This window comes from Helicobacter sp., from assembly GCF_029067145.1.
In the GTDB taxonomy this organism is placed as follows: Bacteria; Campylobacterota; Campylobacteria; order Campylobacterales; family Helicobacteraceae; genus Helicobacter_D.
In genome coordinates this window covers 1-46,834 of the sequence record NZ_JAIEFA010000042.1, presented here as the reverse complement: position 1 = coordinate 46,834, position 46,834 = coordinate 1, and the positions used below count along the sequence as shown (strand labels likewise).

Sequence of the window (46,834 nt, the reverse complement as noted above, 5' to 3'; positions counted from 1 at the left end):
AGCAAGCAGAACGCTTGTAAGTTTCGGTGTGGTAGCGTTAGCTAGCACTGGTGTTTTGGCGGCTGATATTAGTAATAGCCCAAACCAAAATGGTAGCACAACAACCGCAAACCCTTCGTTTGATAAAAATGGTGTTTATTCCAAAAAAGACCAAACAGGCGCAGCAATTGCAGCAGGCACAAATGTAGATTTAACACTTAATGCACCTAGCAAAAACAATACAACAGGTATCGCAAACTCTACCACAACAGGTCGTAATCCTAATGTAGATTTAGGTGGCAATGTCGTTGAGGGTAGTGGCACAAACATTTCTTTCAATGGGCAAAGAGAAGAGGAAAGATACTTCAAAGGTAGCGGTATCGGTATGGAGAATGGCACAGGTTTCGCAGCTTGGGGCAATGGAAATGTCGGTTCAGTAGTGGATAATCCCAACAGCAAAGCAGAAATCAAACTAGAAGCAAATGCTGCTGGCACAAAAGGCAACCTTAAGATTAATGGCACAGCAGCAAATGCACAAACTCTCTATAACTTCACATTAGATGCAGATAATGTTACGATTGGTGATACACAAGCTATCAATCTTGAAGCCAATAATGGCGTTTCTAGCATCACAGCGCAAAAAGCCGATACAGCAAAAACTCTAGGAAATGTTGATTTGGACAACAGCAATCTCATCATTGGCAAAAACGCCTCTGTGGAAATCACTGCAGGCACTTTCTCAATGGGAACGGGTGAGCTTGGAATCGAAGACCCAAGAAGCTCTAAGGGCATCACAATCAATGGCAATACTGCGACATTCACAGGCACGCAGTTAGGCTTGGGCTCTACGGACATCAAGCAACTAAGACTTGATAGCGCAAATGGTGGAGCAAAAACACTCATTACCCTCAATCCACAAGGAAATGCTACAACAGCTACACTTGCGGGAGTGAATATTGAAAAAGTAGAAGGGAATTGGAGAACAACTGCAGCGGGAGCAGGCGTAGCAGGGAGAACTCAAGCGCTAGGAGCTGGGACTTTAACATTCAATAATACCCCAACCCTAGAAAAAACTGCGAGTCAGCTACTCAATAGGAGAATCTCTCAAGGATTAGATGGTGTTTATGGGATTAATGTAAATGGGAGTGATGATTTGACTACTCTAGGTGGAATTATAGCCATTAAAAACAATGCTGTAGAAGCCAACAAGAGAAATGTAACAAGCGTTGCTTACAAAGACGCTCAAGGACGAATCCAAAACAACACTTGGATGAGCAGTGGGTTCTTCGACTATACAACCTCAAATGAAGTGAAATATGGCTTTGAAGGCAATAACATCATCAAATGGCAAGACAGATACACAAGCGGTGCTGACGCACTCATCGTCAATAATGGACTTTATGTGCAAGGCAATCAAGTAAAACTTGGAAGCTATCTCGTCAGAAGCTTAGTCAATGGCAAATGGGTAGCAAATATCAACAATATGAATATGCTAATTGCTGCAAATCAAGCTCCTCTTACAAATTTCCAAAATGAACTTGCTCAAGGAACACCAGCCACTATTTTGGATTCCTATGGCAAACTCATAGATACTAATGCTGCAAAAGATGACATCAAAAACAATGCTGCTAACTCTCGCTTGAAAGAGCTTTATACACAAAGAGACGCAATTGTTACAACAGGCACAGGTATCACACTTTCTACACTAGATTCTGACCAAGCAAGAAATGAAGCAGATAGAAGAGAGTTAGTAGCTAGAATCAATACTCTAACAGGAGCAGCCAAAGCAGCAGCGCAAAACGACTTGGAGAAATTTGACAAATATGTTGCATTAATCCAAGAGGCAAGAGATTTATACAATACTGCGACAGATAAACTTGCATTGTATGATAGATTGCTAACAGACACAAGCACTACCGGTAATGGAGATTTCAGATACTTCAAAACATACAATGTGATTCAAAATGGAGCAGTTGCGGGGAAAGCTAGCACAGGTAAGCTAAATACTGCAGGGATTAACTATATTGCAGACAACGCGGGTGTAAATTCTCACAGAGATTTAGCAGTAGGAATCTTTGACTCTTTACAAGAATCAGGATTGAATGAACTTGCTATCTTTAACATTCAACTAGACGGATTAAACAACGGAAGACAATGGCAAACAATGACAAACGACATTCACGATAATGCGCGTTCTGTAACCAACTTCACAAACTCTGTAAGCACTGCGATTAATGTTTCTAACGATATGGCTTTAAGTGATAGAATCGCAAAAGCACACAATCCTTATGGTGAAAAACTAGCAGCAGCAGGAAGCGATGCTTACCACGATTTCTACCGCAGAACCAATGGAAGCGTTTGGGTTAATGCGTTTGGTGGAGCAAACATCGTAGATGGTGAAAGCGGTGGCGTGTATGGAATCTCTCTTGGTGTGGATAAACAAATCACAGATTCTGCACTTCTTGGTATCTATTTCACTTATGCAGACGCAGACTTGAAAGACAAGAGTGCAAAACAAGAATCCGATAACTTCAGACTAGGGATTTATTCTAATATCCAATTAAGCCCAAGCTGGGAATTGAATCTTCACGGATTTGGACAACTTTCACAAACTGACCAATATACTTCTGTGCTTGGTCAAGGATACACAAGTGATTTTGATAAAAAATTCTTTGGTTTGAGTGGAAGCGTGGGCAAAATCATTGATTTTGAAAACAGCTTGTTCTTAAAACCATTCTTGGGATTGAATTACTACTATTCAAACAATCCCGGATACACAGAAAAGGGTGGAGACTATATCCAAAATGTGGATAAAACACAAAACAATACTATTAGCGCAGATTTAGGCTTAGAGATTAGAAAATACTTCAACGAAACTTCTTATCTCTTTGCTACTCCAAAAGTAGAGCAATATTTGCTAAATGACGGGGATGATTACACTGCTTCTTTTGTAGGTTCTCCTATTAACTTTAGTGTAGGTGCAAGTGATAAACTTAAAACTTATGGACAATTAGTTGTCGGTGGAAGTTTTGGTGTTACAGACAATCTAAATATTGACTTAGGACTTGGTGCAAAACAAATCCTAACAAACAAAGTAGATGATAAAAACGAAACTTACCTAAGCGGAAATCTTGGAGTTAGATATAAATTCTAATGTGTCATTGCGAGGCGAAGCCGAAGCAATCCGTAACTTTGGATTGCTTTAAGCTTTCCTCTCGTCATTGCAAGATTCCGCAAGGAATCGTGGCGCACATTGCGTAGCAATTTGCCCACACTTGCAAACCTATAATCTTGCAAACAAAAAACACTTATTTTCTGCTAAATTTTAGAAATTTCATTTTCTCGCAAAATTTTGCGAGAATTTCTCCTTTTTACATTGCCTTTTATCATTGCAAGATTCCATAAAAAAGATTGGAATGTCCTTGCGAGGGCTTTGCCCGAAGCAATCCATAATTTTGCCAACAGAGCGTTTTATTTTTCTTCCTTGCAAGAAAAGCTTTAGCTTTTCGTGGTAATCCACAATAATGCACTTCTTTAAAAATTCTGTTGCAAAGTTTTCTTTATGTAAGATTATAGATTGCTTCGCTTCACTCGCAAGGACAGATTGGCGGTGAAATTATCCTATCTCATAGCCTAATAACTTTGCGATTCCTTGTTTTTGCGCTTTAATTTGCTCTCCTCGCGCAATCAGTTCATAAAAGCATTCATTGTAATCCTCTAAAGATTGCGAATCTAAAAACTCATTTGGCAAAAGCATTTCTTTAACTTCTTTTTCACCGATTCGTTCATTATTGTCTTGATAAATTTTACTCAATGCCAAATAGCCTGCAGAAGTTAAAAAATAAAAATACAATGCTTTTGCCACGACAGAATTTTTCACCCTAAGCACCAAGATTCCGGCATTTGGCAAGACAATCTTTTGTGCTGCATTTTTGCCTATAATCGCAACCTTTGGGGTAACTCCACGCATAGAGAGCAAAATATCATAAGGTTGCACTCTAAGCTCATACAAACGCTTAAGATTCGGCTTTAACGCATAATCTTTAAAGGAATTACTCACGCCGTAGGCTTCAAAATCTTTAATCCCTAAGTCATAACAGCCAATCATCTCCTTGTCTTGTTTCATTTCTATACGCGTTCCACGATAGCATTTTTCCAAAAAATTCCCCAAAACTACTTTGATTTGCGAAGATTGTATTTCTTTCTGCATATAATAAGAGGGTTTAAGATTCTCCAAATTGATGCTTTGATAATCCAAAAGGTGTGAAATCTTAGTATTTCTTTTGAAAGCATACAAATCTGCTATTTCCTCTAAATTAATGAGTTTATTGTATTTTCCCTCTTTTAAATAAAAATCTTGTGCATTGATAAAAAACATTCGTTGGTTTTGAGGGGAAAGCACAAGCAAGCAAAATTCTCCCATTTGATGTGGAAAAATATTTGTCGGCAGTTCAATAATTGCTTCTAAAATCCTAGACTGCACGAGATAATGACGCAATCGTTCCCCTATGGGCTTGTTTAACAATACGGAGCGAATGATAAAAATCGCTTTTTTGTTGAATTTTGAAAGCGCAAAATCCAAAAACGGAATCTCTGGAGCGGTTTTTGTATAAGGCGCAAGAGGCGAAGTTTTGGGAGCTTTAAGATTAAGATGAGAAAGCAAGGGAGGATGACAAAAGACTTTGTCAAACTTTTGATTCCTTTTGTCTTTTTGATTTTTTTCTATATTCAAAAAATCCTTAAAAATATCCGCAACTTCCAAATGACAATCTTTAAATTTCAAGAGCAATGCAAGTGTTTTAGCGATTTCAATAAGCTTAGGGTGAATATCCACGCCAAAAAATTGACATTCGTTATGGTATGCACTCAAGCTCAAAAACCAAGAGCCAACTCCGCAGCAAGGATTATAAATGCTTTCATTTTTTTGTAAATGCAATAACCTACACACAAGCGTATTTATCTCCGCTGGCGTTGCATAATCATAGAGTTTTAAAATTGTTTTTTGCAGCGCAATCGTTTGAATAAAATCCTCTAATTCTTGCGCATTGACTTTGAGATTCTGCGCAAGTTTTATGACTTTTTTATAATTCAAATCTGTATTAATTGCTATTTTATGCGTTAAATTGTGTTTTTGTAGATAACAATAAAAACTCTGTGGAATCTCTTTTGTTTTAGAGATTAACAATTCTGCACTTAAAGTTTTGTCTTGTCCTGCCAACAAAAACTCCAATGTCAAGCACAAGACATCAAAATTATCCTCGTGGTATTTTTGAATGTATTGAAAAATCTGCAACAATTCTTTCATTGCATTCTCCTTATTTATACATCGGCAACCAATTAAAGACAAATAAAATATGGCAAACACCAACCACACAGCCAAAAATCAACAAACTATAAATCGTCCAATTCCCACCCTTGACACGAAAATTATGCTCTAAAGCGGGATTGGGCGCACATTGCCTTGATTCCTTACGTGCGATTCTGCTTGCCCTAAGCAATAAGGCAGGAATAATCACAGACCAAATCGTCGCTGCAAGTCCTGCCCAACCGATTGCAAGCAAAAAGCCATCGGGATAAATCATTCCTGCAATAATTGGTGGTGCAAAGGCAACCAATAGAGTTTTTGTGCGCCCTAATCTGCTATCATCAAATCCACATAAATCTGCTATATAATCAAACAACCCAAGCCCAGCACCTAAAAATGAAGTGGAGACTGCCAAAAACGCAAATCCCTCTAGCATTCTTAGCAAAAATGCTCCATTAAGATTCAAACTCGCGGCTTCAATCAAATGGCGCACATTGCCTCCCGCAGCAATTACATTTTTAAAATCACTACGTTCAATATTGCCATCACACGCAATATTCCATACCACATAAGCCACAAATGCAATCAATGTGCCATAGACTAAACATTTGTTAATTTTATTGGGTTCTTTGCCAAAATACTTTACAAGACTTGGCACGCTTGCGTGGAAACAAAAGGAAGTCAGATAAGTAGAAAATGCTACAAATACAAAGATTCCATAAGGATTATTATCGTGATTTAAGTCCAACAAATAAGACATTTTCATTTCACTTAGCATACCGCTCATTGCGAAGACAAAGGTCAAAGCCATTCCACCAATCATCACCACAGAGAATCTATCCACAAGATAAGTACTCCACCAAACACAACCGCTAAGTAGAATCGCAAACAATAAACTTGCCAATAGTTTAGGAGGCTCATAATCAAAAGCAACAAGCGAAATATGCACCACCATAGAGCCACCTCCGCTCACATAGGCATAAATCAAGATATAAAGCACAAAAGCGACACTCAAACCATTAACGAGATTCCAAAATTTCCCCAAATTATCTAGCACAAGCGTATGGAAGCTTGAACCGGGTTGATAATACAAATTTACCTCTAATAAAGCTTGAGAAGAAAGCAACATCATAAACCAAGTCAGCACTAATAATCCCAAAGAATACCAAATCCACATTCCCGCGCTTATCGTGGGTAACGCCAACATTCCCGCCCCGATTGCTGTCCCGGCAATAATCATTGTCCCACCAAGCACACTTGGTTTGCGTTTCACATTAAACATAGAATCCCTTTAAAATAGATTCTACATTATATCCAAGATTTAGATTTGAGAGATTAAAATTTAGTTGATTAACAAATTTTTAGGCTAGCTTTGTGTAGAATTTGAATTTTTAAACTTAGGATAGCAAAGATTATGGAACAACAAGCCTTAGCTCTGAAATATCGTCCAATGGATTTTGATGAACTCATCGGACAAGAAGCAGTCAGTCGCACTCTCTCCTTAGCATTAAGTAGCAAACGACTCTCCCACGCTTATTTATTTTCAGGCTTGCGCGGGAGTGGCAAAACTTCTAGTGCTAGGATTTTCGCAAGAGCCTTACAATGCGAAAATGGTCCCTGCGCAAAACCTTGTGGTGTATGCGCAAACTGCGTTGCAGCCAATCCTCACAAAATGCGTCATATTGACATTATAGAGCTAGATGGTGCGTCTAGCCGCAAAATTGATGACATTCGTGATTTAATAGAGCAGACAAAATATCACCCCAATATGGGACGTTTTAAAATCTTTATTATTGATGAAGTGCATATGCTTACCAAAGAAGCCTTTAACGCACTACTAAAGACACTTGAAGAGCCACCAGAATATGTGAAATTTATCCTCGCCACCACAGACCCACTGAAGCTTCCTGCGACGATTTTAAGCCGCACACAACATTTTCGCTTCAAACGCATTTCGGATAAAAGCATTTTGGCACATCTAAAAAATATCCTACAAAAAGAACGAATCACCTACCAAGATGAGGCTTTAAATATGCTTATTCGGAGCGGTTCAGGTTCTTTGCGCGACACTTTAACACTACTAGACCAAGTGATTATTTATTCTAATTACAACATCACTTCTGATTCTTGCGCAAATATGTTAGGGCTTATTAATCCCCAAAGCCTCAATGCGCTTTTTGAGTGCATTTTCAAACAAGACAGAGAGCTTTTATTGCGTGAGCTTGAAGCTTTTTTTGAATATGAAGCCGAAATGCTTTTAGACGAAATGAGTATTTTCCTAAAAGACAAGCTTTTAAAGGGTGAGGATTCGCGTTACAATCCTTTATTGATAGACAGATTCTTTCGGATTCTAACCCAATCCAAAGAATTATTATTCTTAGGCTCTGAAGATGAATTTGTTTTGACGCTTACCTTTTTTAAAATGCTAGAATCCCTCCAAATAGAAGCGATTGATGTAGCGATTCAAAACCTAGAAAAAGGCTTATTTGAAAATTTACCCAAACAAATTCCAAACACACAATCTCCAAACCAACAAACAACAAAAGATTCGCAAAGCATTCCCGCAGATTCTATGGCGACAACATTTAAAGAATCTCCACCTACCCAACCGACAGAAATTGCCAAAAACTCATCAGAACCAAGCCAAGAAAATGCCTTAAATCTATTCTCCCTGCTCCAACAAAAAATCTATGAGCGCAATTATGAATTAGGAGAGATTTTCACGCAAGAGATTCGTTTTGTTTCATTGATAAACCATACGCTCACTTGGGAAAGTTCTGCAAGCGGTGAGAATCGCGAAAGGCTCAAAAATAGCTATTCTATTATTAAAAACCTCGTTTTAGAAGTTTTTGGAATCCAAACACAAATCAAATCCCTTAGCAATCCTCATCAAAATGCTACTACTTCACAGCCTCCTTTGGAGAATAAAGCACCACAAAATCCAAATGCACAAGCACAAGAAGCACAAACTCAAAATTCTGCTTCTGATTCTACATCTTCAGTCTCACCAGCCAATCCATACCAAGAATCCGCCCAAACCGCTCCAACTCCTACCGATTCTCATCAGGCTACACAAGATATACAAGCCGAAGTCAATGCGGCTTTAGAACTGCCTTTATTACAAAGCGCAAAAGAATTGTTAGAAATCAAGCAAATCAAAGTGCGCCCGAAATCTGTCGCAAATTAGGATTTTATAATGGAATGGATTTTAACCCAAAAAGAGTTGCCCAAACTTTGCAAAGATTTGGATTTGAAAAATCATCGTGGCATTTATTTGCTTAGTGGCGACTTAGCAAGCGGTAAAACAACATTGATTCAAGCAATGGTTGCCTCATTAGGAAGCAAGGCAAAGGTTACTTCGCCAACTTTCTTAACTACATTAGAATATGGCAATCAAATCTATCATTATGATATTTATAATAAGGATTTGGAGGAACTCTTTGCACTAGGATTTTTAGAAGAAATTGAAAAGGAAGGTTGGCATTTCATTGAATGGGGAGATGAAAATTTAGCTAAAATTCTAAAACAAATTGGCTTGCCCTTTTGGAGAATCATCATTAGCACAGAATCCAAAGGAAGAAAATATTGTATTGAGGAAAGTTTATGCACACATTAGAAGCAATGCACTTAAGCAAAACTATCAAAAAAACAAATATCATTAGTGAGATTTCTATACGCGTGCAAAGCGGTGAAGTCGTAGGGCTTTTAGGTCCAAATGGTGCGGGAAAAACCACGACTTTTTATATCATCTGCGGACTTTTAAGGGCAAGTAGTGGTAAAGTTTGTTTTGATAATCAAGAAATCACGAGCTTAAGCCTTCATAAACGCGCACAACTTGGAATCGGCTATCTACCGCAAGAATCTAGCGTTTTTAAAGATTTAAGCGTAGAGGAAAATCTCTTAATTGCCGCAGAAGTGTGTTTAAGCAATGAAAGCGAGAGAAACCAACGCATTGAAGAGCTTTTGGAAGATTTTAGTATTGAGCCGATTCGGAATCGCAAGGGCGTAAATTTAAGCGGGGGAGAAAGGAGACGCGTAGAAATTGCGCGCGCACTCGTCAAAAAACCAAAATTCATTTTATTAGATGAACCCTTTGCGGGGGTTGATCCTATTGCTGTGCTAGATATTCAAAATATTATTAAAAAACTCGTTACGCTGGACATTGGAGTTCTCATCACTGACCACAATGTGCGTGAGACACTCGGCGTTTGTAATCGTGCGTATGTCATCAACAAAGGCACTTTGCTTGCAAGCGGAGATTCTAACGAAATTTACAAAAATGAACTTGTCCGCAAACATTATCTAGGTGAGAATTTCCGAGTATGAAACTACGCACCCAAACCCAAACCACACTCAAAGCAAAACTCTCCTCTACACTCAAAAGTTGGCTTCCGATTCTACAAAGTGGAATGAACGATTTAGAGGATACTTTAGGAGAATTTAGCAAAGAGAATCCTTATTTTAATGTCAAATCCAATATTGCGCAAGATTTCAGCTCTCAAAGCTCTGCTCAAAAAAAGCGGCAACAAGAAATCTCAAGAGGTGCAAAAGGCTCTAGTATAGAGAATGATGCGATAGAACAATTCTGCATTCAAGAGGAATCTCTAGAAGTAGCATTAAATGGACAAATCGTGCCACCATTATTTCCCACTAGAAGCTCTCAAGAAATCGCTAAACAAATCATTGAAAACCTAAATGAAGAGGGTTATTTTGATGGAGATTGCGAGCAAATCGCACAGGCTTGCAGCAAGATACTTAATGCCCCCATTAGCGCAACAGAGGTCGAAAAAGTGCGCAAACGTTTCGCGTATCTTGACCCACCGGGCATTGCAGCACTTGATTTGATAGAATCCTTTTGCTTTCAGTTGGATAATTTAGATGTTCCAAGCGAAGTTTATACCCTAACACAAGAGATTTTGCAGGATTTAGAAAACCATACAAAGCATAAAAATGCTCCGTTGTATGAAAAAGCAATGAAAGTGATTCAAAGTTTCAAAAATCCGCCCGCACTTGATTTTTTCCAAAAAGAATCCGCAATCATTCCAGATATTTTAGTTTTTGAGGAAAAAAACAACATTCAAGTGCAAATCAATGAAAAATATTATCCAAGCATTGAAATCCAAACACAAAGCAAAGAGGATAAAATCAAGCTTAAAGAGGAGTTTATCAAAGCCAAAATCAAAGAGGCACGCGACCTTGTAGATGCGCTTGAAATGCGAAAGGCGACGCTTTATAAAATCGGGCTAATGATTGTGGAATATCAATATGAATTTTTTAAAGGTGGCGAAATCAAGCCGATGAAACTGAAAGATTTAGCCGAAGAATTTGGACACGCTCCTAGCACAATTTCACGCGCGATTTCTAATAAATTTTTGGAATGTTCTCGTGGAATCTTTCCACTTAAAAACTTCTTTGCCACCGCGATTGATGAGGAGACTGCCAATACGACAATTAAAGACTTTGTCGCGGATTTAGTCAAAAACGAAAGCAAACAAAAACCGCTAAGCGACCATAGAATCCTAGAACTTATTGAGGAAAAATTCCATATCAAAATGGTGCGTCGCACGATTACCAAATACCGAGCACAACTCAATATTGCGAGCTCAAGTGAGCGCAAAAAACTCTACAAAATCTCCGCCCCCTCTGTTTAATTTGCTAAACTTCACATTGATTTCACACTGGCAAACTATAATTCCGCTGTTCAAAAAATTTTAAGGAGCAAACAATGAAAACAAAAATTATCTTATCTCTTGCTTTGGCTGGCACTTTGGTTTCAGGCGCACTAGCAGCGGATTATTCCAAAGCAAGCAATGAAGAGCTTATCAAGTTATCCGGAAAGGTTGCACCAAAAGATTATCCCGATTATAGAATGGAGATTCATAAGCGAATGCAAGAAATGAAAGTCAAAGAAGCAAGAGAGTTTCGCGATAGATTGAGAGAATCCCACCAAAATGCGTATAGCAATATGACACATAAAGAATATTTAGAACACCACAATGCGCTTTGTGCAGAAGTGCAAAAGCGTTTGGACACAATGAGCGAATCCCAAGCAATAGAAAGCGGATTAATAGGCTATGGATATGGTCATCACAGAGGTTATAGAGGCGAATATGGTCAGGCAGGTAACAAAAACCATCGCAACTGCTATAACAGAGGAGGATACCATCATTTTTGGTAAGATTACGCGAGGCATTATGGATTGCCACGATTCCTTGTAGAATCCCGCAATCTACTCGTGCCAATTTTTCTTTTTGGCGATATATTTACCACGAATCGCAACAGCAAAAGGCACAAATTGGTGGCGAAATTTCCAAGCCTTTCTTTGCATTTTTTTGAGATTTCGCCTCTCTATGGCATAAAGCATTTGATATTCTTCAGGAGAATAAAGCCAATCTCCCTTTTGTTTTAGAATCTTAAACCCCAAACGATTGACTTGACTTAGACGCGACAATTCTAGTGAGATTCCATCAGAAATATCCATACCCGCTTTTGCAATATTGTTTAGCTCAAACAACATTTTAGGATATAAAAGTGGCTTGGCAAAGCGCGAATATTTGTGGATTTTTTTATCACGACAGAATCGCAAAGAGTTTTTTAAGATTTTAAAATTCTGCCCAAAGGCTTGCATTTTAGCGTGATTTAACGCGCCTTTTGGGGTAATATATCCCAAAATATTGCCTTGCTTGATTCCTTTTCTGAACAAAGTTTTGTGTCTTTTTTGCCCTAAAAGCGTTAAAGAAAAGTGCAATTTTTCGCCTACAAGCGTATCGCCGCCAATAATTTGAATACGATATTTTTTTGCGCAATCCCCTATGATTCGCGCTAATTTTGAAACTTCTTTAAAATCATTAGGCATACAAAGCGTTAAGAGCAAAAAACTTGGAATCGCATTCATCGCATAAATATCGGATAGATTTACTAAAAAACATTTTTCTACTAAATCCTCTAAATTTGCCCAAGCTCTTTTAAAGTGAATATCCTCAAAGAATGCGTCATTAGCGATGAGATATGTCCCAAGATACACCCCATCATCTCCGATTCCAAAAGTTGCCCCACTTTGTTTTAATGTCTGAATAAAAGCCTTTTCCCTATCACGCATTAGTCTATTTTCATACTCAAATCCACCCAAACTGCTTGATGTGTAATCGCGCCAACCGATACCGCATCTACGCCCGTTTTAGCATATTCTTTAATATTGCCCAAAGTAATATTTCCGCTTGCTTCAAGCAAAACACTTGGAGCAATTTCATTGCGCATTTTGACGACTTCTTGAATCATTTGTATATCCATATTATCGCACATTACAATATCCACTTCTGCTTCTAACGCCTCTTTAGCTTGCAACACATTCTCACATTCTACCTCAATCTTAGACACAATCGGGGTTTTGCAGCGAATGTCATCAATGAATTTCTTTAACGATAGAATGCGTGTTAAATGTGTATCTTTTAACATCAAGCAATCATCTAAACCCAAGCGATGATTCACCGCTCCCCCATTACGCGTAGAGTATTTCTCAAAATCTCTTAATAAAGGACGCGTTTTTCTTGTATCTAGTAGCACGCAATTTGTGCCTTCTAGTCTTTGCACATACTTGTGTGTCAATGTTGCGATTCCACTAGAATGCTCTAATAAATTCAAAATCGTGCGCTCCGCACTTAGCAACTCGCTCATATTGCCTTCAAAAGAAACAATCCTTTCACCTCTTTTAAAAACCATTCCATCATCAAAGATAAACTCGCATTTAAGATTCAACAACTCACAAAGTCGCTCAATATACATTCTCCCTGATAGCACACCATCTTCTTTGGCAAGCACATAGGCTTCCACTTGTGTATTGTTTTGCATTCGTGTGTATAAATCTCCGCGCCCAATGTCTTCTTTTAAAACTTCTTTTAAGAAATCGTCTAACAATATTTTATGCATTTTTGCTCCTTTTTTAAGATAATTGTAACATTTTATCTAATGCTTTTTTTGCGCGATTCGCAATTTCTAATTCTAATAGAATCTCATTATAAGATTCACCTTGCTTGATTGCTTCTAAACATTTAAGAACATCTTGCAAAGTTGTTTCATTCATTGTCGGACATTCTGGTTTTGTAGAACTTAGCACAAAGGTGTTTTGCTCTTGTCCTTTTTTGGGTTTTCTTAGGCGATGGACGAGATTAAATTCTGTGCCAACTGCAACCTTTTGAGATTCCTCTAAGCCTTGCACAAATTTTATAATTTGGCTAGTAGAACCGACAAAATCCGCCATTTTAACAACCTCTGGCTGACATTCTGGATGGACAGCAATCAAAATGTTTGGAAATTTCTCCCTAAAAAACTCAATATCTTGTGGTGTAAAAAGCTGATGCACAGAACAAAATCCATCATAGCAAATGACTTCTGCTTCTTTGATTTTTTCCACAGAATCCACACCCAAAACCGCGCTTTTAAGCCCATTTTGAATTGCGAGATTCTGCCCTAAACATCTATCGGGCAAAAAGAATATTTTTTTGTTTTGCTTTAAAGCAAAATCCAAAATCTTTGCCGCATTAGAACTTGTGCAAACCACACCTCCTAACTCTGCAACTTTGGCTTTTACCTCCGCATTAGAGTTAATATAAGTAACAGGAAAAATCTCTGCGATTCCATAACTTTTTAAAAGGGCGATAGACTTATCAAAATAACTGCTATCTATCATTCTTGCCATAGAACAACAAGCGATTTTTGGCATAAAAACTCGTTTTTGTGGGGCTAGAATCTTTACACTTTGCCCCATAAAGCCGACTCCACAAAAAATAATTTTTGATTTTTCACTTTGACTTGCTTTGCGCGCTAGCTCCAAACTATCGCCGCTTAAATCTGCAATCTCCACAATCTCATCGCGTTGGTAAAAATGCGCAACTAGCAGTGCGTCCAATTCGTCTAATAATTTTCTAATCGTTTGCTTCATTTCCATTCCTTTGATTCTTTTGAATGTTTTTTGTTTTGTGCTTGGCAATACACTGCCCAAAATAAACTCTTTCTTTAACCCTTAAATCATATTGCCAATTTTTACTCAAAAGCACAATCGTAGAACCCATTAAAAAGCTTCCGATTTCCTCTCCTTTTTTGAGCATTACAGGCGTCTTAAATTCCAAAGTTTGAGAAGTTTTAAATTGAGCGACTTCTGGAGCGAAATTGATTTGAATTTTTCCTACATTTAATGCACCAATTGCAACAAAATAAAATGGCTCTCCAAACTCATCTTCACATTCTAATACAACGCGTCTATTTTGGACAAACACATCTTTGTGCCTTAAAAGCGATTTTTCACAAACGCTATGCAATCTTCCATCAATAAATTCTAAATGTTTGACTTTTAGATTCAAAGGGGCGTGGAATCTATGGTAATCACTAGGAGAAAGATAAAAATTGACAAAACAATAATCCTCTCCTAGCTTTGTCTTGACAAAATCATCTATATGATAATTTCTACCTTTAACTTGCATTGCATAATTTTCTTGACATTGACCAAACTCCATAACAATAGAATCGCAAGGAGCAATCAGATGAAAAGGAGTTTTGTCAAACTGACGCATTTTAACAAGAGAACGCGTAAAAAGCGCATTGAGCGTAGTATAACTTGCCAAAGTGTCAAATTCTTCTAAATTCACTTGAAAAATTTTGATATATACATAATGAATCCACCGCTGAATTTTTGGAGGAAATTCAAAATGCGCAAATTTTTCAAAACACCAAGAAAGAATATTTGTATAATGCAAAATTACTCCTTAACCCAAAGGGGGTTTTCATTCAAATCCGGACGATTACAAAGAATCTCAAAGGGCTTAAAACGTTCTTTATAACCCATAGAATGATGATTTTGTATCCAATAACCCGGATAAAGATATTTGATATTATACCTTTTTGCAACTTCTATCTGTTTAAGAATAGAATAAGTGCCGATAGAAAAATGCTCAAAATCGTGGTCATAATAACAATAAACCGCTGAAATTGCGGTGGGCAAAATATCCACATACGCTACACCAACTAATTGATTGTTTATATAATAATCAAATTCATAACCAAATTCTAAAAATCCCCGCACAAAGGTATCATAATACGCGTCTAATGTAATACCTTGATAATCCCAACCCTTTTTCTCGTGCATTTTTTGATGATATTTGTCATAAAGATTCAAATGCTCATCACTGACTTTTGGGCGGGAAACTTGCAAAGTGAGTGGGGATTTTAATGTGCGCTTGTGTGATTTAGAAAATACGAAATTCGCACAATCTTGGCGAATAGAAATGCAAGCATCGCAAGTCCTGCAAGTCGGGACAAAAAAATAATTTCCAAACCTTCTCCAACCACGTTCTAATAATGCGCAATAAAGATAAGCGGTGCAATCCTTAATATAAAAATAACGAAAAGATGCTTCTAGGTTAGGCAAATAACTGCAAGGTCTTGGGGCTTGAACAAGCTCATACACTTCCATTTTGATTATTTTAAGCTCAAACTTGCTAGAGGATTATTTAAGGATTCCACATTTTGCGCACGACTTTGTTGTGCTTGAAATTCTTTTTTTGCATTCGTTACTTTGTGCAAATAATTGCGTGCTTCTTCGTATTTCAAGGAAGTGCGAAGCTTGCGATAAACTTCAGCAGAAGTCATAGAGTTAATCACTTCTACTGCTTTTGTGCGGTCTTTATGAAAAACACTTAACACATTTCCACTTCCTGTGTTATAAGCTGCAATCACGCAATATTCGTGAGATAAGGAATTTTTCACTCCCTTGATATAACGAGTGAATAGAATATTGAGATAGGTAGAGCCGTATTGAATATTTGTCTTAGGCGTAAAAAGCATTTCTTTGCTTGGGATTCCGTCTTGATCGTTTAAAGCCCTATAAACATCTCTCCCTGCACTTGCTGGCACAACTTGCATTAATCCATAAGCTGGAATATGACTTACCGCGTAAGGATTGAAACTAGATTCCGTTTTAATAATTGCAAAAATCAATGCTTGCTCTAACTTGTATTCTTTGGCAAAAAGCGCGACATATTCGCCATATTTATGCTCACTTTGAACCTCGTAATCCTCTACCATTTCAAATTGCACATAATAAACCTTTTTCTTTGTGCCATTTTCTGTAATTTCTGTGGTTTGCAATTTGTTTTCTATCAAATAATCCGCATACCGATTCGCACGCCAAGAATAAAGCACTGCTTTGCCCTCATTGTCTTTTACCAAATCTGCCAAATAAGGCTTGCCGTTAAAAGCAATTTCCTTATCAGAGTATAAATCCACTTCCTCTGGGTCTTCTGGCGTTAGCAATGTCGTCACAATGGCTCTTTTGAGGCTTACTTTGGGATTGCTTGTATCTAGGGTTGCCACAGAAATCACGCCTTTGCCAAAATCTACTTGTGCGCGAGAGAGATAGGAATCTGTATATTTTACATACACTTCTTGTGAAGCAGTAGGCGTGTTATTTTCTCCCCATTTTTTAGAAGCATTTTGCGTCAAAGCTGTAACAATTTTTTTAAAATTTGCTTGTAAATTTTTAACATCACTTTCAATCTGTTTTGGATTAAGCGCGTAATTGACAGCTTTTTTTATTACTTGCTCTTTAGAGATTCCCTCTGTTAAAATCTGTGGGTTATAGATTAAATCCCTATAACCTATTAAACAGCCACCAAACACGAAGCTAAGTAAGGCTGTAAAAAATAATCCAATAAATACACAAAGAATCCTATTCATTAAAGACTCGCAACTCCTTTTTGCATTGTTTCTAGTATAGCACTCGCTTGGAATTTCTTTTTGCTATTCGTTACTATATGCAAATAGTTACGCGCCTCCTCGTATTTCAAATTTGTGCGCAAATAAGCATTGAAAGCAGATTCTATCTTAATGATTGCAACAACCAATGCTTTCTCTAGCTTATAGACTTTAGAATAAAGACTTGCATACTCACCATAAGAAAAAACTTGACTAATCTTGCTAAGGTCATTTAACATTTTCAAGTAATTTACCAAACAACTCCCAAGAAATAATGCAAAAAATCCCCAAAAATCATATAATATTTTTTCATTCAATCCCATTTTTGCTAAATTCATAAGCCAACATTCCCCTTTGCACCTCTCTTGTCTTTGCTTCTCCTACCAACTCTTTTGCCAAAGCAAAACCAAAACATAATGCAGTAGCAGGGCCTCTTGAGGTAATCAGATTCCCATCTTTGACAACAGCTTGATGAGGGATATAATTTTGATTTGCAATGTTTTCTTCTATGCTAGGATAACAAGTAAAATTTTGATTGATTAGAATATTGTGTTTAAAAAGTGCCAAAGGAGCTGCACAAATCGCTCCTATGACTCTGCCTCTTTTATGTAAATCTGCTAGTAACGCACCAACTTCTTTGGATTTGATGAGATTTTGCGTCCCTTCCCAACCTCCCGGAAGCACAATGCTATCAATACTGCTTGCAAGAACTTCTGTAATTTTTACATTGACGCTAACTTTTAAGCCGCTTTGGGATTCCACTACCAAAGCCTTTTGCGATTCCTCATCAACTGCTGCTAAGACGACTTCGCAACCCACACGCCTTAAAACATCAATCACAGAAATCGCCTCAACCTCCTCAAACCCTTTTCCAAGTGGAATCAAAACCCTTACACTCATAATCTTTTCCCCTATTTAACTTTATCCAGATACTCACCTGTTTCAGTATTTACACGAATCACATCTCCCTCTAACACATGGTAAGGCACTTGCACTACCGCACCAGTTTCAAGCGTGGCGGGTTTTTTTCCTGCACTTGTTGTATCGCCTTTGAAATTTGGAGGAGTTTCTGTAATTTTTAATTCCACACTCTGTGGCACATTCACAGTAATTGCCTTGCCATTATGAAACAAAATACTAACCGCCATTCCATCAATCATCCATTTCGCAACTTCGCCTACTTGGTCTTCGCTCAAACCGATTTGCTCGTAATTTTCGTTATCCATAAACTGAAAATAATCGCCATCGTGATATAAAAACTGCATAGAACGTTCTTGTAAATTCGGTTCTTCGCATTTATCTCCCGCGTGGAATGTTTTTTCTAATACTCTTCCGTCCAAAAAGGATTTCATTTTCACACGCACAAATGCCGCTCCCTTACCGGGCTTTACATGCTGATATTCTGTGATTTTATAAGGAATCCCCTCTAACTCAACTTTTAAGCCTTTTTTCAAATCTCCCATTGAATAAGCCATTGTATTCCTTTATTTAAATTTTATTAGAACTTCCCAAAATGTCCATACGCTCCGCAATCACTTGCACCATAAATGCCTTTGCAGGAGCGAAAAACTTTCTTAGGTCAAATTGTGTTTTGTCCTCATTTGCTACGCGTCGCACTTCAGACATAAATGCGATTCTTAAGTCTGTATCGGTATTGATTTTGTTAATCCCACCCTTTACTGCTTCTTGCAAAAACGCAAAAGGCACACCCTTGCTTCCTTTTAAATCCCCTCCACTTGCCAAAAATGCTTCACTGACATTTTGTGGAATCGCACTTGCTCCGTGCAAAACTAATGGAATCTTGGTGCGTCTTTTTACTTCAATCAAGCGGTCAAAGTCTAATTTTGGCTCACCTTTAAACTTAAAAGCTCCGTGGCTTGTGCCAATAGCTGGAGCTAAAAAATCTACTTTGGATTCTTTTACAAACTCCTCTGCCTCATCGGGATTTACCAAACACGCATCTTTCGCATCTACAGAGATATTATCTTCAATCCCCATTAAGCGTCCAAGCTCCGCTTCTACACTCACGCCTGCGATGTGTGCGACTTCTACAACTCTTTTGGTCTCTTTTAGATTTTCCTCAAAACAATGATGACTTGCGTCAATCATTACGGAAGTGAATCCTGCGCGGATTGCTTTTACACAAGATTCAAAACTTGTTCCGTGGTCTAAATGCAATGCCACAGGAATGTGTGGATAAGCTTTAGAGAGAATCTTTACCATTCCTACTGCCATATCAATACCCAAATATTTGATTGCACCCTCACTTGCTTGCACAATAATAGGAGAATTTTTAAGATTCGCTGCTTCAAAAATCGCGCTCAACATTTCGTAATTTACAAAGTTAAAAGCACCTACACCATAATTTTCCTTATTTGCCTTTTCTAAAATTGTATTTCCACAAACTAACATTGAGATTCCTTATTTAAAAATCTCAACTTTTGCTTTTTTGCGTAAGGATTCGCCCTCTTTTTTGATATTTTCTTGTAATTTTTTAATCTTTAGATTCTGCTCAATCTGCCCTTTTATATCATTAAGCGACAATGTACCGGAAGATTTTTTATCCTCTACATAAATGACATGATAACCAAATTGTGTTTTAACCGGTGTTGTAGTATAAGTGCCTTTATTGAGCTTAAAGGCTGCGTTAGAAAATTCTGGCACCATTTGATTTTTGGCAAAATATCCTAGATTTCCTCCATCTTTTGCAGAACCATTTTGCATTTTTTCTCTAATGATTTCATTAAAGCGCGCACTTGTATTTTTGCCTGCTTTTTTAAGCTCTGCAATAACTGCTTTTGCGTCATTTTCGCTAGCCACTAAAATATGGCTTGCTTTTACCATTTCGGGTTGAACAAACTTAGATTTGTTTTGATTATAAAATTGTGTAATTTCAGAATCTGCAACTTTGATTTTTTCTATTTGTTTGCGTGTCCAAACCTCAAGAGTTAGTTCCTCTTCCATAGCTGCAAGGGCATCTTTGTATTCTTTAGAGCTTTGAATTTTGTCTTTTTTGGCTTGCTCTATCAAAAGCTTACGCTCCACTGCTTGATTGACAATCTGTGTTTTTGCATCTTCTGGTAATTGCTCAAACGCCACGCCGGGCAAAGAACGCATTAAAGGCGCAATATCTTTTTCAGTAATAGATTTTCCATTTACTTTTGCATAATCTTTCGCAAAACTCACACCTTGCAACAATGCAAATGCCACCATAGAACCCATAAGAATTTTTTTCATGTTTAACCTTAATTTGAAAATTTTTGAAATTTTACCTTTAAATTTTTAATATTAAATTAATGAAACCAAGAGCCAATCAATTAATAAAGTTTCGTTATGCTATATACCACTCCTTAAAGACATAAACCATAAAAAACAAAAATTTCTTACAAGCTTAAAACAACTGCTAAAGCTGTAACCAAAAAACCCAACATTGTTACAATGCTTGCACTAAAATAATTTCTTTTACAAAATGCTGTCAAAAAAAGCCCTGACAAATAAAGAACAAGTAGCGCAATAGAGAATCCCACAGCCAAAACATCAAAATACCATTTTCCAGCTGCTTTGTGGAGCATCAAAAGCACTCCATACCAACCTCTCTCTACACTGCGGACAATGGGATTCCCTGCCTTATCTTTTGAAAGTGTTACAGAATATTTTAAGTTTCCCATAGAATATGAGTTTCTAAAGAAGCGCACTTCGGTATTTTGTGGAATCTTTAGATGATTTTCTTTAAGCGTTTCTAAAATGATTCGTTGTTCCTCTCCTTTGATAATTGGAGATTCTACCTTAACCTCTACAATCTCCGCTCCAGCGTTTTGGCGAATGCCAAAAATATGAAAAGAACCTGTAATCGCATAAATTAAAGCCATAGGAATAAAAAACAAACTCACATACAAATGGATTTGCATCCAAGTTTTATTAGAAATCAATTTCTTTTTTATCATTTTTTATCCTTAAAATTCTGCGCGCAAAGTAAGCCAAAGATTCCTACCCGGAATCATTCTTTGATAATTATTTGTATAAGACAATCCTCTTGCACCTTGATAAGTTACATAATCCACAAAGTCTTCATCTAGCAAGTTGTTAATCACTGCTCCCAAAGTCCATTTTTTATTAAAATGATAATTTGCTCCCAAATCTACCGTGTGCATATCTTTATAATACGCTCCTGGACCAATATTTGCGGTGTGTGCATTCGTCGTTGGAGTTTTTAGCTTTCCGACATAGCGCACATAAGTATCCCATTTGCTTTGTTTGTAGGAGAGTTTTGCGGAGAGATTATGTCTTGGCACATCGTTTAAATCACTCCCTTTGTCCGCCCCACTCTTTTTCTCTGTTTCTGTTAAAGCATAGTTTAAATCCGCATAGATTCCATTAGGAATCACAGAGGTCAAAAGTGCTTTGCTTTTTAATGAAATCTCCACACCTGAAACCACTGCTTTGTCTATGTTTTCATAAATATTACACGAATCGTATCCACATATTCCATATCCGCTTGGCAACATTGTGCCATTTAGATAATTTTGCGTGCTAATCGCCTTTTTTAAGTCTGTGTAGAATCCTGTAATCGTAAAAGTCGCCAAAGGCAACTCTACGATTCCACTTAATTCATAATTCCAACTCTCCTCTGCTTCCAAATCCTTGTTTCCATATGAGGCAATATCTCCACTCCCTCTACTGCTACTCACATCATACAGCCCATCATAACGTGTGGCAAGCTCTGGAAGCCTTAAGCCACTTGAGATTCCAGCCTTTAAGGTAAGCCACTCTGTCGGATAGGTATTAACATAGAATCTTGGATTGAAAAACTCCTTATAAAAGTCATCATAATTCACCCGCAATCCCGCAGTGGTAGAAACATACTCATTAAAAAAATATTCCCCTTCACCAAAGAGCGCAAACTGATTGGAATCCTTATCAAACTTCGTATCACGATTAAAAAGCCTTTCGTATTTATAATAAGGTCCACCGGTTAAAACCAAAGCACCTTTATCACCAAAATCATAATCTTTTTTCAAAGAAGAGCTTAAAATAATATTAGAATCATCAACCAATCTTGTTCTATCCGGAGTGCCTGCGCTTGCTCCTAAATTCACATCTTTGTGCGGAACTTTTTGCGTATCAAGATATTGGATATAATTATTAATAGAACCCCAATCGTAGCTTCCATCGTGGTTTAAAATCGCGTTATAGCGATGATATTCTCTCACAGCTGTATATTGGGCAGAAGAAGTATTTAAGCTACCCATTCGTTGAAATCCATAATCAAAATCCGCATAAAAACTATTTTGCGCGTCCAAGAGATAATTTAAACGCCCCCCCCCTGAAATATTACGATAACCTGTCGGAGAATGGCTTGTATAAGGATTCGTGCTAGTGGGTATATAACCCGGAATATCTTTTTGATAAAAATAATTTCCTTCACCATAATATACTTTACCTCTAAGGTTTGCGGAAAATTGTTCATTGATAGGCACAAAAAGATTGCCATTAACTCCATAGGTATTTCCCCAAGTATCGTGATGCTCTTGTAAGCGAGTCTCTAAAGCAATTGTTCCGCTTAACTCACTTGGATTCTTTTTTGTGATAATATTAATCACCCCACCCATTGCATCACTTCCATAGATAAGAGATGAAGGACCACGAATCACCTCTACACGTTCAATCATACTTGCAGGTGGAATAAATCCACTTGTAGAATCAAAACCCGCACTATCAAAACCTGCGTCCATATTCACGCGTTTGCCATCTATCAAAATCAAAGTATATTTAGAAGCCATACCACGCATTTGGATTGTCGTTCCTCCTGTCTTACTCACCGTCGTAGAAACACCCGGAACTTCCTGCACAATATCTCCCAAATCTCTAATAGGACGATTTATAATCTCTTCTGCAGGAATCACAGAAATACTTGCGGGAGCTTCTTTAATATCTTGTTCAAATCCAGAGGCACTAACGACAGAATCCCCTAAAACAAACTGCTCCGTCCTTGCAGATGAACTTCCTTGGGCTATTAATATTGCAACTGGAATACTAAAAAAAATTTTACGCATTACCTTTTATCACTCCTTTTTGAAAATTGAAGTTAGAATTATAATAATCATTACTAAAATTAATATAAAATTTAAACAAAATTTTGCTTTTTACTTAATTTGATTAATTATTAATGATAATTATTTTTATTATTTTATAAGTTTTAAAATTTCATAATTTGAAAATTACTTTTACAAAAAGGAAATTTATGGAAATTCTTAAATCTTATGTGGATATTCTCATTTTTACAATTCTTGGATTAATGGCGTTTATAGCTCTTTGGTGCGTGATTGAGAGGCTATTGTTTTTCAGAAAACTTGAACCAAAAAACTTCAGCACTCAAGAAGACTTTGAAGCAGCCATTACAGAAAATCTCACAACATTGCATATTATTTATTCTAATGCTCCTTATGTTGGACTGCTTGGCACGGTGATTGGCATTATGATTACCTTTTACGATATGGGACTTAGTGGAAATATTGATGTCAAATCCATTGTAATGGGGCTTTCTTTAGCATTAAAAGCCACTGCACTTGGGCTACTTGTTGCAATTCCATCTCTTATTGGCTACAACGCACTTTTTAGAAAAGTCAGCCTCTTAAGCAATGATTATAAAGCAAATACAAGGAATCCATAATGTTAAAAATTCAACATTCAGAGGGACTAAATGTTGTTCCTTTTATTGATGTCATTTTAGTTTTACTTGCAATGGTGTTGAGCATTTCTACCTTTATTGCCCACGGAGAGATAAAAATAGAATTGCCAAAATCTGATTCAAGTATGCAATCCTCTAATGATTCCAACAAAATCCAAATCCTTATTAACGCGCAAGATATTTTTTACTTGGAGGGCAAGGAAGCCACACTTGAGGAGATTCAAAAAAGAATTAATACTTTGAATAAACAAATGATTGTGGAACTCAAAAGCGATAAAAATGCGACCTTTAATAGCTTTGTGCAAATTATTGATATTTTGAGAACAAATCATCACGAGAATTTTCAAATCATTACCGAGAAAAACCAATGAATGCACTTTCAACTCACAAAGCCCAAGCTTTTTATTTAACAACTCTTTGTTTCTTGCCTTTAATCATAGGATTTTTTTATACTACTTCCTATTTTAAGCCTATGAATCAAGAAAATTTTACGCTTAGTATGCAGCAGTTTATCGCACAATCCTATATTTCTCACTCTCAACAATCCGCACAACAACCATATATGGAAAACAACAAACCGATTCCAAGAAAACACAAAATACATAAAAAACACAAGCACATAAGAGACAAATCATTTTCTCAAAGCCAAACAACCACTCAACCTCAAAACAATACAAACTCCGTATCTCCTCAAAATACAAGCGAAACACAAACGCAATTTTTTTCCTATGGCAAAGACAATAATCCTTTTTTAAAAGCTGTAAAATTAGCGACTGATAATGCCACCATTTATCCGAGACAAGCACGAAAAATACGCATACAAGGAAAAGTTTTAGTGGAATTTCTATGGACTAAACAAAAACAATTAAAGGATTTAAAAATTATTAAAAGTTCAGGATATGAGATTTTGGATAAAAATACACTCCAAACCATACAAAGAGCTTCGGTTGATTTTCCAGTCTATACAAATAATGTGCGCTTGCAGATTCCTATTATTTATCAGTTGAAAGATTAAAGAGCACCAAAGGCAGAATCGCAAAGGATTCCGCTTTGGCTTAAGAGAGAATTAATACGCAGAAGTTTTAGAATCAATTGCCTTATAGTTATAAGGTTTGTTGTTTTTATCCAATTCCATTAATTCTTTTGGAGCTGGACCATTGATTTCTTCGTGTTTGTAATAACGTTCTCCTGCTTTATGTCCATTCAAATCCACTTTATAGCGAATCTCGCCAGGATTATACTTTTGAATCTCCTCAAAACCTAAATTAGAGGTTTTAAAGTCTTTGATTCCATTTGCATTTGCGATTTCAACGAGTTTTGTTTGCCCCATTCTAGCCATTTCAACTGCTTGAAGTAGCATTCTGCTTGCTTCTCTTGGATTATGGAATCCTGTGGAGTTTTCCGCACCGACGAAATCACCTCGCATTTGTCCTTTGCGGTGAAGTTCTAATGGCTCTTTTAAAGCCGCGGAAATCTTTTTATCATCTGCTTTGCCATCAGTTTGGAAGGCAGGCAATGCACCAAGTTTCTCGCGCATAACTTTAATATCCTCAATTAAACTAACCGTTGCATATTCTGCACTTCTTAAATCAAATGCAATGGATTTTTGAATATCAAAAATTTGCGCTTTTAAATACTCCTCGCTTTGTGTATGGCAAGTTTTACACGCAGCATTAATGTCTTGTAATGGAGAGGTGATATTGTGTTCTGTCATTTTTTTCGCCCCTTTGCGTTTATAAGGCATATGACAATCCGCACAACTTACGCCATTTGCTGCATGGACACCACCACTAAAAAGCTCTGTCTCTGGGTGTTGGATTTTTAACATCGGAGCTTTTGTGATTTTATGTTGCCAATCTTGAGCAAAAATATCACGCACTTTTTCATAATGCTCATCAAACATTTCAATTCTAAAAGGCTCATTTTTCTTCCAAGCACTCCAAGGGAATACCAATTCTAAGCCTGCAACTTCAATTTCAGTCGGTTCGTTGCCATTTCTCCAAGAATCAAACTCATCATAAGTTTTTTGTGTGCCATTCCACCATTTTTGTGTAGAATCGTTTGCAATAGATTCTCCCATTACTTTAACTTTTGTGCCTGTTGGCTTGAAATAATATTCCACGTGGCATTGTGAGCAAACCAATGTGCGCATTTCATCGCGACTTGCTTTGATTCCTGTTACTGGATCTTTTTCATAACCACGACTTACAAGGGCATTAATTGCGGCTTGACGAGTTAAACGCAACTGCATATCATTTGGATTATGGCAATCTGCACAAGTTACACCCATTCTTTTCCCCCCGTGTGGTCCGCTATGCTCTGGTGAGTTTTCAGCGATTCCATTTACAGCTGGAACATTTTTAATCATTGTCCAATATTTAGTAGAGTTAAAAGAAATCCATTTTTCCTCTGGAGTATTTCCGATTCCAACATTTTTAAGCAACCAAGGACTCCAACCACTATGGCAATTCATACAAGCTGTTGGCTGTCCGCCAAATCCTGCAAAGCCGTGTGCATTTAGAAAATCTTTATTATTTCTTGCTGTATCCATTTGATCCACTTGAATCCAAAAATGTCCTCTCTCCTCATTTGCATCTATACTAAAAGGATAACCCGCCCAAAGAATCGTAAGTTGTGGATAACGAATCAATTTAGAATAAGCTAAATTCCCACCAAATTCTGTTGAAACGGGAGCTTGTTTTTCTACCGTTAGATACATATCCAAATAATCTGGGAAATTTTTACCCCAATGGTCAAAGGTTGGATTCTCATCACTCATTTCTACAAAGCCCTTAGAGCTTAGCCCACCTGTGCTTTCTGCCTGTTTTTTGCTAATATCAGAATTTAGCCAAAACATTCCAGCAATCACAATCAAAACAATCACCACCAAAATCGGCATTAAAGGCGATTTTTTTTGCATTTTAACCTCCTAAATAATTTAAAAACCTCGTTTATGCCCTACGCCTGCGTGGCAAGAAACACAACTAAGAGACTCATTTCTATGTGGATTAGTCGTTGGATTGACGACATTACTCACCATTTCGCTATGACAACGCACACAATTATCTTGAATCATACCTTTAGACTTTTGTGTCGCACTCAAATTCGTTGGCAACACATCTAACTTAAAGGTAAAAGCATACGCATGCCCTACTCCGCTTTCCGCTTTTGCAATCCACTTCTCTACAAATTCGTGCGGCAAATGACAATCATTACAAGTTGCGCGTGGCTTCCCTGCGACTTTTTTTGAATGTGAGCCTTTGAGCCAATCATTATAAACATCATTCATAATATGGCAATTATTACAGGCTTCACTTTCATTGCTAAAATAGGACATACCTTTTGCATTATAAAAAGTATAAAATCCTATCAAACAAGCAAAAACGCATAGAATCCCGAACAACAAAGCGACAAATGGGAGCGGTGTTTTGGGTTCTTTACCTTTCAAGCGACGCTCCTTTTAGTATTTTTTGAATCCAAAATCATTAAATAAGAGATTTTAAATTCAAGAATATTATTTTAATTTTATTTTTTAAAAAACTCCTTGACTTAAATCAAAAAGTAAATGAAAGGTAAATAAAAGAGCCATTGTGGGATTCTGTGGAATCGTAATGCGTAAGCGTGAAACATTTATGAAATTTGGGTGAATTGCCGATACATTTGCTTCAGCGCAAACCCATAACCTTGAATTAAATTTAATTTTTCATAAAATCTTAAAAGTGAGATTCTTTTGTTTAGATTGTTTTACCTCGCAAGAACGAGCATAATAAAAAAGTAGTGTAATTCTCCAAGCACAAGGCTTAGAGAATAAGTTTATACAAAAGCAACTGCAACGAATCCTAAGATAACGCTAAAGGCAATAGCTAAAACTCCGGGAATCAAGAATGCGTGGTTAAAGATATAATGCCCGATTCTTGTTGAACCTGTATCGTCCATTTGCACCGCACCAAGTAATGTAGGATAAGTTGGCAATACGAATAAAGCAGAAACCGCAGCAAAAGAAGCAACAATCATATAAGAATCGCCGGGATTTGCAACACTAATGCCTAACGCCGCAATGACGACAGGTGTAATGGCTTTTGCAGTCGCTGCTTGAGAATACAACAAAGTTGCTGCAAAGAAATAAGCAACTGCTAACAAAGCTGGAATTTGTTTAACCAAATCACTAGAAAGCTCACCAATTTGTACTTTATAACCATCTACAAATGTATTTCCAAGCCAAGCAACACCAAGGACACACACACACGCAATCATACCAGATTTAAATACGCTAGATTCTGCAATTTTACCTACTTCAATTTTGCAAAGAATGGTGATAAAAGTTGCTACCCCAAGCATAAAACTCATAATCGCTGCATCTCTAGGCACGACAACATTTTCAATAAAGACTGGTTTGCCACCGATTTTTGAAATCGCAGTCGCATACAAAACAACAGCCAAAACGCCGATAAGGAAAATCCCAACAGAAAGTTTTGCACCTTCTTTAAGTTGCATATTTTGCGCACCTACTGCTGGCTTTACCAAACCTTTTGCCAATCTGTCTTGATAAACAGGGTCTTGACTTAAATCAAGATTTGAGAACATTGTAACCACCAATGCTGTGAGCATACAACCGACAAATGTAGTAGGAATCCAAATAGCCAAAAGAAGTGGATAACTCCAACCAAGTGGCTCTAGCGCACCAGTCATATATACAACCGCCGCACTTACAGGACTTGCAGTAATCGCGATTTGGCTTGCGACCACAGCAATAGAAAGTGGTGCAGAAGGTTTAATGTTTTGCTCTTTTGCTACCTCAACAATAACAGGAATCATAGAAAACGCAGTATGTCCAGTCCCTGCTAAAATGGTCAAGAAATAAGTAACGGTAGGAGCAAGGTAGTTGATATATTTTGGATTAGAGCGCAAGATTCTTTCAGCAATTTGAACTAAATAATCCAAGCCTCCAGCAAGCTGCATTGCAGAAATTGCCGCAATAACAGACATAATAATCAAGATAACATCCCACGGAATCGCACCAGGCTTCATACCTAGACAAAGTCCTAAAATCACAACACCTAAGCCCCCAGCATAACCAATCCCAATTCCTCCAAGTCTAATTCCTACAAAAATCGCACCAAGTAGCACAATCACTTGCAGGATAAGCATTAACATTTCCATTTATTTTCCTTATTTTTTTGATTTCATTTGTGGATTTAGCATATTTTTCGGGTCTAAGATTTTATCAATCTCTTCTTTTGGTAAATAGCCTCTTTCCAAACAAATATCCGCCACTGATTTGCCTGTTTGCAATGCTTCTTTTGCCATACTTGCAGATTTTTCATAACCCAACACTGGATTAAATGCAGTTACGATTCCAATAGAGTTAAGCACTGCATTTTTGCAAGCTTCTGGATTTGCTGTCAAATCTTTGATAGCTTTTTGCGCTAAAGTTCTCATTGCATTTTCCAAAACTATTACAGAATTAAAAAGTGCGTAAGCAATACCGGGCTCAAACGCATTGAGTTCAAACTCGCCTCTTTCGCTGCAAAGCATAATAGTTACATCATTGCCAATCACCTCATAGCAAGCTTCTCCAACAACTTCGCAAATTACAGGATTCACTTTGCCAGGCATAATAGAGCTTCCGGGCTGCATTTTTGGTAAATTTACCTCTCCAAGTCCGCATCTAGGACCGCTATTCATCAATCTTATATCATTTGCGATTTTAGAAAGTCTTACTGCTGCGGTTTTAAGCGCACCACTGACATGCACAAAATCCGCTGTATCTTGTGTAGCAGCGATGAAATCCTCTGCGGGTTTAAATTCTACACCAGTAATTTCTTTCAATTTTTTCTCTACCACGAACTTATAATCTGGGTGGCAGTTGATTCCTGTTCCAATCGCAGTTGCACCCATATTAAGCACCGCCATAGATTCTCTTGCTACTTTAATTTTTGCAATATCACTTTTGATATAACTTGCAAACGCATTAAATGAATTTCCAAGTGTTGTTGGCACAGCATCTTCTAGCTCTGTGCGTCCCATTTTGATAATGTCTTTCCATTCTTTTGCTTTTTTCTCAAGCTCTGCTTTAAGCTCCTCCATTGCCTCAAGCAAATGTCCTAATTTCTCGTGAGTTGCAACTTTGATAGAGCTTGGATAGGTATCATTCGTGGATTGTCCCAAATTGGTATGGTCATTAGGGTGAAGATATTGATATTCCCCCTTTTTATGTCCCATACTTTCCAATGCAATGTTAGTGATGACTTCATTAACATTCATATTAGTAGATGTTCCAGCACCTCCTTGCATCATATCTACGACAAATTGGTCAATAAATTCACCATTAATCAATCTATCCGCAGCTTTTGCAATCGCATCTGCTTTTTGTGCATCAAGCACCCCTACTTCTTTGTTTGCTAATGCAGCTGCTTTTTTGATTTGCGCAAACGCCTTGACAAAAAAAGGATAGTTTTTGAGTGTTCTTCCTGTCATTTTGAAGTTTTCCACAGCTCTAAAAGTCTGCACTCCATAATACACAGAATCGTCGATTTCTAATTCGCCAATGAAGTCATGTTCTTTTCTAGTTCCCATGATAACCTCTTTCTGTAAAAAATTAAAATTTTAAAGATTAACCTTATTAATAATCTTTAATAAATTGATATTACACTTAATATATTTATAGTTTAATAAAATCTATATATAAAATAAAATTTTTATAATTTTTTAATGATTTTTCAAAATGCCTCGTTTGCGCTCATACAAAATAATTCCAAAAGAAACAAAAGTAGCGCACAAAGTTCCCAATGGATAGGACAGAATCACACCATTAAATCCATACATTTTAGGTAGGATCATCACAAAACAAAGTGCAAAAAGCAAAGTATAGGAAAAAGTAATTATAAAAGAACTCAATGTACGCTGAATGGATTGAAAGAAAATCGCACTTACAATATTAACACCCAACAATATATAGCCTAAAAAATAAAATTTCATTGCATTTTGTGTATCACTTAATAAGCTTGCATCACGCATTGCAATATCATTAGGCAAAAACCAAGCAATCAAAAAAGGAGAGGAAATAAAAGCTAAGAAATAAAGTGCGATTCCACCTCCAAAGCTAAAAACTAAACCAAAGTTAAATACTCCTCGCACGCGTTCCATAAGTCCTGCACCATAGTTAAAACTTGCAATCGGTTGCACGCCTTGCGCCATAGAAAGCAGAATCGTAAAGGGAATAATTCCGATATACATTAGCACACTATAAATCGCCAATCCCCTATCTCCGACAATCTCTGCAATCGTATGGTTAAAAATTAACATCATAATACTCACGCTAATCTCCGAACTACTTTGCGGGATTCCATTTTTGGTTGCACTCAAAAGCGCAAAAATATCAAAGGCTTTAATGAGATACAAATCACCCTTTTTGCGCAAGAAATGTTGGAGCAAAATGCACATTCCAATTCCGTGCCCAAGAAGCGTGGCTAATGCACTGCTTGCGATTCCAAGCTCCAAGACAAATAAGAAAAAGTAATTCAGCACGATATTTGCCAATGAACCCACAATCATTGCAATCATCGCAAGCACAGGCTGTTTATCATTAATTGCAAAAATATCTAACATCGGGTGTAAAATAATAATGAACGCCCCAAGATAAATGACTTCGGTATAATGCCGCACAAGCGGCAAAAGTGTCGCGCTACTACCGAGCAAAAGTGCAATGGAATCGCTATAAAAATATAACACAATCCCGCCAATGAGACTTGTGCTTAGCGCAAAATAAAACACACTGCTAAACACAATCCTCGCACGAAATCCTTTCCCGCGTCCCAAAAAATAAGAAGCCATTGCCGCAGCACCCACGCTAAAGAGCAATTCAAAGGCAATAAGAATCGGAAAAATAGGCCAAGCAATTCCAATTGCTGCTAGCGCATTTTCGCCAAGTTTTTTACCCACAAAGATTCCATCAATCGTGGAATAGGTAGAAAGGGCAAGCATAGCAACAAGTGAGGGCAAAAAATAACTGAAAAATAATTTTGGAATCGCTGCCGTTTTGAGGTTAAGCTTTTTCATTTTTATGAATTTTCCTGTGTTTTTGCGGATTCTATCACAACTTTGCTTTACAATAACATTGATTTGCCAATCGTCATTGTGAAGTTTCTTAAGGATTCCACTGCGTCTTTACGAGCAAGTTTTTAAACTTGCGTGGCAATCCATAATGTCGGTTGAAACAAGTCATTGCGAAGCCTCGTTAGGGGCTGTGGCAATCTATCATCTCGCACACATTAAGTTTTACTATGGAATCTCTAAAGCGTTTTTGCAAACTCTAGCGCAACTTTCTTGCTCACCTGCGGAGAAAGCAGAATCTTTGCTTCTTTACCTAAAAGCTCTAAGGCGCATTTTCGCGTGGTTTCTCCGATACACAAGGCAATGAAACTAGAATCCCAAGTGAAATTAAGCAAAAATGCCTTAATGTGTGAGGGTGCGCTAAAAAACACCACACAATCTCGTGCCAAAGGTTCTTTTTGCGATTCTTGTAGTTGGAGTAGCAAAGTCTCATAAAGAATCGCTTGTTGTAGCGAGATTCCTGCGCTTTCTAGGATTTGCGGAAGTTTGGAGGCGATTTTGCGCGCCCGCACAAATAAGGGCTTCTTGCCTTGCAAATGCGGAATCAGCTCTTTAGCGAACTCCTCGCCATATGCACGACTTGCGCTAAAGGCAGCCTGCAAATCAAGATTCTTTAATGCCTCATTGCACCCTGCCCCTAGAGTGAAGTTTGGTAGATTTCGCCACCTCTGCATTGCCTCTGTGGCATTGGGTAGGGATTCTAAATTTTCCCTCAAAGCAAGAATCGCGTTTGCGGAGGTAAAAATCAAAGAATCGCAAGAGCAAAACTGCTCCCAAATCCCGCTTGGAAAAATCGTTTGAATCTCCAAAAGTGGCAAAACCTCTATAAAACTTTTGGAATCTTGCGATTCTAAGGCATTTAAGGTGTCGTTTGTTTTTGTGATATAATAAATCGTTCTCATTGGTTTATTTTAACGAAATTTTATAAAAACTCAAAAAGGCGGGCAATGTATATCAAAAATCAAAGTTTAGCAACACCTGTGGATTTAGAAAAAATTGATTTAAGTGAATTTATCGTGATTGATTTGCGCGGGAGGGGATATTTTCTCATTAGCCACATTAAAGACGCGTTGAATATAGAATCCCTGCAACGCATTGCCTTTATCGCGCAAGAAAATGCGGACAAAAAGATTCTGCTTTATTGCCATAGTGGCGCGACTGCGGCGGATTTTGGCACACAGCTTGCACAAAAGGGATTCCACAATATTTATTATGTAGATGAGAATTACTTCAATCTCGCAAAATATGGAATCGTGATAGAGGGTGAGGGAAAGAAATAGCTTTATTTGCAAGATTCTTTCATTTAGATTGCTTGCGATTCTTAATTTTTGTCCTTGCGAGACCTTATAAGAAGTCGTGGCGTGCATTTGCGTTCGCAAATTCACCCGCTTTGAGCTGCAAATCTACAATCAAGCATACCTGCGACTTCACTACTGCGTCCTTGCGAGCAAGTTTTAAACTTGCGTGGCAATCTATACTCGTAAATACAGAAACTTTTACAATGGAATCTTAAAAGCGAGATTTTGGATTATGGATTACTTCGGACTTCACTCCTCGCAATGACAGCTTGGTTTGCGTCATTGCAGACATTTCTCCCTTACCGCTCTTGCGCAAACCCACGCACTTGCAAAAGCAAAGGCTAGATTGTATCCCCCGCGATTCCCAACAATATCAAGCATTTCGCCGATGATATAGAGATTTGGGCATTTTTTGGATTCCAAACTCTTAGGATTGATTTCCTTTCCGCTCACACCTCCACCGCTCACCTCTGCATTCTCAAAGCCCTTTAGTAAAGGTTTGTGAAGCTCAAAATTTTTTAGTTTAAACACCAATTGCTTTAACTGCTTCGTATTTTTAGGATTCCAAGAAAAGTTTTGCGCAAAGGCTTTGGCGATTTTAGGATTCAAAAATCCGCTTAACAGCACAACAAGATTTCTCTTAGGATAGGTTTTTGCAAGATTGGCGAGCTGATTTTCCAAGTCTCTTTCCTCAAAGTTTGGCAAAAAATCCAAAATCACTTGCAAATCCTCTTCTAATCGGACAAAAGAGGAAAGGTCTAAAACCCCAAAGCCCGAGATTCCATAATCTGTAAAAAGCACATCTCCCAACACTTCGGCAAGCGTTTGATTGGCTTTTTTGAGCGTCAATTTGGCTTTGATTTTCACACCGCTTAGAGCGCGAATCAATGGGGATTCTAACTTCAAAGAAACCAAAGAGGGATAAGTCTGAACAATCTCCAATCCCAAACTTTTGACTAACTCCAACCCCTTATCGCTCCCTCCGAGCTTTGGCGCAGCTTCGCTCCCACAGGCAAGCACCACGCAAGAATATTCCCCCTGCCCTTGAGAGCTTTTAAGCAAGAATCTCTCTTGCGTTTGGCACAATTCCAAAACTTCAGTTTCTAAAGCCATTGTAAAATTTTCAGAATCTTTTAATGTATTGCTAAAGACTTCTAGCACGGATTTTGCGGAATTGCTTTGCGGATAAACCCTGCCATCCTCGCAAATCTCCAATGCGATTCCAAGTCTTTGGCAAAATTTATGAAACGTTTGAAAGTTAAAAGCCTCCAAAATACCTTGAATCTCTTGTGTGCTAAAACTTGAACTTTGATAATGTCTTGCATGGATATGCTGATTGTGGATATTGCAGCGTCCATTCCCTGTGGCTAGGAGCTTCTTGCCCAAAGTCTTGTTTTTTTCAAACAAAACCACAGGAATCCCAAAAGACAAAAGGCAAATCGCACAAAAGATTCCACTTGCTCCCGCACCGATAATTGCGACTTTTGGAATCTCTTGCAACTTTTTACCTAATGCAAACTTTTTGCATAAGAATTATTGAAAACTCCCATAAGCCATTAGTTTATTATAGCGATTCTGCAAATAATTAGAGTCCGCTTGAATTTCCTTTAAGGCAGTCAAAAAATAATTTTTAATTGCCTGCGCTGCACTTTCCTTGTCTCTATGTGCGCCAATTTGTGGCTCTTGGATAATTGCGTCAATAAGATGAGATTCTTTTAAGGATTCTGGAGTGATTTTGAGAGCTTGTGTGGCACTTTCAATCTTGCTTGGGTCATTCCACAAAATTGCCGCACAACCCTCTGGAGAAATTACGCTAAACACAGAATATTGCATCATCGCAAGCCTATCTGCCACGCCTATTGCAAGCGCACCGCCACTTCCTCCCTCGCCAATTACGATAGAAATCGTCGGCACTTTTAGCTTGCTAAATTCTTGCAGATTTTTTGCAATCGCCTCACTCTGTCCGCGCTCCTCTGCACCGATTCCGGGATAAGCTCCGGGAGTATCCACAAACATCAAAAGAGGGATTCCAAACTTTTCTGCCATTTTTGCAGTGCGCAATGCCTTACGATAACCTTCGGGATTTGGCATACCAAAGTTTCGCTGGAGTTTATTTTTTGTTCCCCTGCCCTTTTCCTCGCCAATTACCATAACCTTTTGCCCTTCAATTTTTCCCAAGAAACAAACAATGGCGTTGTCATCTTTAAAATGTCTATCTCCGTGAATCTCCAATGGCTCTTTTAAAAGCAATGCGATATAATCCATTGCATAAGGGCGGTCTGGGTGGCGCGCTAATTGGAGTTTTTGATAATCCGAAAGATTGGAATACACCTTTGCCACTTCCTTGTCTAATTCTTTTTGTAGAATCGCCATTGCGGGCGCATCATTTTTTAATTGCGCAGTTGCAATATTTTCTTGGATTGTCTTAATTTTTATTTCAAAATCTAAATAAGTTGCCACGATTTATACTCTTTTGAAAATCACAACACCATTTGTTCCACCAAAACCAAAAGAATTGCTCATAAATGCGTTAATTTTCACTTCTCGTGCAGTATTTGGAATATAATCCAAATCACAATCTGGGTCTTTTTGGATTTGGTTAATTGTCGGTGGCAAGATTCCTTTTTGCAAAGACATAAGAGAAATTACCGCTTCAATGCCTCCTGCTGCCCCTAAACAATGCCCAATCTGTCCTTTGGTAGAGCTCACAGGCGGCACTGCGCCATTAAAGACTTTTTTAAGAGCCAAAGTCTCGTAATAATCATTGTATTTCGTGCTAGTCCCGTGTGCATTAACATAATCAATCGGAATCCCTGCCATTTGCAATGCCATTTTCATTGCACGATAAGCTCCCTCACCCTCTGGTGCAGGCGTTGTAATGTGGTTTGCGTCTCCACTTTCACCAAATCCCACAAGCTCTGCATAAATGTTTGCTCCTCTTGCTTTAGCGATTTCGTATTCTTCAAGCACCAATGCCGCCGCTCCCTCACCCATTACAAAGCCATTGCGTTCGTTGTCAAAAGGACGGCTCGCAAGTTCTGGTGCATCGTTTCTATCCGAAAGGGCTTTCATCGCGGCAAACCCACCGATTCCAACGCCACAAATCGCAGCTTCTGCCGCAACAACTAGCATTCTGTCTGCACAATTTAGCATAATCGTTTTGCCTGCTTCGCTGATTCCGTGTGTGCCAGCCGCACACGCTGTAACACTTGCTAGATTAGGACCTTTAAGTGAATAATCAATAGAAATGAAACCTCCTAGCATATTTACAAGTGAGGAGGGAATAAAGAAAGGGGAAATACGTTTAGGACCGCGTTCAAAGTTAATCACAGAGTTTTTTTCAATATTTCCCAAACCTCCGATTCCAGAGGCAGAACTCATACCAAATCTCTCTGTATTGACATTGTCTAGCAATTTTCCCTCGCCACTTAGCAAGCCACTATCTTGCATTGCCTCTTTGGCGGCTTTGATTCCTAGTTGAATAAAGCGGTCTGCCTTTTTAACTTCTTTGGCGTCCATCACAGAGGTAGGGTCAAAATTCGTAATTTCCGCAGCAATTTTTACAGGAAATTCCGAGACATCAAAAGAGGAGATTGTTTTAACTCCACATCTTCCATCTACAATAGCTTTAAAAGAATCTTCTCTATTCAATCCGAGAGCATTAATCATTCCTATCCCGGTAACTACTACGCGTCTCATATTTCTCCTTATTAAATTAAAACTTCAAACAAGCGCACCCAAAGGCGCACCTAAGTTAATTTTGCTTTATTTTAAGCTTTTGCTTTTTCAATGTATGCGACAACATCGCCCACGGTTTGGATTTTTTCTGCTTCCTCATCAGGAATCTCAATCTCAAATTTTTCCTCTAATGCCATTACAAGTTCTACAACATCTAAAGAATCTGCTCCCAAATCATCTACAAATTTAGATTCTGGCTTGACTTCACCCTCATTTACATTGAGTTGCTCTACTACAACCGCTTTTACATCATCAAACATTGCCATTACTATCTCCTTAAAAAATTTCAATAAGTTAGTATTGTAACCGAGTTTTTCTTAAAAATTTCAAAAACTTTTCAAGTTACTTACATATATAATCCACCATTAACCTTTAACACTTCTCCTGTGATATAGTTTGCACCATTAGAAAGCAAAAACGCCACCGCACTTGCAACCTCTTCTCCTTTGCCGAATCTCCCTAATGGAATATTTTGAGCATAGGATTGTTTAATTTCCTCTTTCAAAGCTTTGGTCATATCGCTTTCAATAAATCCCGGAGTAACACAATTAAAGCGGATTCCTTTACTTCCACCCTCTTTGGCAAAAGATTTCGTCATCGCAATCATTCCACCCTTGCTTGCTGCGTAATTACATTGCCCAATATTGCCAATTTCCCCAATAATAGACGCAATATTCACAACTGCCCCATAGCCTTGTTTGCGCATAATTTTTAGTGCCTCTTTGCAACCAATGAAGCTTGAAGTTAGATTTGCATCAAGCACTGAAGTAAAGTCCTCCACTTTCATACGCATAGAGAGTTTATCGTTTGTGATTCCTGCATTATTCACCACAAATGCCAATTCACCATCACTACTAAGAATCGCGTTCATTCCTGCGATAAACTCCTCTTCTTTGGTTGCGTCAAAGCAAACCACTGCGGCTTCTCCATCCTCTTTTTGGATTTCCTCCTTTAGAGCGTCTGCAAGTTCTGGTTTGGAACGATAATTAATCCACACTTTTAAACCCTCTTTTGCCAATACTTTTGCAATCTCTGCACCAATTCCTTTACTAGCTCCTGTGATTAAAACATTTTTTCCACAAAATTTCATTTACAATCCTAAAAAATAAAATAGCACATATTATACACTTTTTCATACATTTTTAAGCGCATAAGTCAAAACAACGCGCTTGAAATTGCCCTCTTGCACTCTTTGCACGGATTCTAGCTTCAATCCCTCAAGATAGAGATTCTCCAAATCCGCTAAACACGCTAGCTCCTCTATCGCGCAAGCCCTAAGCAAAATGCCACGATAATGCTTAGCATAATGGCTAATCACTTTACCATTTTTAACAAAAATCGGCTCATACACCACACTTTCTTGCACATTCAAATGCGTAGGTACCTGATTTATATTGAAGCATTTTTGATAAAATCCCGCGCGTAAGTCTAAAATTTCCAAAGACTTTTGGGGATTTTTTGGATTCTCACTTGCAGATTCTACGAGATATTCCCAAATTTTTTTTGTATTTTTGAGATAAAATTGCTTTGTGTTGAATTTTATTGATTTATTTTCAAAACTTTCACCTTGCTTTAAATCATAATAAGGAATTTTATCCATTGCACGTAAAAGCCCAAAAAGATTGGAAAAAATCAATAAATGCTGACTTAAATAATCTTGCGATTCTTGTTGCAAATGCTCAAAATCTAGCGCACTAAACGCAACACCGCAATAGCGCAAAATAGCAGGCAATAAAGGAGATTCCATTAGATTTTGTGCTGCTGCTAATTCGTTTAAGGATAAAGTTTTCACACCAAACATTCGTTGAATTTCTGATTCTTTTCCGACTTTTAATACCTCAACATAAGCCTTTAAAACCTCGTCCAAACCAATATTGCAAATAAAATCTTTATAAAATGGTTCGCCTTGCTTTTCTCGCACTTTTTTGTGTTCTAAGCATTTTTTCTCGCTTGGTGAAAACAAAATCCACATTCCACACTCCTATTAAGAATATTCTGCAACAAGAAATCTTAACATATTCCACTTTCAAGATTCCACATTTGCTTTACAAAACAAGCATTTATTGTTACAATTCGCGCAAATTTTAGGACTTATCAATGGAATTTGTCGGAGAACAGCTACTTTTTATACATCTATTTTTATCTTTTCCGCTGCTTTTGCCGCCTCTTTGGAATCTTTTTTGTTTATTTACCAAAGAATCCCACACGCAAAGGCTTCGCTCCCTTGCTGTTACCGCACCTGCATATTATACGCTCTTAAGTGCAAGTCTTTTTAGCGGGTTTGTGATTTGGGCAATGTTAGGATTTGTAATGGATTTTAAAATTCTCGCAATGCTTGCATTATGGCTTGTTTGTTTTGCGCTTGAAATCCTGCGCCATAAGCGTCAAAAACTTATTAAAGTAGAAGCTGACATTTCTAAACGCGAAGCATTTTTTCGCTGGGCAAAATTCAAATACAGCTTGGATTTAAGCTTCTTTGCGATTCTACTTCTTTGGGCAATTTAAATGCAATTTATCCTTTATGAAAATGCGGGAGAGCCACAAATCACGCTCAAAGATGAAATCTATCACCACCTTTTCCATTCTCGCAGAACGCACAAATCAGAATCGCTCTTTTTGTGCAATGGGCGCGATTTAAATCTCTGTCGCTACACCATTACAGAAATCAACAAAAAAGATGCAAAACTTACCCTGCAAGAAATCCAAACTATCTCGCTCCAAAATCCTCCCAAAGGGCATTTAATTTGGGCAATGATTGAACCAAAAAATATTGAAAAAACACTTCCTATGCTCAATGAACTAAATCTAGCTAAAGTTACGCTTTTTTATGCGCAATATTCTCAAAAACAATTCAAGCTAGACTTCAAGCGACTTCAGAGAATCTTAAATCATTCTTGTGAGCAATGCGGACGCTTCATAGGATTAGAAATTGAAATTTTTTCAAATTTAGAGGAAGTGCTACAAAACTACCCAAATTTTGCAGTTTTAGACTTTGGCGGTGAGGCTTTGGTGGATTCTTTGCAAATGCCTTTAATGGTCGGCTGCGAGGGGGGATTTAGCCCAAAAGAACGCGAAATATTGCAGGATAAACATATTTTTAGCGCACCCAAATGCAATATTCTACGAAGCGAAACTGCTGCACTATACGCATCAACTTATTTGATTTAATTATAATTTCATAGCTTATAATCTCTCTTTTTAAGCCTCTTTAGATTCCTTAAGCAAGGTTTGCATTATGGAATCGCTTTGAGAATCTGTTTTTGCAAAGTTGTTTTGCAAGATTCCATAGGCGAGGAAAGCTTCTTTGTTTTTAAGTTCTTGATTCTCTTTTTCTAGTTTATCTCTTTGCTCTAAGACTTCAAAGAAAGTTTGCGAGGAATCAAAGTTAGAGGCGAGAGAAAGGAAAGTGTTTTGGGTAAGAGTGGAATTAGGAGTGGAAAATTCAATGGAAATGTTAAAACAACTTTCATCGTAGAGAATTGCGTGTGATTGAAGATGTGGATAAGGATTATAACCTCCGCTAAATTCCCAAGAAATCTTATATCCATTGATTTCCATTGAATGTGGTTGAGAATAAAAAGACATTACTTGAGCAATTGCGTCTGTAATTTGTTCTTGCAATGCAGGAGAGAGTTTATCGGTTACAGCAGCAAAGAAACTATATCCTGTGGCTTCCATTTTGTTGGCTCTATATTTATAGACTGCATCTTGAATTTCCAACATTTCTTTTTTCTCTATTTCTCCTCCGCTTAAAAATTCTTTAAGATACCCGAAACGCTTCCAAAATAGTTTGAAAACGCCTCCTCTAACTTTTGCGATTCTGTTCTTGCCCCATAGTCTAATAAAAGAGCAGAAATCTTTTCCTCATCTATCCCTAAGGATTGATAATAATCGGATAAGTGATAGCTAGCGTCTCCTGTAAGTTGATTGCTTGCATAGAATTGATTGCTTTTCTCCATTGTTTCTTGCATTAACTCTGGATTCTCTTTATAAAGTGTCAGCATTATATTATCCATTTGTTCAAAGAGAAACTTTTGAGCATTCTCTGCGTCTTGTTGTGTGATATTGCTACCCTTATTTAACTTAAGTTTATTTTCTATTGTGTCTTTAAAATGCATATCCCAATGTGTTGCCATTGTGCCGCCTTTAAATATAGAGCACCCCCGGCTAGTTTCTATTGCAAATAAATTATCTGTCGTATAGTTAATATTTTTCCACGCCTGCTGATAGAATTGTGCTTGATTGTTTATTACACTCAAGATTTCTTTATCACTTGGTAAAGTAGTTTTAGAATCTTGATTGACTAGATTGACATTATTGCTTACATTTGTAGAAGTTGTCTTGTTTGTATTGGAATCTTTAAGATTCTGATAATAACTAGAATAAAGAGAGGAGGAATAAGAATTGGTAATGCTAGACATTGCTTATCCTTTGAATAAAATCTATCAAAGGATAAGCAAAAGTTGTGCCGAAAATGGTAATTTTTATAATTTAACGATAGTTCTTAGCGTAGTTTCTGACAAGACTGCTAGCTTGATTAATTAATTTTCTACTATCTTTTTCTAATAACTGACTTGCATAAGTTCTATCCGCACTTCTTGTATAAACAGGATTGTATTGATTCACACCGATAATAGAAACACTCACTTGGTTAGTAAGTAAATTTAAAGTTGCAGAAACAACAGGCTTATAGCGTCCGCTTCCATCATCTACATTAAGAAGTCCGTAGGCAGTTTGTTCTTGGTATCTGTCTGGATTTTGCTCACTAGTATCAGGTTTAAAGTCATAGTAAGCTGTATAAGATACTCTTGTACCTGAATTATTAACGGCATCATAGGAATAGAATGAATCTCCAATTGCACGCGCCCCACCTACAACCTGCCTCATCTCCTCATCATTTAAGACTTTCACACCTGCACTTTGTTCGTTAAACTCTCCATTGGTTGCAAGTGCGATAAAATCTACTTCTGCAAAGAGTGTGCTTGAGATTCCTAAACTTAACAAAGTTCCTAAAATTAGCTTTTTCATTTTCTTTCCTTTTATTGAAAGTATTAAGCAAAATGTATTCCTGAATATTACAGAATCTTAAAATAAAGTGTAAAGGTTTTTAACTTTATTTAGTTTGTTAAGATTGTTACGCAAGGAAACAAGTTTGTGTTGAATGCTTCGTTATTGCAAGATTCCATTTTTAAAGATTTCTGTATGCGTGATTGATTTGCAAGTGTGGGCAAACTGCTACGCAATGTTTGCTTCAGCCTAAAGGCTTCGCAATGACAGAGTGGTTCGTCATTGCGAGCATTATTTATAACGCGTGGCAATCTACAATTTTACACCAAAAGTAAATTTAAGGGTTTCATTAAATTTTTCAAATCCCCTTTACAAACCATTCAAAAACCGCTACAATGCAGGCTTTGACGAAAAAAGTCCGAAGATTTTGCGCTTGACAAAGGAAAAGTATGCAGAGCAAAAAAGCTTTTACAATGCTAGAGCTTGTATTTATTTTGGTGATTTTAGGCATTTTGGCTGCTGTTGCGATTCCAAAAATTTCTGCAAGTCGTGATGACGCGAAGCTTGTCGCGCTCAAAAGCGATATTAACACACTCAAGACTTCCTTTCCTGCTTATTTTCTTGCACAAGGAGAAGGGACTTTTATTAGCGCAGTTACGCTTAGTAGCGCGAATTGGAATCTCAACGACTATGCAATCACAAGCAAACTGCAAGACAAAAACGGCAATCCTTGCGTTAGTGCGACCTTGTTAGATTCCAATCACTCCACTGCAAGCACACCAAAATCCGTGCAATTTTTGCAACTTTCTACGCAAACAAGCGGAAATGCTCAAGGCGACACTTGCGAAAGACTCATTGAAAGCATTAGTCTTGTGCGAGAGCTTAAGATTCCATTGCTTAGCAGCTCCATTGTGTTTTAATGACATCAAAACACAAATCCGCCTTTACATTATTAGAATTAGTGCTTGTGCTATCCTTGCTCGGCATTTTGCTTAGCTTTGGGATTCCACATTTTAGCCATTACACCCAAAACGCTTGTATCAAAAAATTGCAACTCCAAGTCCTAAATCTCAAACTAACCCTCAAAGCACAAAAACAGCAAAGAATCGCGACAGATTGGAACGCACTCTATCAAAACCTTGATTTAAAGCCTAGCGCGTGTTATTTTGAAAAGCAAAAAAATGGCTTTATCGCGAACGACAATGGGCGCAAGGCATATTTTGTCCTTAAAAACCTCGTCTTAGAATGCCAACACACTAAAAGTGCGCGCCTGCACAATGGCGAATCTCTCTGCGATGTGTTTTAAAAAGTGCATCAATTCACCCCCAACGCGCATAATCAAAAGGCAATAAGAGACTATCGCACCATTTACCAATAAGGAATCTTTCCATTTCCTCCAAGCTTTTTCCCGCATAATATCCAAAAATCGGTGGAGCAATTCGCACCCCAATCCTAGAAAGCTTCAACATATTTTCTAACACAATCGGGCTAAAAGGCATTTCGCGAGGCGCAAGAAGCAATTTGCGATTCTCCTTTATCATCACGCTTGCCGCGCGCGTTAGAAGCGTATCACAAATTCCGCAAGCAATCTTTGCCAAAGTATTTTGAGAGCACGGAATCACTGCCATTGCCTCACAAATAAACGAACCGCTTGCAATTTTTGCACCCAAATCCGTATCCTCTAGCAAAATAAGATTTGGAATCTCCCGCAAGGATTCTATCCAATCAACCTGCACTTGCGAGCTTGCAGAATCTTTACGATTCTCCGCTTGCAGTGTAAATTTCGCCCCTTGCGTGAGGACGCAATATTTTTCTAGCTCTTTTGGTAAAAACTGCAAGAATCTTAAGCCAAGCTCCACTCCGCTTGCACCGCTGATTCCAACGATTATGCGCCTCATAATAATCTCCCCTTTCCTGCTTCTATGATTTCTACCTCATAGGTTTTTTTACCTTGCAATGCGCGCGCCTTAATTGTATCTCCCACCGCGCCATCTTTTTGCGCTTCTAGCACAAATTCTAGCAATACACCCTCCTCACTGACGCTCACTGCAATTTTATCGCCTTTTTTTACGACACGCTTAAGGATTAAGCGGTCTTGTGTAACAATCACATCTTTGGGCGTATAAGAGCGCACAGCAACTTTTCCCATTTCATTTTCTTTCATCAATGTGCTACTGACGCGCTCAAAAGGAATCCGAATGAGACGCGCATTATTGTAGCCAATACTCTGCCGACCGCTAATAGTCTCACTCGTCTGCACGACTTGCAAAGTCGCGTCAATGGAATATTTAAAATAAACCTTGCGATTCCTTAATTGCTCCCCATTTTTTTCTTGCACTACAATATCAAAGCTACCCTCGCGTTTTTTAAGCAACTTTGAATGAAAATCAATAGACAAAATCGCATCTTCTTTAAAATCCACAGGTGTAATCTGCTCCAAATGCACTGCATTTACCTGAATCTTATAGGACTGATATTCGCGCAAAAACTCAGCTAAAATATACTTCCTAATCCCCTCAATCTCACCTCTTATGGCACGCTTAAAAGTAATAATTGGGGATTTTGCACCCACAGATATTCCCTCATTTGCAAATTTTTCTGTCATTTGAGAGCTTTTGATTTGATAACTATTAGAATTTTTAGGAATGCTAAAGAGTAAAAAATTACTTTGCAAATCCGGAAATAAATCTTTGGCATAAATAGAATTTTCTTTAAACTGATATTCTTCTTCTAGCACCAAATAAGAAAGCGCATACGACACATCGGCTACAATCAAAAACAAAATTCCAAAGATTAAGTGCAATTTTCCAACCTTAAACGCGAGATTCTTAGCGCATTGCCTACAACGCTCAAAGAGCTAAACGCCATAGCAGCCCCAGCAAAAGCGGGTTGCAATACGATTCCAAAATACGGATAAAGCACGCCCGCTGCAATAGGAATCAGCACGATATTATAAACATAAGCAAAAAATAAATTTTCACGAATGTTTTTTAAAGTCGCATTGGCAATATCAAAAACCTCCACAATGCCCCATAGATTTTCTTTTAACAATAAAACATCTCCTACTTCTTGCGCCAACTCTGTGGCTTGCGCAAAAGAGATTCCAAAGCTCGCACTCTTAAGTGCAAGCGCATCATTAATCCCATCTCCTACAAAACAAACTGCGCCCTTTTGTGCAAGTTCTACAATCACACTTGCTTTTTCTTCAGGATTGACACCCGCAAAAAACTTTGCGATTCCAAGCGTTTTTGCAATCTTTGCAACACTCTCTTCATTATCTCCGCTTAAAATCACAGATTCTATTCCGCGCGCACTCAAAGCCTCAATCGTGGCTTTTGCATTTTCTTTAATGGAATCCTGCAAATAAAATAAGGCTAAGATTTCCTTTGAATCCCCAAGCGCAATACAATTTTCACGAGGAAAATCTCGCAATGTCGTTTTGCATAGGGATTCTACCCATTCTAATGAACCCAAAGAATAAGGCATTCCTTCAAAAACTGCCTGCACTCCCTTGCCAATCTCATAGGTTTTAGATTCCAAATCAAAAGGGGTAGAATCTTTGGTAAAATCCAAGATTGCCCGCGCAATAGGGTGTGGATTGTTCTTTTGCATTGCGCAAACAAGGCTAGAGATAAAATCATAAGAGAGCGTTTGGGATAAAATCTTACAATCACGAATCACAATTTCTCCCTTTGTGAGTGTGCCTGTTTTGTCAAACACAATCGTTTTTACTTGTTTTGCCTTTTCATAAATATCGGGTGTTTTAATTAAAATCTCTGCTCTTTTTGCACGCATACTCGCACAAACAATCGCCAAAGGCACAGCAAGACCAAGTGCGCAAGGACAAGAAATAACAAGCACACAAGCAGCAATAGATAATGCAAATCCCAAGTCTTGCCCCAATGCTAGCCAAAATACAAAACAAACAATGCTAAGCAGCACGACACTCGGCACAAATATGCTAGCGATTCTATCTGCAAGTGCGCCAATAGGTGGCTTTTGCGCCTGTGAAAGCTCTAGTAAGTCCAACATTTCATAAACAAAAAATTCATTAGAATCCTTGCTCGCTTCAATCACAATTTCGCCATTTAGAACCAAACTCCCGCCAATCACCTCCGCGCCTGCGCCCAATGTTTTGGGCAACTCTTCGCCATTGATATGCGCACTGCTCACTTCTGCTTCCCCAGAGACTACAACGCCATCTAAGGGAATCTTCTCGCCACCTATGACCAAGCATTGATTGCCCTTTTGAATCTTATCTATTGCAATCCATTGTGTCTGTTGTGATTCGTTTAACAACCTCGCTTGTGCAGGCAAAAGCTTAGAGAGAATCTCTAGTTCATCACTTGCCTTTTTCTTTGCGCTTGACTTTAAGTATTCGCCTACTAGCACAAAACAAATTACCGCACTGCTGCCCTCAAAATAAAATCCACTCCCACCACTCACAAAAAGATAAAGCGAATAAAGATACGCCACACTTGTGCCAAGTGCGATGAGGACATTCATATCTGCCGATTTTGTTTTAAAAAAGCTTTTTGCCCCTTGATAAAAAGGCAATCCGCAATAAAACTGCACAATGCTTGCTAAAATTAGTTGCACAACTCCGCTCCACGCAGTGTGGAATCCACCCATATGCAAAGAAAAAATCACCGCAAACAAGGGGATTGCCACCCATAATCTCCGCTTTAGTCCCTTAATATAAGCGATTTCTTGCTCTTTAGAATCATCTAGGTTTGCAGGAAATCCATAAGAAGTAATTTGTTCAGCAATTTGTGTTTCTGAAATTTGCGTTTCATCATATGCAATTTTTGCCTTTCCGCTGATAGAATTAATCTTGATATTTTTAATGCTTGGAATCTTTTGTAAATTTTTCTCAATCGTAGAAGAACAGGCACTACAATGCATTCCGCTAATATTCAATTTGACAATTTTCATTTCTTGCCTTTATCCTTTCTTTATATA

The 46,834-nt window shown here is 37.9% G+C and carries 48 protein-coding genes; 14 read left to right on the top strand and 34 right to left on the bottom strand.

Annotated elements, in window-relative coordinates:
- The coding region (locus tag K2N75_RS05050; protein WP_297680192.1) for an autotransporter outer membrane beta-barrel domain-containing protein at positions 1 to 3,133 on the top strand (3,133 nt) is incomplete at its 5' end.
- Here the strand turns inward: K2N75_RS05050 and K2N75_RS05045 are convergent.
- From K2N75_RS05045 to K2N75_RS05035, 3 genes are all read right to left on the bottom strand, one after another.
- Positions 3,130 to 3,276 (bottom strand): hypothetical protein, encoded by a 147-nt coding sequence (locus tag K2N75_RS05045; protein WP_297680194.1) that lies wholly within the window; start codon positions 3,274 to 3,276, stop codon positions 3,130 to 3,132. The two genes, K2N75_RS05050 and K2N75_RS05045, sit on opposite strands and share 4 nt — an antisense overlap.
- Before the next feature lie 319 nt (positions 3,277 to 3,595).
- The gene (locus K2N75_RS05040; RefSeq protein ID WP_297680196.1) at positions 3,596 to 5,284 is read right to left on the bottom strand and encodes an N-6 DNA methylase; all 1,689 of its coding nucleotides are present in this window, start codon (positions 5,282 to 5,284) and stop codon (positions 3,596 to 3,598) included.
- 10 nt (positions 5,285 to 5,294) lie between these two features.
- Positions 5,295 to 6,566, bottom strand: coding sequence for an aromatic amino acid transport family protein (locus K2N75_RS05035; protein WP_297680198.1), 1,272 nt, complete (start codon positions 6,564 to 6,566; stop codon positions 5,295 to 5,297).
- Positions 6,567 to 6,698: 132 nt separating this feature from the next.
- On the opposite strand from K2N75_RS05035, the gene K2N75_RS05030 reads away from it, so the two are divergent.
- From K2N75_RS05030 to K2N75_RS05010, 5 genes are all read left to right on the top strand, one after another.
- A complete protein-coding gene (locus K2N75_RS05030) occupies positions 6,699 to 8,471 on the top strand; it encodes a DNA polymerase III subunit gamma/tau (protein WP_297680200.1) in 1,773 nt (590 codons plus the stop codon).
- A 9-nt stretch (positions 8,472 to 8,480) separates the two neighbouring features.
- Positions 8,481 to 8,900 (top strand): tRNA (adenosine(37)-N6)-threonylcarbamoyltransferase complex ATPase subunit type 1 TsaE, encoded by a 420-nt coding sequence (gene tsaE / locus K2N75_RS05025; RefSeq protein WP_297680202.1) that lies wholly within the window; start codon positions 8,481 to 8,483, stop codon positions 8,898 to 8,900.
- Positions 8,888 to 9,610, top strand: coding sequence for an LPS export ABC transporter ATP-binding protein (lptB, locus tag K2N75_RS05020; protein WP_297680204.1), 723 nt, complete (start codon positions 8,888 to 8,890; stop codon positions 9,608 to 9,610). Before tsaE ends, lptB begins: the two co-directional genes overlap by 13 nt.
- Positions 9,607 to 10,935, top strand: a complete 1,329-nt coding sequence (locus K2N75_RS05015; protein WP_297680206.1) for an RNA polymerase factor sigma-54 — start codon at positions 9,607 to 9,609, stop codon at positions 10,933 to 10,935. The genes lptB and K2N75_RS05015 overlap by 4 nt, the downstream gene beginning before the upstream one ends.
- A gap of 74 nt (positions 10,936 to 11,009) precedes the next feature.
- Positions 11,010 to 11,462 carry a DUF1104 domain-containing protein gene (locus K2N75_RS05010; protein WP_297680208.1) on the top strand — a complete coding sequence of 151 codons (453 nt, stop codon included), beginning with the start codon at positions 11,010 to 11,012 and terminating at the stop codon, positions 11,460 to 11,462.
- Positions 11,463 to 11,513: 51 nt separating this feature from the next.
- Here K2N75_RS05010 and K2N75_RS05005 read toward each other — a convergent pair whose 3' ends face one another.
- From K2N75_RS05005 to K2N75_RS04945, 13 genes are all read right to left on the bottom strand, one after another.
- Positions 11,514 to 12,383 (bottom strand): thiamine-phosphate kinase, encoded by an 870-nt coding sequence (locus tag K2N75_RS05005; protein WP_300120089.1) that lies wholly within the window; start codon positions 12,381 to 12,383, stop codon positions 11,514 to 11,516.
- Positions 12,383 to 13,210 (bottom strand): carboxylating nicotinate-nucleotide diphosphorylase, encoded by an 828-nt coding sequence (nadC, locus tag K2N75_RS05000; RefSeq protein ID WP_297680212.1) that lies wholly within the window; start codon positions 13,208 to 13,210, stop codon positions 12,383 to 12,385. The genes K2N75_RS05005 and nadC overlap by 1 nt, the downstream gene beginning before the upstream one ends.
- 13 nt (positions 13,211 to 13,223) lie before the next feature.
- Positions 13,224 to 14,228 carry a quinolinate synthase NadA gene (gene nadA / locus K2N75_RS04995; protein WP_297680214.1) on the bottom strand — a complete coding sequence of 335 codons (1,005 nt, stop codon included), beginning with the start codon at positions 14,226 to 14,228 and terminating at the stop codon, positions 13,224 to 13,226.
- Positions 14,206 to 15,033, bottom strand: a complete 828-nt coding sequence (locus tag K2N75_RS04990) for a phosphatidylserine decarboxylase (RefSeq protein ID WP_297680216.1) — start codon at positions 15,031 to 15,033, stop codon at positions 14,206 to 14,208. Before K2N75_RS04990 ends, nadA begins: the two co-directional genes overlap by 23 nt.
- 2 nt (positions 15,034 to 15,035) lie before the next feature.
- Complete coding sequence (locus tag K2N75_RS04985) at positions 15,036 to 15,749, bottom strand: arginyltransferase (RefSeq protein ID WP_297680217.1); 714 nt, start codon at positions 15,747 to 15,749, stop codon at positions 15,036 to 15,038.
- A 5-nt stretch (positions 15,750 to 15,754) separates the two neighbouring features.
- Positions 15,755 to 17,011: a murein transglycosylase domain-containing protein gene (locus tag K2N75_RS04980; protein WP_297680218.1), complete on the bottom strand. Its 1,257-nt coding sequence runs from the start codon at positions 17,009 to 17,011 to the stop codon at positions 15,755 to 15,757.
- Positions 17,011 to 17,367 carry a hypothetical protein gene (locus tag K2N75_RS04975; RefSeq protein WP_297680220.1) on the bottom strand — a complete coding sequence of 119 codons (357 nt, stop codon included), beginning with the start codon at positions 17,365 to 17,367 and terminating at the stop codon, positions 17,011 to 17,013. Before K2N75_RS04975 ends, K2N75_RS04980 begins: the two co-directional genes overlap by 1 nt.
- Entirely contained in the window at positions 17,339 to 17,929 is a 591-nt protein-coding gene (locus K2N75_RS04970; RefSeq protein ID WP_297680222.1) for a DJ-1 family glyoxalase III, read from the bottom strand. The genes K2N75_RS04975 and K2N75_RS04970 overlap by 29 nt, the downstream gene beginning before the upstream one ends.
- An 11-nt stretch (positions 17,930 to 17,940) precedes the next feature.
- Entirely contained in the window at positions 17,941 to 18,504 is a 564-nt protein-coding gene (efp, locus tag K2N75_RS04965; protein ID WP_297680224.1) for an elongation factor P, read from the bottom strand.
- Between the two features lie 13 nt (positions 18,505 to 18,517).
- Complete coding sequence (locus K2N75_RS04960) at positions 18,518 to 19,441, bottom strand: class II fructose-bisphosphate aldolase (RefSeq protein WP_297680226.1); 924 nt, start codon at positions 19,439 to 19,441, stop codon at positions 18,518 to 18,520.
- Between the two features lie 9 nt (positions 19,442 to 19,450).
- Positions 19,451 to 20,266, bottom strand: coding sequence for a peptidyl-prolyl cis-trans isomerase (locus tag K2N75_RS04955; RefSeq protein ID WP_297680228.1), 816 nt, complete (start codon positions 20,264 to 20,266; stop codon positions 19,451 to 19,453).
- Between the two features lie 146 nt (positions 20,267 to 20,412).
- Entirely contained in the window at positions 20,413 to 20,973 is a 561-nt protein-coding gene (locus tag K2N75_RS04950) for a hypothetical protein (protein WP_297680230.1), read from the bottom strand.
- A gap of 9 nt (positions 20,974 to 20,982) precedes the next feature.
- A complete protein-coding gene (locus K2N75_RS04945) occupies positions 20,983 to 23,082 on the bottom strand; it encodes a TonB-dependent receptor (protein ID WP_297680232.1) in 2,100 nt (699 codons plus the stop codon).
- Positions 23,083 to 23,270: 188 nt separating this feature from the next.
- Here K2N75_RS04945 and exbB point away from each other — a divergent pair, with 188 nt between their 5' ends.
- The 3 genes from exbB to K2N75_RS04930 are packed head-to-tail and all read left to right on the top strand — an operon-like array spanning position 23,271 to position 24,732.
- On the top strand, positions 23,271 to 23,699 hold the full coding sequence (gene exbB, locus K2N75_RS04940) for a TonB-system energizer ExbB (protein ID WP_297680234.1): 429 nt from the start codon (positions 23,271 to 23,273) through the stop codon (positions 23,697 to 23,699).
- Complete coding sequence (gene exbD, locus K2N75_RS04935; RefSeq protein WP_297680236.1) at positions 23,699 to 24,088, top strand: TonB system transport protein ExbD; 390 nt, start codon at positions 23,699 to 23,701, stop codon at positions 24,086 to 24,088. Before exbB ends, exbD begins: the two co-directional genes overlap by 1 nt.
- Positions 24,085 to 24,732 carry an energy transducer TonB gene (locus tag K2N75_RS04930; RefSeq protein ID WP_297680238.1) on the top strand — a complete coding sequence of 216 codons (648 nt, stop codon included), beginning with the start codon at positions 24,085 to 24,087 and terminating at the stop codon, positions 24,730 to 24,732. Before exbD ends, K2N75_RS04930 begins: the two co-directional genes overlap by 4 nt.
- Before the next feature lie 51 nt (positions 24,733 to 24,783).
- Here K2N75_RS04930 and K2N75_RS04925 read toward each other — a convergent pair whose 3' ends face one another.
- The 6 genes from K2N75_RS04925 to K2N75_RS04900 form a co-directional block, all read right to left on the bottom strand.
- On the bottom strand, positions 24,784 to 26,637 hold the full coding sequence (locus tag K2N75_RS04925) for an ammonia-forming cytochrome c nitrite reductase subunit c552 (RefSeq protein WP_297680240.1): 1,854 nt from the start codon (positions 26,635 to 26,637) through the stop codon (positions 24,784 to 24,786).
- 18 nt (positions 26,638 to 26,655) lie between these two features.
- A complete protein-coding gene (gene nrfH / locus K2N75_RS04920; protein ID WP_297680244.1) occupies positions 26,656 to 27,123 on the bottom strand; it encodes a cytochrome c nitrite reductase small subunit in 468 nt (155 codons plus the stop codon).
- 407 nt (positions 27,124 to 27,530) lie between these two features.
- A complete protein-coding gene (locus K2N75_RS04915) occupies positions 27,531 to 28,877 on the bottom strand; it encodes an anaerobic C4-dicarboxylate transporter (protein ID WP_300120082.1) in 1,347 nt (448 codons plus the stop codon).
- A 9-nt stretch (positions 28,878 to 28,886) separates the two neighbouring features.
- Positions 28,887 to 30,293, bottom strand: a complete 1,407-nt coding sequence (locus tag K2N75_RS04910; protein WP_297680750.1) for an aspartate ammonia-lyase — start codon at positions 30,291 to 30,293, stop codon at positions 28,887 to 28,889.
- Positions 30,294 to 30,425: 132 nt separating this feature from the next.
- Positions 30,426 to 31,775 carry an MATE family efflux transporter gene (locus K2N75_RS04905; RefSeq protein ID WP_297680752.1) on the bottom strand — a complete coding sequence of 450 codons (1,350 nt, stop codon included), beginning with the start codon at positions 31,773 to 31,775 and terminating at the stop codon, positions 30,426 to 30,428.
- Positions 31,776 to 32,008: 233 nt separating this feature from the next.
- Positions 32,009 to 32,731 (bottom strand): uroporphyrinogen-III synthase, encoded by a 723-nt coding sequence (locus K2N75_RS04900; RefSeq protein ID WP_297680754.1) that lies wholly within the window; start codon positions 32,729 to 32,731, stop codon positions 32,009 to 32,011.
- A 45-nt stretch (positions 32,732 to 32,776) separates the two neighbouring features.
- Between K2N75_RS04900 and K2N75_RS04895 the strand changes: the two genes are divergently transcribed.
- A complete protein-coding gene (locus K2N75_RS04895) occupies positions 32,777 to 33,109 on the top strand; it encodes a rhodanese-like domain-containing protein (RefSeq protein WP_297680756.1) in 333 nt (110 codons plus the stop codon).
- Positions 33,110 to 33,406: 297 nt separating this feature from the next.
- On the opposite strand, the gene K2N75_RS04890 is transcribed toward K2N75_RS04895, so the two are convergent.
- The 6 genes from K2N75_RS04890 to K2N75_RS04865 form a co-directional block, all read right to left on the bottom strand.
- Entirely contained in the window at positions 33,407 to 34,627 is a 1,221-nt protein-coding gene (locus K2N75_RS04890) for an aminoacetone oxidase family FAD-binding enzyme (RefSeq protein WP_297680758.1), read from the bottom strand.
- Positions 34,628 to 34,660: 33 nt separating this feature from the next.
- Entirely contained in the window at positions 34,661 to 35,587 is a 927-nt protein-coding gene (gene accA / locus K2N75_RS04885; RefSeq protein ID WP_297680760.1) for an acetyl-CoA carboxylase carboxyl transferase subunit alpha, read from the bottom strand.
- 3 nt (positions 35,588 to 35,590) lie between these two features.
- Complete coding sequence (locus K2N75_RS04880) at positions 35,591 to 36,826, bottom strand: beta-ketoacyl-ACP synthase II (protein ID WP_297680762.1); 1,236 nt, start codon at positions 36,824 to 36,826, stop codon at positions 35,591 to 35,593.
- Positions 36,827 to 36,897: 71 nt separating this feature from the next.
- Positions 36,898 to 37,131 carry an acyl carrier protein gene (gene acpP / locus K2N75_RS04875; RefSeq protein WP_026944368.1) on the bottom strand — a complete coding sequence of 78 codons (234 nt, stop codon included), beginning with the start codon at positions 37,129 to 37,131 and terminating at the stop codon, positions 36,898 to 36,900.
- Between the two features lie 80 nt (positions 37,132 to 37,211).
- A complete protein-coding gene (gene fabG, locus K2N75_RS04870; RefSeq protein WP_297680766.1) occupies positions 37,212 to 37,955 on the bottom strand; it encodes a 3-oxoacyl-ACP reductase FabG in 744 nt (247 codons plus the stop codon).
- Between the two features lie 42 nt (positions 37,956 to 37,997).
- Entirely contained in the window at positions 37,998 to 38,837 is an 840-nt protein-coding gene (locus tag K2N75_RS04865; protein WP_297680768.1) for a YaaA family protein, read from the bottom strand.
- A gap of 125 nt (positions 38,838 to 38,962) precedes the next feature.
- Here K2N75_RS04865 and K2N75_RS04860 point away from each other — a divergent pair, with 125 nt between their 5' ends.
- Complete coding sequence (locus tag K2N75_RS04860; RefSeq protein WP_297680770.1) at positions 38,963 to 39,370, top strand: hypothetical protein; 408 nt, start codon at positions 38,963 to 38,965, stop codon at positions 39,368 to 39,370.
- Positions 39,371 to 40,033, top strand: a complete 663-nt coding sequence (locus tag K2N75_RS04855) for a 16S rRNA (uracil(1498)-N(3))-methyltransferase (RefSeq protein WP_297680772.1) — start codon at positions 39,371 to 39,373, stop codon at positions 40,031 to 40,033.
- Positions 40,034 to 40,063: 30 nt separating this feature from the next.
- On the opposite strand, the gene K2N75_RS04850 is transcribed toward K2N75_RS04855, so the two are convergent.
- From K2N75_RS04850 to K2N75_RS04840, 3 genes are all read right to left on the bottom strand, one after another.
- The gene (locus tag K2N75_RS04850; RefSeq protein ID WP_297680774.1) at positions 40,064 to 40,588 is read right to left on the bottom strand and encodes a hypothetical protein; all 525 of its coding nucleotides are present in this window, start codon (positions 40,586 to 40,588) and stop codon (positions 40,064 to 40,066) included.
- Positions 40,589 to 40,614: 26 nt separating this feature from the next.
- Complete coding sequence (locus K2N75_RS04845) at positions 40,615 to 41,286, bottom strand: hypothetical protein (protein WP_297680776.1); 672 nt, start codon at positions 41,284 to 41,286, stop codon at positions 40,615 to 40,617.
- Positions 41,287 to 41,356: 70 nt separating this feature from the next.
- Positions 41,357 to 41,893 carry a hypothetical protein gene (locus K2N75_RS04840; protein ID WP_297680778.1) on the bottom strand — a complete coding sequence of 179 codons (537 nt, stop codon included), beginning with the start codon at positions 41,891 to 41,893 and terminating at the stop codon, positions 41,357 to 41,359.
- Positions 41,894 to 42,321: 428 nt separating this feature from the next.
- On the opposite strand from K2N75_RS04840, the gene K2N75_RS04835 reads away from it, so the two are divergent.
- Positions 42,322 to 42,792, top strand: coding sequence for a prepilin-type N-terminal cleavage/methylation domain-containing protein (locus K2N75_RS04835; protein WP_297680780.1), 471 nt, complete (start codon positions 42,322 to 42,324; stop codon positions 42,790 to 42,792).
- Positions 42,792 to 43,178: a prepilin-type N-terminal cleavage/methylation domain-containing protein gene (locus K2N75_RS04830; protein WP_297680782.1), complete on the top strand. Its 387-nt coding sequence runs from the start codon at positions 42,792 to 42,794 to the stop codon at positions 43,176 to 43,178. The genes K2N75_RS04835 and K2N75_RS04830 overlap by 1 nt, the downstream gene beginning before the upstream one ends.
- Before the next feature lie 13 nt (positions 43,179 to 43,191).
- Here the strand turns inward: K2N75_RS04830 and K2N75_RS04825 are convergent, their stop codons facing one another.
- Genes K2N75_RS04825 through K2N75_RS04815 form a run of 3 tightly spaced genes read right to left on the bottom strand, consistent with a single transcriptional unit; the run spans position 43,192 to position 46,807 of the window.
- Positions 43,192 to 43,770, bottom strand: coding sequence for a UbiX family flavin prenyltransferase (locus K2N75_RS04825; RefSeq protein ID WP_297680784.1), 579 nt, complete (start codon positions 43,768 to 43,770; stop codon positions 43,192 to 43,194).
- Positions 43,767 to 44,675: a flagellar basal body P-ring formation chaperone FlgA gene (gene flgA / locus K2N75_RS04820; RefSeq protein ID WP_297680786.1), complete on the bottom strand. Its 909-nt coding sequence runs from the start codon at positions 44,673 to 44,675 to the stop codon at positions 43,767 to 43,769. The genes K2N75_RS04825 and flgA overlap by 4 nt, the downstream gene beginning before the upstream one ends.
- Complete coding sequence (locus K2N75_RS04815) at positions 44,666 to 46,807, bottom strand: cation-translocating P-type ATPase (protein ID WP_297680788.1); 2,142 nt, start codon at positions 46,805 to 46,807, stop codon at positions 44,666 to 44,668. Before K2N75_RS04815 ends, flgA begins: the two co-directional genes overlap by 10 nt.
- Between the last annotated feature and the right edge of the window lie 27 nt (positions 46,808 to 46,834).

What these genes read in the sequence shown, in the direction of transcription:
- nadA (WP_297680214.1), bottom strand. Translation starts at nt 14,228, where the DNA reads ATGGAAATGAAGCAAACGATTAGAAAATTATTAGACGAATTGGACGCA.
- K2N75_RS05005 (WP_300120089.1), bottom strand. Translation starts at nt 12,383, where the DNA reads ATGCGTGATAGGGAAAAGGCTTTTATTCAGACATTAAAACAAAGTGGG.
- K2N75_RS04985 (WP_297680217.1), bottom strand. Translation starts at nt 15,749, where the DNA reads ATGGAAGTGTATGAGCTTGTTCAAGCCCCAAGACCTTGCAGTTATTTG.
- K2N75_RS04975 (WP_297680220.1), bottom strand. Translation starts at nt 17,367, where the DNA reads ATGAATTTAGCAAAAATGGGATTGAATGAAAAAATATTATATGATTTT.
- K2N75_RS04945 (WP_297680232.1), bottom strand. Translation starts at nt 23,082, where the DNA reads ATGCGTAAAATTTTTTTTAGTATTCCAGTTGCAATATTAATAGCCCAA.
- exbD (WP_297680236.1), top strand. Translation starts at nt 23,699, where the DNA reads ATGTTAAAAATTCAACATTCAGAGGGACTAAATGTTGTTCCTTTTATT.
- K2N75_RS04830 (WP_297680782.1), top strand. Translation starts at nt 42,792, where the DNA reads ATGACATCAAAACACAAATCCGCCTTTACATTATTAGAATTAGTGCTT.
- K2N75_RS04915 (WP_300120082.1), bottom strand. Translation starts at nt 28,877, where the DNA reads ATGGAAATGTTAATGCTTATCCTGCAAGTGATTGTGCTACTTGGTGCG.
- nadC (WP_297680212.1), bottom strand. Translation starts at nt 13,210, where the DNA reads ATGCATAAAATATTGTTAGACGATTTCTTAAAAGAAGTTTTAAAAGAA.
- K2N75_RS04895 (WP_297680756.1), top strand. Translation starts at nt 32,777, where the DNA reads ATGTATATCAAAAATCAAAGTTTAGCAACACCTGTGGATTTAGAAAAA.
- K2N75_RS04970 (WP_297680222.1), bottom strand. Translation starts at nt 17,929, where the DNA reads ATGAGTGTAAGGGTTTTGATTCCACTTGGAAAAGGGTTTGAGGAGGTT.
- tsaE (WP_297680202.1), top strand. Translation starts at nt 8,481, where the DNA reads ATGGAATGGATTTTAACCCAAAAAGAGTTGCCCAAACTTTGCAAAGAT.
- acpP (WP_026944368.1), bottom strand. Translation starts at nt 37,131, where the DNA reads ATGGCAATGTTTGATGATGTAAAAGCGGTTGTAGTAGAGCAACTCAAT.
- K2N75_RS04880 (WP_297680762.1), bottom strand. Translation starts at nt 36,826, where the DNA reads ATGAGACGCGTAGTAGTTACCGGGATAGGAATGATTAATGCTCTCGGA.
- K2N75_RS04955 (WP_297680228.1), bottom strand. Translation starts at nt 20,266, where the DNA reads ATGAAAAAAATTCTTATGGGTTCTATGGTGGCATTTGCATTGTTGCAA.
- K2N75_RS04905 (WP_297680752.1), bottom strand. Translation starts at nt 31,775, where the DNA reads ATGAAAAAGCTTAACCTCAAAACGGCAGCGATTCCAAAATTATTTTTC.
- K2N75_RS04855 (WP_297680772.1), top strand. Translation starts at nt 39,371, where the DNA reads ATGCAATTTATCCTTTATGAAAATGCGGGAGAGCCACAAATCACGCTC.
- exbB (WP_297680234.1), top strand. Translation starts at nt 23,271, where the DNA reads ATGGAAATTCTTAAATCTTATGTGGATATTCTCATTTTTACAATTCTT.
- K2N75_RS04835 (WP_297680780.1), top strand. Translation starts at nt 42,322, where the DNA reads ATGCAGAGCAAAAAAGCTTTTACAATGCTAGAGCTTGTATTTATTTTG.
- efp (WP_297680224.1), bottom strand. Translation starts at nt 18,504, where the DNA reads ATGGCTTATTCAATGGGAGATTTGAAAAAAGGCTTAAAAGTTGAGTTA.
- K2N75_RS04840 (WP_297680778.1), bottom strand. Translation starts at nt 41,893, where the DNA reads ATGAAAAAGCTAATTTTAGGAACTTTGTTAAGTTTAGGAATCTCAAGC.
- K2N75_RS04825 (WP_297680784.1), bottom strand. Translation starts at nt 43,770, where the DNA reads ATGAGGCGCATAATCGTTGGAATCAGCGGTGCAAGCGGAGTGGAGCTT.
- K2N75_RS04960 (WP_297680226.1), bottom strand. Translation starts at nt 19,441, where the DNA reads ATGTTAGTTTGTGGAAATACAATTTTAGAAAAGGCAAATAAGGAAAAT.
- K2N75_RS05035 (WP_297680198.1), bottom strand. Translation starts at nt 6,566, where the DNA reads ATGTTTAATGTGAAACGCAAACCAAGTGTGCTTGGTGGGACAATGATT.
- K2N75_RS04850 (WP_297680774.1), bottom strand. Translation starts at nt 40,588, where the DNA reads ATGTTGGAAATTCAAGATGCAGTCTATAAATATAGAGCCAACAAAATG.
- K2N75_RS05010 (WP_297680208.1), top strand. Translation starts at nt 11,010, where the DNA reads ATGAAAACAAAAATTATCTTATCTCTTGCTTTGGCTGGCACTTTGGTT.
- K2N75_RS05040 (WP_297680196.1), bottom strand. Translation starts at nt 5,284, where the DNA reads ATGAAAGAATTGTTGCAGATTTTTCAATACATTCAAAAATACCACGAG.
- K2N75_RS05030 (WP_297680200.1), top strand. Translation starts at nt 6,699, where the DNA reads ATGGAACAACAAGCCTTAGCTCTGAAATATCGTCCAATGGATTTTGAT.
- lptB (WP_297680204.1), top strand. Translation starts at nt 8,888, where the DNA reads ATGCACACATTAGAAGCAATGCACTTAAGCAAAACTATCAAAAAAACA.
- K2N75_RS04900 (WP_297680754.1), bottom strand. Translation starts at nt 32,731, where the DNA reads ATGAGAACGATTTATTATATCACAAAAACAAACGACACCTTAAATGCC.
- K2N75_RS04910 (WP_297680750.1), bottom strand. Translation starts at nt 30,293, where the DNA reads ATGGGAACTAGAAAAGAACATGACTTCATTGGCGAATTAGAAATCGAC.
- K2N75_RS04845 (WP_297680776.1), bottom strand. Translation starts at nt 41,286, where the DNA reads ATGTCTAGCATTACCAATTCTTATTCCTCCTCTCTTTATTCTAGTTAT.
- K2N75_RS04980 (WP_297680218.1), bottom strand. Translation starts at nt 17,011, where the DNA reads ATGAATAGGATTCTTTGTGTATTTATTGGATTATTTTTTACAGCCTTA.
- fabG (WP_297680766.1), bottom strand. Translation starts at nt 37,955, where the DNA reads ATGAAATTTTGTGGAAAAAATGTTTTAATCACAGGAGCTAGTAAAGGA.
- K2N75_RS04860 (WP_297680770.1), top strand. Translation starts at nt 38,963, where the DNA reads ATGGAATTTGTCGGAGAACAGCTACTTTTTATACATCTATTTTTATCT.
- K2N75_RS04815 (WP_297680788.1), bottom strand. Translation starts at nt 46,807, where the DNA reads ATGAAAATTGTCAAATTGAATATTAGCGGAATGCATTGTAGTGCCTGT.
- K2N75_RS04950 (WP_297680230.1), bottom strand. Translation starts at nt 20,973, where the DNA reads ATGATAAAAAAGAAATTGATTTCTAATAAAACTTGGATGCAAATCCAT.
- K2N75_RS04930 (WP_297680238.1), top strand. Translation starts at nt 24,085, where the DNA reads ATGAATGCACTTTCAACTCACAAAGCCCAAGCTTTTTATTTAACAACT.
- K2N75_RS04865 (WP_297680768.1), bottom strand. Translation starts at nt 38,837, where the DNA reads ATGTGGATTTTGTTTTCACCAAGCGAGAAAAAATGCTTAGAACACAAA.
- K2N75_RS04925 (WP_297680240.1), bottom strand. Translation starts at nt 26,637, where the DNA reads ATGCAAAAAAAATCGCCTTTAATGCCGATTTTGGTGGTGATTGTTTTG.
- K2N75_RS05015 (WP_297680206.1), top strand. Translation starts at nt 9,607, where the DNA reads ATGAAACTACGCACCCAAACCCAAACCACACTCAAAGCAAAACTCTCC.